The 54,812-nt window shown below is 62.0% G+C and carries 58 protein-coding genes, 1 pseudogene and 1 riboswitch (1 of these 60 running past the window's edge); of the genes and pseudogenes, 34 read left to right on the top strand and 25 right to left on the bottom strand.

All coding sequences use genetic code 11. From position 1 onward, the window contains the following. Positions 1-863: the 5' portion of an ABC transporter substrate-binding protein gene (locus tag M2368_RS13460; protein WP_332595029.1), read on the bottom strand. It extends 142 nt beyond the left edge of the window; only the first 863 of its 1,005 coding nucleotides appear in the window; its start codon is at positions 861-863; its stop codon lies beyond the left edge, outside the window. Positions 864-1,063: 200 nt separating this feature from the next. Here M2368_RS13460 and M2368_RS13455 point away from each other — a divergent pair, with 200 nt between their 5' ends. The 3 genes from M2368_RS13455 to M2368_RS13445 all read left to right on the top strand — a co-directional run bounded on the left by M2368_RS13455 (position 1,064) and on the right by M2368_RS13445 (position 5,345). Further along, entirely contained in the window at positions 1,064-2,572 is a 1,509-nt protein-coding gene (locus M2368_RS13455) for an aldehyde dehydrogenase family protein (RefSeq protein WP_498724585.1), read from the top strand. A 57-nt stretch (positions 2,573-2,629) separates the two neighbouring features. Continuing rightward, positions 2,630-3,691, top strand: coding sequence for a CdaR family transcriptional regulator (locus M2368_RS13450; RefSeq protein ID WP_498724584.1), 1,062 nt, complete (start codon positions 2,630-2,632; stop codon positions 3,689-3,691). A 292-nt stretch (positions 3,692-3,983) separates the two neighbouring features. Continuing rightward, the gene (locus M2368_RS13445; RefSeq protein ID WP_498724583.1) at positions 3,984-5,345 is read left to right on the top strand and encodes a GntP family permease; all 1,362 of its coding nucleotides are present in this window, start codon (positions 3,984-3,986) and stop codon (positions 5,343-5,345) included. Positions 5,346-5,420: 75 nt separating this feature from the next. On the opposite strand, the gene M2368_RS13440 is transcribed toward M2368_RS13445, so the two are convergent. Continuing rightward, positions 5,421-5,795 carry an SdpI family protein gene (locus M2368_RS13440; RefSeq protein ID WP_498724582.1) on the bottom strand — a complete coding sequence of 125 codons (375 nt, stop codon included), beginning with the start codon at positions 5,793-5,795 and terminating at the stop codon, positions 5,421-5,423. Between the two features lie 274 nt (positions 5,796-6,069). After that, a riboswitch (SAM riboswitch) is annotated at positions 6,070-6,160 on the top strand. 50 nt (positions 6,161-6,210) lie between these two features. Here M2368_RS13440 and M2368_RS13435 point away from each other — a divergent pair. The 4 genes from M2368_RS13435 to M2368_RS13420 all read left to right on the top strand — a co-directional run bounded on the left by M2368_RS13435 (position 6,211) and on the right by M2368_RS13420 (position 10,038). Beyond that, entirely contained in the window at positions 6,211-7,437 is a 1,227-nt protein-coding gene (locus M2368_RS13435; protein WP_498724581.1) for an acyl-CoA dehydrogenase family protein, read from the top strand. A 28-nt stretch (positions 7,438-7,465) separates the two neighbouring features. Further along, positions 7,466-8,695, top strand: a complete 1,230-nt coding sequence (locus M2368_RS13430) for an acyl-CoA dehydrogenase family protein (protein WP_498724580.1) — start codon at positions 7,466-7,468, stop codon at positions 8,693-8,695. 106 nt (positions 8,696-8,801) lie between these two features. Next, on the top strand, positions 8,802-9,089 hold the full coding sequence (locus tag M2368_RS13425) for a hypothetical protein (RefSeq protein WP_498724579.1): 288 nt from the start codon (positions 8,802-8,804) through the stop codon (positions 9,087-9,089). Positions 9,090-9,120: 31 nt separating this feature from the next. Beyond that, positions 9,121-10,038 carry a LysR substrate-binding domain-containing protein gene (locus M2368_RS13420; protein ID WP_105656436.1) on the top strand — a complete coding sequence of 306 codons (918 nt, stop codon included), beginning with the start codon at positions 9,121-9,123 and terminating at the stop codon, positions 10,036-10,038. 45 nt (positions 10,039-10,083) lie between these two features. Here M2368_RS13420 and M2368_RS13415 read toward each other — a convergent pair whose 3' ends face one another. Continuing rightward, positions 10,084-11,361, bottom strand: a complete 1,278-nt coding sequence (locus M2368_RS13415) for an MFS transporter (protein ID WP_400341908.1) — start codon at positions 11,359-11,361, stop codon at positions 10,084-10,086. Between the two features lie 68 nt (positions 11,362-11,429). Then, a complete protein-coding gene (locus M2368_RS13410; protein ID WP_498724578.1) occupies positions 11,430-12,476 on the bottom strand; it encodes an MBL fold metallo-hydrolase in 1,047 nt (348 codons plus the stop codon). 149 nt (positions 12,477-12,625) lie between these two features. Here M2368_RS13410 and M2368_RS13405 point away from each other — a divergent pair, with 149 nt between their 5' ends. Both M2368_RS13405 and M2368_RS13400 read left to right on the top strand, forming a co-directional pair. Beyond that, the gene (locus tag M2368_RS13405) at positions 12,626-13,009 is read left to right on the top strand and encodes a YidH family protein (protein ID WP_105656433.1); all 384 of its coding nucleotides are present in this window, start codon (positions 12,626-12,628) and stop codon (positions 13,007-13,009) included. Further along, the gene (locus M2368_RS13400) at positions 13,009-13,335 is read left to right on the top strand and encodes a DUF202 domain-containing protein (RefSeq protein ID WP_105656432.1); all 327 of its coding nucleotides are present in this window, start codon (positions 13,009-13,011) and stop codon (positions 13,333-13,335) included. Before M2368_RS13405 ends, M2368_RS13400 begins: the two co-directional genes overlap by 1 nt. 169 nt (positions 13,336-13,504) lie before the next feature. On the opposite strand, the gene M2368_RS13395 is transcribed toward M2368_RS13400, so the two are convergent. Next, complete coding sequence (locus M2368_RS13395; protein WP_332727602.1) at positions 13,505-13,975, bottom strand: hypothetical protein; 471 nt, start codon at positions 13,973-13,975, stop codon at positions 13,505-13,507. Between the two features lie 79 nt (positions 13,976-14,054). Further along, a complete protein-coding gene (locus M2368_RS13390; protein WP_105656430.1) occupies positions 14,055-14,300 on the bottom strand; it encodes a hypothetical protein in 246 nt (81 codons plus the stop codon). A gap of 786 nt (positions 14,301-15,086) precedes the next feature. Between M2368_RS13390 and M2368_RS13385 the strand changes: the two genes are divergently transcribed. Both M2368_RS13385 and M2368_RS13380 read left to right on the top strand, forming a co-directional pair. Then, on the top strand, positions 15,087-15,497 hold the full coding sequence (locus M2368_RS13385) for a DUF6069 family protein (protein WP_426735992.1): 411 nt from the start codon (positions 15,087-15,089) through the stop codon (positions 15,495-15,497). A gap of 98 nt (positions 15,498-15,595) precedes the next feature. Further along, positions 15,596-16,033, top strand: a complete 438-nt coding sequence (locus tag M2368_RS13380; RefSeq protein WP_105656428.1) for a DUF6069 family protein — start codon at positions 15,596-15,598, stop codon at positions 16,031-16,033. A 92-nt stretch (positions 16,034-16,125) separates the two neighbouring features. On the opposite strand, the gene M2368_RS13375 is transcribed toward M2368_RS13380, so the two are convergent. The 7 genes from M2368_RS13375 to M2368_RS13345 form a co-directional block, all read right to left on the bottom strand. After that, entirely contained in the window at positions 16,126-17,427 is a 1,302-nt protein-coding gene (locus tag M2368_RS13375) for an MFS transporter (protein WP_332488700.1), read from the bottom strand. Between the two features lie 180 nt (positions 17,428-17,607). After that, the gene (locus tag M2368_RS13370; protein ID WP_402697158.1) at positions 17,608-18,111 is read right to left on the bottom strand and encodes a hypothetical protein; all 504 of its coding nucleotides are present in this window, start codon (positions 18,109-18,111) and stop codon (positions 17,608-17,610) included. A 66-nt stretch (positions 18,112-18,177) separates the two neighbouring features. Further along, positions 18,178-18,978 (bottom strand): HpcH/HpaI aldolase/citrate lyase family protein, encoded by an 801-nt coding sequence (locus tag M2368_RS13365; protein WP_426735995.1) that lies wholly within the window; start codon positions 18,976-18,978, stop codon positions 18,178-18,180. Beyond that, positions 18,971-19,495: a MaoC family dehydratase gene (locus M2368_RS13360; RefSeq protein ID WP_426735997.1), complete on the bottom strand. Its 525-nt coding sequence runs from the start codon at positions 19,493-19,495 to the stop codon at positions 18,971-18,973. The genes M2368_RS13365 and M2368_RS13360 overlap by 8 nt, the downstream gene beginning before the upstream one ends. After that, positions 19,492-21,540, bottom strand: coding sequence for an acetyl/propionyl/methylcrotonyl-CoA carboxylase subunit alpha (locus M2368_RS13355; RefSeq protein WP_498724577.1), 2,049 nt, complete (start codon positions 21,538-21,540; stop codon positions 19,492-19,494). The genes M2368_RS13360 and M2368_RS13355 overlap by 4 nt, the downstream gene beginning before the upstream one ends. Positions 21,541-21,555: 15 nt before the next feature. Then, complete coding sequence (locus M2368_RS13350) at positions 21,556-23,160, bottom strand: carboxyl transferase domain-containing protein (RefSeq protein ID WP_498724576.1); 1,605 nt, start codon at positions 23,158-23,160, stop codon at positions 21,556-21,558. Between the two features lie 4 nt (positions 23,161-23,164). Beyond that, complete coding sequence (locus M2368_RS13345) at positions 23,165-23,800, bottom strand: TetR/AcrR family transcriptional regulator (RefSeq protein ID WP_498724575.1); 636 nt, start codon at positions 23,798-23,800, stop codon at positions 23,165-23,167. Between the two features lie 270 nt (positions 23,801-24,070). Between M2368_RS13345 and M2368_RS13340 the strand changes: the two genes are divergently transcribed. Further along, positions 24,071-24,853 carry a carbonic anhydrase gene (locus tag M2368_RS13340; RefSeq protein ID WP_498724574.1) on the top strand — a complete coding sequence of 261 codons (783 nt, stop codon included), beginning with the start codon at positions 24,071-24,073 and terminating at the stop codon, positions 24,851-24,853. 364 nt (positions 24,854-25,217) lie between these two features. After that, a complete protein-coding gene (locus tag M2368_RS13335) occupies positions 25,218-26,489 on the top strand; it encodes an MFS transporter (RefSeq protein ID WP_498724573.1) in 1,272 nt (423 codons plus the stop codon). On the opposite strand, the gene M2368_RS13330 is transcribed toward M2368_RS13335, so the two are convergent. Together M2368_RS13330 and M2368_RS13325 are read right to left on the bottom strand one after the other, a co-directional pair. Next, a complete protein-coding gene (locus M2368_RS13330) occupies positions 26,486-27,061 on the bottom strand; it encodes a hypothetical protein (protein WP_133833919.1) in 576 nt (191 codons plus the stop codon). The genes M2368_RS13335 and M2368_RS13330 overlap by 4 nt on opposite strands. Then, on the bottom strand, positions 27,058-27,600 hold the full coding sequence (locus tag M2368_RS13325) for an RNA polymerase sigma factor (RefSeq protein ID WP_133833920.1): 543 nt from the start codon (positions 27,598-27,600) through the stop codon (positions 27,058-27,060). The genes M2368_RS13330 and M2368_RS13325 overlap by 4 nt, the downstream gene beginning before the upstream one ends. Before the next feature lie 98 nt (positions 27,601-27,698). On the opposite strand from M2368_RS13325, the gene M2368_RS13320 reads away from it, so the two are divergent. The 6 genes from M2368_RS13320 to M2368_RS13295 all read left to right on the top strand — a co-directional run bounded on the left by M2368_RS13320 (position 27,699) and on the right by M2368_RS13295 (position 30,278). Beyond that, positions 27,699-28,229, top strand: coding sequence for an Asp23/Gls24 family envelope stress response protein (locus M2368_RS13320; RefSeq protein ID WP_286134072.1), 531 nt, complete (start codon positions 27,699-27,701; stop codon positions 28,227-28,229). A 24-nt stretch (positions 28,230-28,253) separates the two neighbouring features. After that, positions 28,254-28,430: a hypothetical protein gene (locus M2368_RS13315; protein WP_166650766.1), complete on the top strand. Its 177-nt coding sequence runs from the start codon at positions 28,254-28,256 to the stop codon at positions 28,428-28,430. Positions 28,431-28,435: 5 nt separating this feature from the next. Then, entirely contained in the window at positions 28,436-28,807 is a 372-nt protein-coding gene (locus tag M2368_RS13310) for an Asp23/Gls24 family envelope stress response protein (protein ID WP_498724622.1), read from the top strand. Beyond that, positions 28,804-29,355, top strand: a complete 552-nt coding sequence (locus tag M2368_RS13305) for a DUF6286 domain-containing protein (RefSeq protein ID WP_498724572.1) — start codon at positions 28,804-28,806, stop codon at positions 29,353-29,355. The genes M2368_RS13310 and M2368_RS13305 overlap by 4 nt, the downstream gene beginning before the upstream one ends. Positions 29,356-29,357: 2 nt before the next feature. Next, positions 29,358-29,942, top strand: coding sequence for an Asp23/Gls24 family envelope stress response protein (locus M2368_RS13300; protein ID WP_105656415.1), 585 nt, complete (start codon positions 29,358-29,360; stop codon positions 29,940-29,942). A gap of 75 nt (positions 29,943-30,017) precedes the next feature. After that, entirely contained in the window at positions 30,018-30,278 is a 261-nt protein-coding gene (locus M2368_RS13295; protein ID WP_105656414.1) for a GlsB/YeaQ/YmgE family stress response membrane protein, read from the top strand. 38 nt (positions 30,279-30,316) lie between these two features. Here the strand turns inward: M2368_RS13295 and M2368_RS13290 are convergent, their stop codons facing one another. Further along, positions 30,317-30,451 (bottom strand): hypothetical protein, encoded by a 135-nt coding sequence (locus tag M2368_RS13290; RefSeq protein ID WP_483561693.1) that lies wholly within the window; start codon positions 30,449-30,451, stop codon positions 30,317-30,319. Between the two features lie 109 nt (positions 30,452-30,560). Between M2368_RS13290 and M2368_RS13285 the strand changes: the two genes are divergently transcribed. Together M2368_RS13285 and M2368_RS13280 are read left to right on the top strand one after the other, a co-directional pair. Further along, the gene (locus M2368_RS13285; protein WP_498724571.1) at positions 30,561-31,154 is read left to right on the top strand and encodes a GNAT family N-acetyltransferase; all 594 of its coding nucleotides are present in this window, start codon (positions 30,561-30,563) and stop codon (positions 31,152-31,154) included. A gap of 86 nt (positions 31,155-31,240) precedes the next feature. Beyond that, positions 31,241-31,507, top strand: a complete 267-nt coding sequence (locus M2368_RS13280) for a hypothetical protein (RefSeq protein ID WP_332488722.1) — start codon at positions 31,241-31,243, stop codon at positions 31,505-31,507. 97 nt (positions 31,508-31,604) lie between these two features. On the opposite strand, the gene M2368_RS13275 is transcribed toward M2368_RS13280, so the two are convergent. From M2368_RS13275 to M2368_RS13250, 6 genes are all read right to left on the bottom strand, one after another. Then, the gene (locus M2368_RS13275) at positions 31,605-32,360 is read right to left on the bottom strand and encodes an iron ABC transporter ATP-binding protein (protein WP_105656411.1); all 756 of its coding nucleotides are present in this window, start codon (positions 32,358-32,360) and stop codon (positions 31,605-31,607) included. Next, positions 32,357-33,391, bottom strand: coding sequence for an iron chelate uptake ABC transporter family permease subunit (locus tag M2368_RS13270; protein ID WP_332488727.1), 1,035 nt, complete (start codon positions 33,389-33,391; stop codon positions 32,357-32,359). The genes M2368_RS13275 and M2368_RS13270 overlap by 4 nt, the downstream gene beginning before the upstream one ends. 4 nt (positions 33,392-33,395) lie before the next feature. Then, positions 33,396-34,376, bottom strand: a complete 981-nt coding sequence (locus tag M2368_RS13265; protein WP_181148775.1) for an ABC transporter permease — start codon at positions 34,374-34,376, stop codon at positions 33,396-33,398. A gap of 92 nt (positions 34,377-34,468) precedes the next feature. Further along, complete coding sequence (locus M2368_RS13260) at positions 34,469-35,455, bottom strand: siderophore ABC transporter substrate-binding protein (RefSeq protein WP_498724570.1); 987 nt, start codon at positions 35,453-35,455, stop codon at positions 34,469-34,471. Between the two features lie 348 nt (positions 35,456-35,803). Next, positions 35,804-36,337, bottom strand: coding sequence for a DUF488 domain-containing protein (locus M2368_RS13255; RefSeq protein WP_400341688.1), 534 nt, complete (start codon positions 36,335-36,337; stop codon positions 35,804-35,806). 33 nt (positions 36,338-36,370) lie between these two features. Beyond that, complete coding sequence (locus M2368_RS13250; protein WP_105656406.1) at positions 36,371-36,583, bottom strand: hypothetical protein; 213 nt, start codon at positions 36,581-36,583, stop codon at positions 36,371-36,373. Positions 36,584-36,757: 174 nt separating this feature from the next. Between M2368_RS13250 and M2368_RS13245 the strand changes: the two genes are divergently transcribed. Together M2368_RS13245 and M2368_RS13240 are read left to right on the top strand one after the other, a co-directional pair. Continuing rightward, entirely contained in the window at positions 36,758-37,444 is a 687-nt protein-coding gene (locus M2368_RS13245; RefSeq protein ID WP_498724569.1) for an SDR family oxidoreductase, read from the top strand. Positions 37,445-37,763: 319 nt separating this feature from the next. Then, positions 37,764-37,988 (top strand): hypothetical protein, encoded by a 225-nt coding sequence (locus M2368_RS13240; protein ID WP_332499272.1) that lies wholly within the window; start codon positions 37,764-37,766, stop codon positions 37,986-37,988. Between the two features lie 160 nt (positions 37,989-38,148). Here the strand turns inward: M2368_RS13240 and M2368_RS13235 are convergent, their stop codons facing one another. Next, positions 38,149-38,895 (bottom strand): aspartate/glutamate racemase family protein, encoded by a 747-nt coding sequence (locus M2368_RS13235; protein WP_498724568.1) that lies wholly within the window; start codon positions 38,893-38,895, stop codon positions 38,149-38,151. A gap of 8 nt (positions 38,896-38,903) precedes the next feature. Beyond that, a complete protein-coding gene (locus M2368_RS13230; RefSeq protein WP_286172183.1) occupies positions 38,904-40,427 on the bottom strand; it encodes an NCS1 family nucleobase:cation symporter-1 in 1,524 nt (507 codons plus the stop codon). Positions 40,428-41,068: 641 nt separating this feature from the next. On the opposite strand from M2368_RS13230, the gene M2368_RS13225 reads away from it, so the two are divergent. The 11 genes and pseudogenes from M2368_RS13225 to M2368_RS13175 form a co-directional block, all read left to right on the top strand. After that, the gene (locus M2368_RS13225) at positions 41,069-41,872 is read left to right on the top strand and encodes a hydroxypyruvate isomerase family protein (protein WP_133833928.1); all 804 of its coding nucleotides are present in this window, start codon (positions 41,069-41,071) and stop codon (positions 41,870-41,872) included. A 25-nt stretch (positions 41,873-41,897) separates the two neighbouring features. Beyond that, positions 41,898-42,809: a 2-hydroxy-3-oxopropionate reductase gene (locus M2368_RS13220; RefSeq protein WP_332731243.1), complete on the top strand. Its 912-nt coding sequence runs from the start codon at positions 41,898-41,900 to the stop codon at positions 42,807-42,809. A 267-nt stretch (positions 42,810-43,076) separates the two neighbouring features. Then, positions 43,077-44,870 carry a glyoxylate carboligase gene (gene gcl, locus M2368_RS13215; protein ID WP_133833930.1) on the top strand — a complete coding sequence of 598 codons (1,794 nt, stop codon included), beginning with the start codon at positions 43,077-43,079 and terminating at the stop codon, positions 44,868-44,870. Between the two features lie 151 nt (positions 44,871-45,021). Continuing rightward, positions 45,022-46,404, top strand: coding sequence for an allantoinase AllB (gene allB, locus M2368_RS13210; protein WP_133833931.1), 1,383 nt, complete (start codon positions 45,022-45,024; stop codon positions 46,402-46,404). A gap of 249 nt (positions 46,405-46,653) precedes the next feature. Next, on the top strand, positions 46,654-46,971 hold the full coding sequence (locus M2368_RS13205; protein ID WP_133833932.1) for a hypothetical protein: 318 nt from the start codon (positions 46,654-46,656) through the stop codon (positions 46,969-46,971). A 59-nt stretch (positions 46,972-47,030) separates the two neighbouring features. Further along, positions 47,031-47,249: an LPXTG cell wall anchor domain-containing protein gene (locus M2368_RS13200; RefSeq protein WP_133833933.1), complete on the top strand. Its 219-nt coding sequence runs from the start codon at positions 47,031-47,033 to the stop codon at positions 47,247-47,249. Positions 47,250-47,865: 616 nt separating this feature from the next. Beyond that, positions 47,866-48,780 carry a PIG-L deacetylase family protein gene (locus tag M2368_RS13195; protein ID WP_133833934.1) on the top strand — a complete coding sequence of 305 codons (915 nt, stop codon included), beginning with the start codon at positions 47,866-47,868 and terminating at the stop codon, positions 48,778-48,780. After that, entirely contained in the window at positions 48,780-49,700 is a 921-nt protein-coding gene (locus M2368_RS13190) for an ATP-grasp domain-containing protein (RefSeq protein ID WP_498724567.1), read from the top strand. Before M2368_RS13195 ends, M2368_RS13190 begins: the two co-directional genes overlap by 1 nt. Further along, a complete protein-coding gene (locus tag M2368_RS13185) occupies positions 49,697-51,061 on the top strand; it encodes a glycosyltransferase family 2 protein (RefSeq protein WP_498724566.1) in 1,365 nt (454 codons plus the stop codon). Before M2368_RS13190 ends, M2368_RS13185 begins: the two co-directional genes overlap by 4 nt. Then, the gene (locus M2368_RS13180; RefSeq protein ID WP_498724565.1) at positions 51,058-52,368 is read left to right on the top strand and encodes a hypothetical protein; all 1,311 of its coding nucleotides are present in this window, start codon (positions 51,058-51,060) and stop codon (positions 52,366-52,368) included. Before M2368_RS13185 ends, M2368_RS13180 begins: the two co-directional genes overlap by 4 nt. Positions 52,369-52,776: 408 nt before the next feature. Beyond that, positions 52,777-53,460, top strand: a pseudogene (locus M2368_RS13175) (sigma-70 family RNA polymerase sigma factor); the annotation flags it as partial. A 515-nt stretch (positions 53,461-53,975) separates the two neighbouring features. Here the strand turns inward: M2368_RS13175 and M2368_RS13170 are convergent. Beyond that, the coding region (locus M2368_RS13170) for a hypothetical protein (protein ID WP_498724626.1) at positions 53,976-54,812 on the bottom strand (837 nt) is incomplete at its 5' end.

The raw sequence follows: 54,812 nt of genomic DNA, 5'->3' as shown, positions 1-54,812 counted from the left end.
GGGACGAAGGTCTTGGGCGCATCGGCTACATCGATCTGGTTGGCTTCGGCGTGGACCTTGCGGACTTCCTCCAGATTGGCCGGGTCCGAGTAGAACTTCACGGCATCCTGCATAGCTGCGTCGAACTTCTTGGCGGTCTCGCCATTCTGCTCCAGCCACTGCTTCTGCACGGTCCAAACGGTTACCGGCATGCTGGACTGGAATTCCTGTACCGGGTTGGAGATGGTCTGGTAGCCCTTCTCCGACATCTGGTGGTAGAAGGAGTCGGCAGGCACTACTGCATCCACGGTGCCTTGTTCCAGGGCCGCTTCCATGCCCGCGTAGGGAACAGCAACTTCCGTGACTTCCTTTTCCTTCACGCCGGCCGCTTCCAATGCCTGGAGCACGGGGATGTCGCCACCGGACTTCACGCCAACTACGCCAATGGTCTTGCCCTTCAGGTCTGCCAGTTCCTTGACCCCGGAATCCTTGGCCACCATGACGCCGGAGTTGTCGGCCTCCGGATCAACCATGCCGTTGCCGCCAATGACCTGGATCGGAACACCTTGGGAGAAGGAGGTGGCAACGTTGATCCACGAGCCGATGGCAACGTTCACGTCACCGGAGACCACCTGGGCCAGCAGCGCGGCGGGGTCGGCGCCATTGACCAATTCAACGTCCAGGCCCTGGTCCTCGAAGTAGCCCTTCTCTTCAGCGATGCGTGCGGTTTCGAACTGGATCGGAGCAATGGCGACGCGCAGCTTCACCGGGCCGTCGGCGCTGGCCTCCTCGCTGGATCCGCACGCGGCCAGGGTGCCGATTGCGAGGGCAGAGACTGCGAGGCCGGAGAAGGCCTTCCGTGCAAAACGTCGTTTCGTGACCATGGGGATCTCCTTGAAAGCTTGGTGCCTAGGCGAAGGCTGCGAGTTGTCGACCGGGGTCGGCTCCCGGAAGAAGAAGTACATTGAGCATCAAAATGTATTCCTTGAATCACAATATATCTTTAGTATGATTGTGTGGCAAGACTCACATTCAAAATGATGCCAACGACGAAGCGCGCCGGGCAGACCAGGAGATACATTCCATGACAGCAACAGATCTTTCCGCCGTTCCGCTGGCTCAGCAGCTTCGCGCCGCTTTGGCGGCCACGCCCCTTCCGCTGGTGATCAATGGCCAGGAGGTCGCTGGCTCGGGGGAAAAGCTGCCGGTAACCGATCCCTCCACTGGCCAGCTGCTGACCGAGACGACGGCTGCCACCGCAGCGGACATCGACCGCGCAGTAGCTGCCGCCCGTGCAGCGTTCGAGTCCGGGCCCTGGGCAGAAATGACCCCGGCAGCACGCCAGCGGGCGCTGCACCGCTTCGCTGACGCATTGGAAGCGAACCTCGATGAATTGGCTACCCTGGAGTCCCTGAACTGCGGGAAGCCCTTCAACATCGCCCGCTTTGGCGAGCTGCCCGCGGGCATCGAGACCTTGCGCTACTTCGCCGGCTGGGCCACCAAGCTCAACGGCGAAACCCGCGATATTTCCCTGCCAGGAACCTGGCACGCCTATACCCAGCGCCAAGCCTTGGGTGTGGCCGCACTGATCGTGCCATGGAATGTCCCCTTCACCATTGCGCTGTCCAAGGTGGCTCCGGCGCTGGCGTCCGGCTGCACCGTCGTGCTCAAGCCCGCGGAGCTGACCCCGCTGACCGCCGTGCGCATGGCGCAGATTGCGCTTGAAGCAGGCATCCCGGCCGGTGTGCTGAACGTGGTCCAGGGCTTGGGGCCGGTGGCCGGCCAAGCGCTCGCCGACCATCCGGATGTCGACAAGCTCTCCTTCACCGGATCCACCGCGGTAGGCAAGAAGCTGCTGGCGTCGGCAGCGGTCAATCTCAAGCGGCTGAGCCTTGAGCTGGGCGGCAAATCCCCGGTGGTGATCTATCCCGACGCGGATCTGGACAAGGCCATTCCGGCCGCCGCCATGAGCATCTTCGGCAACTCCGGCCAGGTCTGCGCGGCAGGGTCGCGACTGTATGTCCACGAAGACATCGCAGACCAGGTCATCGAAGGCATCGCCGGATTCGCGAAGAACCTCAAGCTGGGCGCTGGCCTGGCAGAAGGAACCCAGCTGGGCCCGCTGATCTCCCAGGTGCAGCGCGAGCGCGTGCTGGGGTACATCGAGGCGGGCATCGCTGATGGCGCGGAACTCGTTGCCGGTGGCTTGGCCGAAGGCGAAGAAGGATTCTTCGTGCAGCCCACCGTGCTGAAAAATGTCAGTCCGGACATGTCCATCGCCAAGGATGAGATCTTCGGGCCGGTGCTCTCGGTGAGCACCTTCGGCGACGAGGATTCGCTGGCCGAGGTGCTGCGCCGGGCCAACGACACCGACTACGGTCTCAATTCGGTGATCTTCACCCAGGACATTTCCCGCGCGTTGACCTTCGCCAAGAAAATCCAGGCCGGCAACGTCAGGGTGAATACCGGTGCCGGCATGGATGCGAACATGCCGTTCGGCGGATTCAAGCAGTCGGGGTGGGGCGCCGAAAATGGCCGTGAAGGCATCGAGGCCTACACCTCGCTGAAGTCGGTCACCGTCAAGCTCGGCTAGCGGCAATGTTCTATTCCGGGACTGCTTTGCGCAGTCCCGGGCCGATAGGATGAGCTCATGAGCGAAAAGGAGCAACCCCGGCTGGCTAGCGCGTTGGCGCAGAAAGTCGTCGACACGATTGCGCCGACCATCAACCGCAATGTGAACATCATGAATGCTCACGGAGTCATCATTGCTTCTACGGATGCTGCGCGTATCGGTACCCACCACGACGGCAGCGCAGAGGCGATCCGCCGCAACAACATCATCCGTGTCAGCCAGGCCGACGGCTCGGCCGGAACCCAGCCCGGGGTCAATGTGCCGCTGGTGCTGAACGACCAGCTCTGCGGCGTTGTGGGCGTGACCGGAGCTCCCCACGAGGTGGAACCGCTGGCCGGCCTGATTGCACTGACCGTTCAATTGCTCTTTGCCCAGGAACGCGAGCACTCTCGCAGCGCGCGGCGCGAGACCGAAGCCCGCGACATTATTTCTGCGTTGATCGCCGGTCGCGTTGCGCCTGAAGTGATCGACCGCTCGCTCGCAGCGCATGGTTTGCGCGGGCCGAAATGCATTGAAGCTTGGCTGCCCCGAAGCGTGGGGGATCCGTCGCTCGAAGAGCCGGCGAAGGATCATCACCGCACGTCATGGATTAGCCTTTCCGGCGCGTACTGGAGGCTTTGCGCTGCCAGCGAGACAGCTTTCGCTCCCGAGCGCATGGACCAGGAACGTTTCCTGGTCTCCGCGCCTGTCGAAAAGGCCGAGGATCTCATGGCCGAAACCGAAGTGCTGCGCGTATTGTTGGGCTATCCGGCACTCGTGCCTTCCCACGCGCGGCGCCGCATGTGGAGCCGGGAAATTGCTGTGGCTATCGCCCGCACCCCAGCCCGCAGCCTGGAACATGCAGCTGCCCCAGCGATGCAGCTCAATGAGGAACAAGCCAGAACCCTGCTGGTCGTTGCGACAGCTGCTTCGATGAGCCAAGCGGCCACGGATCTGCATATTCACCGCAATACCTTGGTGCAAAGACTTGAACGGATAAGCCAGGTCAGCGGCGTCGATATTCGGCGGTCCAGCGAATCCCTGAAACTCCAGCACGCCATCTACGCAAGAGTGGCCTTGGGCCAGCTGCATATTTTCTAGGCCCCGAAAACTAGGGGTGCTGGCGCCGGGAGGGGAAAGAGCGGGATATTTGCACACATTGGCCCGTCCGAACTCAGGCAAATGTGGTCGTGTGCCCATAGGTATTCGGGGCCGTTCTTCCTAGTATTGGCAGGATGATCGATCTTTGCGCCCGAAACCCGTGGCGGCACGGAGGCATCTAGCCCAACGGGCAAAGCCTTGAGCAGCTTTGCCGATAGGGCCGATCCACCGGTTGAGCCATTGCGGGCTGGACGCAGAGAACTACCGATATTGGCAAAGGAGCCAACCCGCCGTGTATGAACTGCTTGTTCTGCTGATCCTTGTTGTGGCCATCGTGATGGTCACAGCACGCTTGAAGATCAGCCCATTCCTCGCCCTGGTCGGCGCCGCTATCCTGGCGGCCTTCGCCTACCGGATTCCGCTGGCCGAAGTGGCTTCGACGGTCACCACGGCCTTCGGCAGCACCATGGGAAATATCGGACTGGTGATTCTGTTCGGAACAATGATCGGGGTGATCCTGGAGAAATCCGGCGCCGCGATCTCCATGGCGGATGCGCTGATCAAGGTTCTGGGTACTCGGTTCCCTAACCTGACGCTATCGATTATCGGCTACATCGTTTCCATTCCGGTCTTCTGCGACTCGGGCTACGTGGTGCTCAACTCGCTGCGCAAAGCCATCACCCTGCGTACCGGCGTCTCTGGTCTGGCAACTTCTATCGCCTTGATGACCGGCCTGTACGCAACACACACCATGGTCCCGCCAACTCCGGGCCCGCTGGCCGCAGCCGAAAGCATCGGCATTGCCGATAACCTGGGCTTGATCATCGCTGTCGGATTGCCCGTTGCGGCCATCTCGGCACTTGCCGGCTTGGCCTACGCCAGCCGCTTCAACAAGTCCCAATGGACCCCGTTGCCAAGCGACGACCACAATGACATCTCCGAACTCGACTATGAGCAGCTGCGTGCAAGCTTCGGAAAATTGCCCAGCCCGGCGCTGGCCTTCATGCCGATCCTGGTTCCGCTGGTGCTGATCTGTGCCGCATCCATTGCGAAGCTGCCCTCGCACCCGATTGGCGAAGGCGCTGCCTTGGAAATCCTTTCCTTCCTGGGGACGCCGGTTATTGCGCTGATCTTCGGCTTGATCTCATCGACTTTTCTTTTGAGCGGTGGCAGCAAGCTGGCGGTCTTCAATGAGCAGATGCATGAAGCTGTACGCACCGCCGCTCCGATCTTGCTGATCACCGGTGCCGGCGCTGGCTTCGGCGCAGTCCTGGCCGCTTCGGATCTGACCACGATTCTTTCGGATTCCCTCAGCGGACTGGGCTTGGGCTTGGCTGTGCCATTCCTGATCGCCGCTGCGCTGAAGTCCGCCCAGGGCTCGTCCACCGTCTCAATGGTGACCACTTCCGCGCTGGTCGCTCCGATGCTCGGCTCCCTAGGCTTGGATTCGGAGCTGGGCATGGTGCTGTCCGTATTGGCCGTTGGCGCCGGTGCGATGGTTGTCTCGCACGCCAACGACTCCTACTTCTGGGTCGTCTCGCAGCTCAGCCGCATTCCGGTGATTACCGCGTACAAGACCCTGAGCGTGGCTACCGCCATCCAGGGCACCGCGGCATTCCTGACTGTACTGGTTCTCGGAGCCGTACTGCTGTAGCAGCGCGCTTTCCAAGAAAGAAACGAATCGCACCATCGGCAGATGGTGCGATCCGTTTCTTTAAGCAGTGCCGGGTTAGCCGAGCCCAGCCGCCTGGACGCCCCGCGCGGCCTTATTCGCTTTGGCAGTCGAGATCACCAGCAACGCGATGGCGGCCAGGTAGCCGGCCCCGGTCGCGGCGAAGGCGAAACCGAACTGGCCCAGCACGCAAAGAACTCCTGCGCAGGCCAACGCCGCCCAGCCGGCCATGGAGGCCACGGCAATCAGGGGCGCAGCCTGCTGATGCCCGGTAAGCCAGGCCTCGTCACTGGCCAAGGTGTGGCGCGTCTTGATGCCGATTGCCGCATTTCGAGCGAGCTTTCGGTCCCGTGCCATCGGTGCTAGGAACGCTGCCACCAACGTTATGCTCAGCAACCCGAACATGAAGGCAATGACGCCTGCTGGATCCACTTGCCGCCTCTTCTGCCGATTGATCTTGAATGGCCATCCTATGCGGTCGCATCGAAGTTCCCTGATCCACGCTGTGTTCCCAATCGATGCCTGCGGAAAAGCTCTTGAGATCCAGTTCCGGCATGCCAATTGCGTCATGCGAAGGTCATATGACGGCTTTTCTGCCCGTTTCCCGGCAGGGCGAAGGCTCGAAGATGACGTATTTTGTCCTGCTGTTCCTCCGTATGACAGAACCCTTCCCGAGGACCTGCCAGCAATGCTTGACTCAGAGCACAACCCATCCAGAGCGGCTGAGAGACCTGGCTCCAAGACGCCGCAGCAAGCCTGCATCCCGCAGGTAGTGCTAACGCCAGGTTCGATGGATCCGCAGATTTTCTGCATCCTTCGGAATCCATAGCTCAAGAGGAGAACGAAGATGACTGTATTGAATACCAAATTACCGCGCGTGCCATACACCGGCACTGCCGATCAAGCAGAACTCGCTCACTGGCGCGACGTCGCCCAGCAAGTGGCTGATCAACTGGCGACTGATGCGCTGGAGCGCGACCGCAAGAACCAGCAGCCTTTCGCCGAGGTGCAGCTGCTACGCGAAGCCGGGTTGCTCAATCTCTTGGTACCTGCAGAATTCGGCGGAGCCGGAGCCCATTGGGAAACGGCCTTCGAAGCGGTCCGCATACTCGCCGCAGCTGATGGCTCCATCTCGCAGTTGCTGGCTTACCACTACATCAACCAGTCGGGCATTGCCTTCTACGCCCCGGCCGAAGCCCAAGGTGCATGGTGGCAGCGCACTGTGGAAGGCGGCTGGCTCTGGGGCGATTCGGTGAATCCAGTTGATCCGGATTTGACGCTGAGCGCCGAGGGAGACGGCTACCGCCTGAATGGGGCCAAGCGGTTCTCCACGGGTTCCGGTGTTGGCGAGGTCATCGTCATCAACGCGCTGGTCCAGGGCGGGGAATACGACGGGCAGATTCTCGCGTTCGTTCTGCCACGCGATATCGATGGCCTGGAAATCGTCGACGACTGGGACTACCTGGGTCAGCGGCTGAGCGCTTCGAATTCCTTGAAATTCCACAACGTGCGGCTCGAAGCCGGGGACTTGCTTGGATTCGTCACCGATGAGCCGGTCTCCACCCTGCTCACCCCCGGAATCCAGCTGGCCTTCGCCAACTTCTACCTGGGTATCGCCCAGGGAGCGCTGGCGCGCGGCAAGCAGATCTTGCTGGGCCGCAAAAACGCCTGGCTGTTCTCGCAGGCCGAAAGCTACTCGCAGGACCCGATCTTCCAGCGCACCGTCGGGGAGCTCAAAGCCCGCACCGCAGCAGTGGCGGCACTGACCGAGAAACTGGGCCGGAAATTCGATGCCCTTCTCTCCAAGGCCGGGGATGTCACCCAGCCCGAGCGAGCGGCATTGGCCGTGGAAATTGCTGAAGCCAAGGTGGTCTCCACTGAAGTGGGCGTGGACGTGGCGAACCGGATCTTCGAGGTCACCGGCTCATCCTCTACCGCGAACTCGGTGGGCCTGGACCTGTATTGGCGCAATGTGCGCACCCATTCGCTGCATGACCCTGTGGACTACAAGAAGATCGAGGTTGGTGCTTACTTCCTGCGCGGAGAGTCCCAGCCGCTCTCGCTGTACACCTAAGAAAACTTCTCCCGGATTGGACTGAACGATGACTGCATTAGCAACTGGCACTCGACTCGCAGGACTCAAAGCACGTTTCGCACCGCTCTTCGCGCGCATCGCGCAGGGCGCGGCCGAACGCGATCGCACCGGCGAATTGCCCTACCAGGCGGTCGCGGACCTGGCTGCTGCCGGCTTCGGTGCGGTTAGGGTTCCAGAATCGCACGGGGGTTCCGGCGCAACTCTGCCCGAACTCTTCGAACTGTTCGTGGATCTCGCGGCAGCTGATTCCAATATTGCCCAGGCGCTGCGCGCGCACTTCGCCTTCGTCGAAGACCGGCTGGTGGCTGCCCCAGGCCCGGGACGTGACAAGTGGCTTGCCCGCTTCGCGGCTGGGGAACTGGTGGGCAACTCCTGGACCGAAGTAGGTACCGTCAAGGTGGGGGAGGTGATCACCAAGGTCACTCCCGACGGCGAGGGCGGATTCAGGATCAACGGCACCAAGTACTACTCCACCGGCTCGATCTTCGCCGACTGGCTGGACACCTACGCAGAGCGCACCGACACCGGAAAGCGGGTGATCGCCGCGGTCAACCGCCACCAGCCCGGTGTCGACTTGGCCGATGACTGGGATGGCTTCGGTCAGCGCACCACGGGTACCGGCACCTCTACCTTCACCGACGCGATTGTGGCAGAGGAAGACCTGATCGATTTCGATACCCGCTTCAAGTACCAGACCGCCTTCTACCAGCAGGTGCTGCTGGCGGTCCTGGCCGGCTCCGCCAAAGCGGCCGAGCGGGACTTCGCCGCCGAGCTGAAGGCGCGCAAGCGGACCTTCAGCCATGCCGCGGCCAATGTAGCGGCAGAGGACCCGCAGCTGCTGCAGGTGATCGGCGAGGTTTCTGCGGCTGCCTTCGCTGCCGCGGCAACGGTGGAACGCGTTTCGACGGCATTGCAGGGCGCCTACGAAACTGCGCTCGCGCTGCACACCGGCGAGGTGACCGGGGAAGAGGACGAAGCAGCGAACGACGCCGCAGAGCTGGCCAGCGCCCAGGCGCAGGTGGTGCTGACCCCGTTGGTACTCAATGCCATTACCCACGCTTTTGATGCGCTGGCCGCCAGCGCCACGAGCATCTCCAAGAATCTGGACCGGCACTGGCGCAATGCCCGTACGGCCGGCAACCACAACCCCTGGGTGTTCAAGGCGCGGTTGATTGGCGACCTGGCGGTCAATGGCACCGAGCTTCCGCGCGTGTGGGCGATTGGTGCATCAAAGTAGGCTCCATGGTCTTTGCGGGTCCAGCATCCTTTGCCGATGCTGGGCTCGCAGTATTTAACGGTGCTGGCGTTGCCCGCAGAACGTCGTGAATGCGAAGATGTCCAGCATGAGTGGCTGGGAATTTTCTTTCGAGGACGGGCATAAGCCTCCTGTCCTCGACTTTGACTGGACACCGCTTGACACCGTTGTTCAGCGGTTGGCACGGCTGCAGGTGCAAGCCCGTGGAACTGGCGAGGTGACCGCGGAACTGCAAAGCTGTGTTGCCCAGCTTGAGCGGCTTATCGTGCTGGCCTTGGAACGCGGCGCCAGCCTCGGCCAGTTGGGCGAAAGAACTAGGGTGAGCCAGCAGGATCTGGCGCGGGTCAGGCTCACCGGACGACTTTACGAACGGTAATAGCCCGCTGCCCGCTGGCTAGACTGGGCGGGTGATCAACTACACCCTGCGCCAGCTGCAGTACTTCGTCGCCGTCGCTGAACTCGGCTCCATCTCCGCCGCAGCGAAGCAGTGCCATATTTCCCAGGCAGCCATGTCCCAGTCCATGGACGAGCTGGAACGCGCCGTCGGCTCGCAGCTGCTGGTGCGCAGACGTGCCCGCGGCGTGGTGCTCACGGCTGTCGGCACCGACTTCCTGCTGGACTCGCGGGCCCTGGTGCGCCATGCCGAAGAAGTGCAGGACCAGATTGTCGAACGCCAGACCAAGCTCTCCGGCCCTTTGGTGATCGGCTGCTATTCCTCGCTGGCCGCTTTCTGGATCCCGGTGATCTGCGAACGCTTCACCAATGTGCACCCGGACTTGCAGGTCACCCTCGTGGAGGGGGACGGGGCCGACCTGCAGGAGCGCATGCTCAAGGGCCACCTGGATGCGGTGCTCACCCATACCCGCCACCTGCTGCCGCAGGTCTCTTCGCGTACGGTGATGTCGGGCCGGCCCTATGTGCTGGTGGGAGGCAATCACCGGCTGGCCGATCGCACCTCCGTCGCCTTGAGCGAACTGGCCGACGACGACTTCGTCTCCCTGGACATCCCCACGGTGCGCGATAACCAGCTGGTGAATCTTCGCATGTCGGGCTTGGACCCCAAGGTGCGGTGGAGTTCGCAGAGCTTCGAGGCGGTGCGCGGGATGGTGGCTCGGGGTTTGGGCTATACCGTTCTGGTGCAGCGCCCGCCGGTCAACCTGAGCTACGACGGCTTGCCGCTGTCGGTATTGGAGATCGAGGGCGAGGTTGGCGTGAGCGATATCTGCGTGGCCTACACCGCTTCGGACCGCCCTAGCTTGCGGCTGCGCGCGTTCTTGGATTTCTGCGAGGAAGCCGGAGCCGAGAAAGAGCGCAAGGCCGGTTAGAACCCGTAGGTTCCAACCGGCCCCGCGCTTTCGCCAGTCGGGAGGCTAGTGGCTCATTTCCTCGGCCTCGAGGTCGGCGTCGCGGCCTTCCTTGATGCCGCGCATGGCCAGGGCGGCGACGATGAATGCGGCGGCCCAAACGGCTCCGGCGATCCACAGCGATCCGCCGCCCAGCAGCACCAGGCCTGCAACGATCATCGGGGTGAAACCCGCGCCCACGGTGGAGGAGAGCTGGTAGACCAGCGAAGCGCCGGTGTAGCGGATGCGGGTTGGGAACAGCTCCGCGGTGAACGCGCCGAACGGACCGAAGATGAAGGCCTGGATGATGCCGTTGGCCACGAACAGCGCAATGGCGAACAGCCACAGCTGGCCCAGTTCCAGCATCCACATGATCGGCAAGGCGGCCACGGCGCCGGCGAGGATGCCGACCATCATGACCGGGCGGCGGCCCAGCTTGTCTGAATAGCGCGATGAAACCCAGATGCCCACCACGGTCAACGCGGCGCCAATGGCCTTGATGTTCAGCACCGCAGTGCGGTCCATGCCGACTTCCTCGACCACGTAGGAGATGGCCCAGACGGTCATCAGGCCCTGCACCGTGTAGGAGCTCATGCCCACCAGGGTTCCGCGGATGACGGACTTCGGGTACTTGGTGATGACCTCCATGAAGGGGGTCTTGCGCTCTTCTGCCTTGTTTTCCAACGCGAGGAACAGCGGGGACTCGGTGACCTTCAGCCGGATGACCAGCCCGATGCCCACCAGCGCGATGCTGATCAGGAACGGAATGCGCCAGCCCCAGGCCAGGAACTGCTCATTGGGCATGAGCGAGACGGCCGAGACTGCCAACGTGGCCATCACGGCGCCGGCCGGGCCGCCCATGTTCGCGAAGCTCGCCGCGAAGCCGCGGCGCTCCTTCGGCGCGTGCTCCAGTGCCATCAGCATGGCCCCGCCCCATTCGCCGCCCACGGCCAGGCCCTGGACGATGCGCAAGATGATCAGCGCGATCGGGGCCAGCATGCCGATCTGCGCGGTGGGAGGAAGCAGGCCGATCAGTGTCGAGGCACCGCCCATCATCGCCATCGAGGTGATCAGCACGCCCTTGCGGCCGATCTTGTCGCCGAAGTGGCCGAACACGATGCCGCCCAGCGGGCGGGCCAGATAGCCCACGGCCAAGGTGGCAAAGGAAGCGAAGATGGCTACGCCCGGGGTCAGGCCCACGAAGAAGACCTTGTTGAAGACCAACGAGGCCGCCGTGGCGTAGAGGATGAAATCGTAGAATTCGATTGCGCTGCCGATGAAGCTGGAAGCCAGGATCCGGCGCATCTGCGGGGATTTCAGCGAGGGAACCAACGCTTGTGCCTCCACGCCGTTGCCATTATTCAGGGTGCTGCTCATCGTACTGCCGCCATTTCACTGTTGACGCGGGAAAAGGATATCGTGTCCAGATCGTTGGGCACTAGGTAGTTGCCGGAGAATTTCGCGGCGTGGGCTTCCCAGACCTGCAAAGGCGTAGTTCCGGGGACCAGATGGTGCAGGGCCAGGGTGCTCGCCCCGGCCTGGTGCGCGATCTCGATCGCCTGCTCCGGCGAGGTGTGCGAGGCGCGGTGGTGGTCCATCGAAGCCTGGGCTTCCAAGGTGCCAACCGAACCGTAGGCGCGTTGCACCCAGTCGAAGTCGATGGCCTCATGAAGCAGCAGGTCGGTATCCTTCGCCAGGGCCACCAGGTTCTGGCAGGGCGCGGTGTCTCCGGAAATGGCCACCGAGCCTTCTGCGGTATCGAAGCGGAAGGCGAAGGCCGGAGCGATCGGCGGGTGCTTGACCAGTGTTGCGGTCACCGTGACCAGCTCGTCGCGGTAGATCTCGAACGGCGCGAAGCCCTTCGGTGTCGGGTTCTCGTTGGGGTGGTACCCGGTGCCGGCCGGAATCTCGATGTCCGAGGCGATGAAGTGGTCCAGCGGGGAGGGGCGCAGGGCGTCGATCACGCGGTCATTCAGGTCCGTGGCGTAGGCCTGCATCAGGTGGTCGAACATCGAGGCGGTGCCCGGGGTCGGGTTCTGCGGGTAGAGCGGCTGCGGGGCGGTCACTGCGCGCGGGGAGGCAGGTGGCAGGGCGCCGCGGTCGCCGGGGCCGATGATGGAAATCGGAGCCTTGCCCGCTGGCAGGGTGAACATTCCGAAGATGGCCAGCGAAGCCAGGTCGATGGTGTGATCGGAGTGCAAGTGCGTGAGGAAGATGCCGCGAAGGTTCGCAGGGGTGAAGCCGGCTTTCATCAGCTGGTTGCCCACGCCGGTTCCGGCATCCACCAGGTAGACGCTTTCGCCCACGACTACGGCGGTGGAAATTCCCGCCCGCTTGCCGGCGTTCTCGCCAGTCCACCAGCGGGGTCCGCCGGCGGTGCCCAGCGTAACGACGTGGGGATTGAGATTGGTGGAGGCCATGGAATGCGCCCTTTCTTTGGTTCAAGTGCTGCATTCAATTCTTATGCGCTGGATCACATTCGTAAAACTGTTTTTATCAACCAACTAAATAGGTTTAGCCGATAATAGGTTGGGTATGCTCATAGCATCGACGCAAACCAAGGAGGGTCATGTCCGAGCAAGATCGCAGCCGGCTTTCACGCTGGATATTGCCACGGGGCAGTGAGCCTGACCCGCGCTTCACGCTGGCCAACGAGCGCACCTTCTTGGCCTGGATTCGAACTTCGCTAGCCTTCCTCGCGGGCGGCACAGCGCTGGAGGCCTTCGCCGCAGAGGCCTTCCCGTCGCCAGTTCGCACCTGGCTGGCGGTGCTGGTGATCGGCGTCGGCATCCTGATTGCTGCCGGTGCAGCCGTGCGCTGGGTCCGCGTGGAACGCAGCATGCGCACCGGCAGGCCGTTGCCGATTCCCGCCATTGTCCCGCTGCTGGCATTCGGTGCCGTGGTGGCCTCACTGGCGGCGATCGCCATGATTTTCTGGTCCCTCAGCTCGTGATGAAAGAGCCCATCGAGATCAGCGACCCGGGGTTGCAGCCAGAGCGCACCGTCTTCGCGTGGAACCGGACAATGGTTTCATTTCTCGTGGTTTCCGCGGTCTTCCTGCGCTGGCTTCCGCACTATGGCCTGGCCGTGATCCTGCTGATTGCGATATCTTCCTCGATGGCATTCGGGATTCTGCTCTCGCAGCGTGCCCGGTACCGGAAAATGGCGCAAGGCGTGAAGGCTGAACGCGTCAGCGCGGATGTTCTCGCCGTGCTGCTGACAACAGCGGTGCTGTTGGCTCTAGGCGCTTGCGCGATCATCCTTGTGCTCGGCGCCTAGTTCCGGGTGCTCGCCAGGCGCAGGTTTATCGAGGCTGCGGCAGTAGCGGCCAGAGGAGTTGCAGGCGCGGCGCGAGTGCTGTTCCGGCCCTATTGCGAATGCCCGGGCCGGTGCAGCCAGTCCAGGCGCTCTAGCTGTACCGGTGCTGGGACCCGGATTTACCGAAGGGTCAGGGCCCATGGAGCTCGAGAATCTCCGCGGAGCTGAATGCTACCGATTCCGCGAGCTTTTGCACCGCTGCATAACGCTGTGACTCCGCATCGATATCCTTGTGGAACTGGGAATTTCTTTCGTCCCTATCAGCCTCGAACTTCTTTCCGGCGAGAGCCAGCTCCCGGGCAATTAATGCTGCCAATCCGTCACGCAGTTGTTCCAGGGAGGTGTTGGAAATTTCCAATCTTCGGTTAGCTGCGCTCAGAACGGCATCAGGGTAGCCGGCGGCATCGAGTTGGCCGCGCATGAAATCGCTGGTCAAGAACTCTGTTTCCTCGGCTGCGGGCTGGCGGTTGAAAACGGCGGCAACCCGGTACGCGCCGGGCGCCTTGTCGCTGAGCAAAGTTCCCGGCAGAGAGTTCATGAGCACCGGGCCTATCTTCAGCGGCTGGTGCTTCTTGCCAAGAGTGCGGGAGAAGTCCATCATGGCTTTTCCTTTCCATGTCCGTTCCATGCCGGCGACCAGGGTGCTCTGCCGTGGGCAGCAGCGCCTGGCGCCAGCTCAGCTAGGCTTGCCGTAGGGTTGCTTGGCCCGTAGCAGGCAAGATGTCCACGCGGCGCTCTGGTCCCTGTAGTGGTTCTTGCGAACTGTAGGCAACCTTGCGCCATCCGCATGAGGTGCAGGTCCAGAGCACTTCACGCATCGTTACCAGCATGTCCTGGCGCTGGCCAGCTTCGTGGCCGCCTTCGTTGTCCCATCTCTTGAGCTGGTTTTGATCATCGACGAATCGACGGGTTTCTGTTTCAACCAAGGTATTTCTGTAGCACCTCGGACAGCTGTTCGGCTTGTCCATGACATTCCCTCCGTTGCTGCATAGTCGTTTTTATTGCCGTGCTCTGCCCTCGGTGCTGCAGTTCAAGGCCGGTTCCACGGGAAACGCCGTACCATTTCTTGAGTTGGGCATCGCGGGGACCGCGGCAGTTGTGCGCGTACTGCCGTTTTGCACTGTCGGCTTCAAAGGTATTGTCCGGCTGTGCTGGTTGCATGATTCGCCACTAGCGGACCGAACCGGTCTGTGGGCTGCTGGAGCAAAACTGTGATTCGTTCCTGGCGGGCAACCCTTATCGGGCAAATGGGAGAAACGCAAGGAAGCGGGCAGTTAATTCGAGCCGCCTCGATAAAGATCCCGGTTCAACACTGCTGCGTTAATCTGAACGCCGTCCTCGGCAATGAGGAGGGCACAAAAGCTCTACGCCGGTAGGAAGTGCTTCCGATGACGGCATTTCTACGGAAGTTAGATCCAATTCCAGTCTACTCCGGTTTCCCGGTTGTGGACCGGAAAATGGCCAAGTGAAGCGACGAAGGGTGCCCGCGGCTGCAACGGCTTGTGTTGCCGAGGGGCGTCACCCTGTCGCGGTCCGGGCCATGGCGCGGGAGGCCAGCGGAAACCGCCATCGGCTAATGCGGGGCCCGATCTTGAATGTTCCGGAGTTCGGGGTCCAACGGGCGGGAATGCGCGTACAGTGAAAATACCGGTCCAGCTCGAATTCGCTGTAAAAGGGGATGATTCGCGATGCAGGCTGACGCTAGATTCAAGATGCCGTTCAATTTCGCCCAGGTGGTTATTGCGGCTTTCGGAGCCATGGGGCTTAGCGCCTTGGCCTATTTTGTTGCCAGGGTTATCGGCGCATCCATGGAGTACTCCGGCGGCTTATTCCGGAACCTGGATTTCATCCACATCGTGCGATTCACTGCCCTGCCCATTCTCATTCTCGGCTTCCTGACCTTCTTGATCGGCCGGGCCAAGCCGGGCTTCTGCCGCATCGCCCAGTGGGTCGGCGTTGCCGCCGTCTTGACCTCAGCGGTGGTGCAGTGGTTCTTCGCCGAGGACTGGGGGACCGCGCTGACCCTGGCGATTATGCACCTGGTTGTTGCAGCGTCTTGGTATATCGCGGTGAACTACTCGAATAGGAAGTTCAACGAGATCGCGGCCCTGGAAAACCTATAGCCCTGCTAAGTGTCGCGGTTCTCACGGGCTCCTGAGAGCCGTGGCACAGGCACTCGGGAATAGAATAGTTGTGAACTATCAACAATTCTAGGAGTGCCATGACGTCTCAGGGACAACCCAATAGCCCATTCAATTTCATTCAGGTGATTATCGGTGCGCTGGGTACCAGCTACCTGAATGTCATCATTTTCTTCCTGTCTGGCGCCGCTGGGGCATCCCGCCGGATTGGTCCTAATTCAACTGATGTTGTCGCCTTTGACCACCTGTTGCAGTTCACGTTGATCCCGATTCTGTTCTTCGGCCTGGTGGTCTTCCTGATCGGACGGGCAAACAAGGGCATTTGCAAGATCGCGCAGTGGGCTGGCTTGCTCATCGCGGTAGTCTCGATCGTTTTCCCGATCATGAACGCAGCAGATGCCGCTACCGCTGTGGGCCTGTCCCTGATCCATATCGTGACCGGTATCGGCTGGTTCTTCTCGGTGCACTACGGCAACAAGGAGCTCCACGTTCCTTCCAAGGACGTAGCGCTCGTCTAAGCACGAAAAGCAAAACCTCGCAGAGCGATCAGCAATGATCTGTTCTGCGAGGTTTTCCGTTAAGCCGTGAGAGCTGCTGGTGCTGATTCGGGCTACACCCCAACTTTCTCGAGCTGAGGATGCTCGTAGGCTTTGCGCATGCGCGGCAAGAACAGCAGGCTGACGGCTGCCACAAGGCACAGCACCGCAGCGGTAATCCACGCGGCCAGGTAGCTGCCGGTGGTTTCCCGCGACAGCCCTGCGGTCAGCGAGCCGGCGCCGGCGCCGATCATGTGGAAGGCGAAGACCCAGCCGAAGACCACGGTGGCTCTAACCGGACCGAAGTACTGGCGGCAGAGCACCACGGTAGGAGGCACGGTGGCCACCCAGTCCAAACCGTAGAAGACAATGAAGATCCACATCAGCGGCTCGACGGTTGGACCCATCAGCGAGTGCAGGAACATCAGGGACAGTCCGCGCAACGCGTAGTACACCGCAAGCAGCAACCACGGGCGTACACGGTCGGTCAGCCACCCGGAGAACACCGTGCCGAGGATATCGAAAATGCCAACCAGCGCCAGCAACCCGGAAGCGGTCGTTGCCGGCATGCCATGGTCGTGCGCCGCAGGGATGAAGTGCGTCTGCACCAGTCCGTTGGTAGACCATCCGCAGATCCAGAAGGTCATCGCCAAGACCCAGAATGCCGGGTAGCGTGAGGCCGCGAACAGGGCCTTGAGAGTCGCGGCAGCCATCGAACCCTGCTGCGTTCCGGATGCCGGCGCGGCTGCAGCTCCGGCCCCGCCGTAAGGCAGTACACCGGCTTCGGCAGGGGAATTGGCGAAGGGCCAGCGCAGCAACGGGATGATCAGCACCGCGAAGACCGCAACAACCAGAGCCGCGGCCCTCCATGAGTACTGCTCGATGATCAGTACAATGCTTGGCAGGAACACCAGCTGGCCGGCGGCATTCGCGCCAGAGAAGATGCCCATCACCAGGCCGCGCCGTTCGCAGAACCAGCGGTTGGCAACCACAGAACCGAAAACCAACGCCATCGCCCCGGTGCCCAGTCCAACCAGCACACCCCAGAGCGCCCACAACTGCCAGATCTGGCTGATGAACACGGACAATCCGGCTCCGGAGGCCACCAATGCCAGAGCGATGGCAGCCACCTTGCGCATGGAATACCGTTCCAGCAAAGTCGCGGCGAAAGGAGCTGCCAGGCCGTAGACCACCAGGTTGATGGTCACCGCGGTCGATAACTGGGAGCGGAGCCAGCCGAATTCGGATTCAAGTGGTTCAAAGAACGCGCCGGTGGTCGAGCGGAACGCCGCCGTGGCGACTAGCGCCAGCGTGGTCACGATGGCGACCAGCCAGGCTCGATGGATCCGCAATGGCTTCGGGGAGTTCAATCGCATGCTCCTTCTGGGTGTTGCTTTAAACATTGCACCGGTGCTAACAGGCGTTGGAGTTCGTGACGTGCGAAGAACAAATATTGATGTCCGAAACAGGTGGAGCGCCTTGCCGCGCCGGGATTAGCTGTGCATGGCGAAGCGCGGCAGACTCAGTTTTTGCGCCTGATCGGCTCTGCTTATTCGCTATGCGGGGTCGTTGCCGTTGCTGGGGTTCTGGCGCCGGCTGCGAGGGTGCCGGTCCTGCGGGGCCGGCGCACCCAGCGCCTGCCGCGGAAAGGTTTTTAGCTTGGCCCCGGAAGGCGGTTCGTCCTGGTCCAGCGGATCGGCCATGGACGATGGGGCAGCGGAGGCTTGGCCTGTTGCGGCTGCCTCGGCGGTTTGGGCCGTCACCGGGGCATCGCGGATGACCGGCATCCTGCGTGGCGGCAGCGGACGACGATGGTGCACGAGATAAATCAGCATGGCCAGGGCCTTGTGCATGACCACGATGGTGAAGATGGCCGATCCGGCATAGCAGCCCCAGGCGACCAGGTGAAGCGTGGTCACTTCAAGGACGTTCAGCTCCAGCGAGCCGTTGAGCATCATGACGGCGCCGATTTGCTGGATGACCATGCCGAGCACGGCCAACCCCACCGCAAACCAGAAATACACCAGGGTATCGGCTCCGGGTTTCTTCACGACAGGCATTTGAACCTCCGTTGGCCAGCTGTCGGCGGTCATTGCTACACACTGTAGCCCATGGCAGGAAACAGCTTATCTGCCCAAGGTGGCCCGGGCCTGGCGCAGCAGCGGCTCATCGACCATCTGCCCTTCGAAAGCGAAAACTCCGGGATTCGCCTCCGCGGCGTCGAGGATCCGCCGGGCACGTTCCCGTTCTGCTTCGGTCGGTGCGAACGCCTCGCGAATGACCGGCATCTGGTTCGGGTGGATCGAGGCTTTCGCGGCGAATCCCGAGGCCTTGGCATCGCGGGACTCCTCGCCCAGGCCTTTGAGATCTGGAATATCGAGGTACACGGAATCAATTGCGGCCTTGCCTTGGGCCACCGCATGCAGCAGCACCTGCGACCGCGCGAACCGTGCCACCTCGCGGTAGCTGCCATCGTGGCCGCGCGAGGATGTGCCGCCGAGCGAGGCGATCAGGTCTTCCGCGCCCCACATCAGCGCGACGACATTCTGCGCCCCGGCAATGTCCGAGGCATTGGTGATGCCCTTGGCGGATTCGCACAGTGCCAGCACGTCGTAGCCTGCCAGCGCGGCCGGCTGCGCCGCCGATTCGCACTTGGGCAGCATCACGGTGCGGTAGGCCGTTTGCCCCAGCGCTGCCAGGTCCTTGGCGAAGTGCTCGCTATCGACCGGGTTCACGCGCACGATGACCCGCGCGGGATCCAGCGGCGTATCCAGCAAGGCGCGGCGGGCCGCGTCCTTGTTCCCGGCAGCCACAGCGTCTTCCAGATCGATGATGACCGCATCGGCACGCTGCGCCGCCTTGGCGTAGCGCTCGGGCCGGTCGGCCGGGCAGAACAGCAGGGAAGGACCCATCAGGAAGCTAGCCATTGGAGCTTTCCCCCTTGGGTTCCAGCGAATCCAAGTGCGCCTGCTGGGTCCACATCAGGCAGGTGCGGGTGGCAGTGGCCACGATGTCGCCGTGCTGGTTGCGGCCGGTGTGAGTCATGGACGCCAGGCCCTGCCCGGGGCGGGACTTCGATTCGCGCAGTGCGGTGATCTCGGTTTCGGTGTAGAGGGTATCGCCGTGGAACATCGGGTGCGGGAAGCGCACGTCATTAATGCCCAGCTGCCCCACGATGGTGCCCTCGGTCAGCTGGCCCACCGACTGCCCAATCATGGTGCTCAGAGTCAGCAGGGAGTTGACCAGCGGCTTGCCGAAAGGCTGGGTGGAAGCCCAAGCGGCGTCCAGGTGCAGGCCCTGGTTGTTCATGGTCATCGTCGTGAACGCGACGTTATCCGCTTCGGTCAGGGTGCGCCCGGGCTTGTGCACGTAGGTGGCCCCCAGCTGCAGCTCATCGAAGTAGAGGCCGCGCTGCTCGACGCGTTTGGGGGTTTGCTCGCTCATGCGTCCTGCTCCTGATGCTGTGCTTCGGTTGACGGAGTTGCTTCCACGGTGGCCACGACCTGCTTGGCCTTGACCAGATCCCCGGTCTTCAACCCGGTCATGCGCACAATGCCGTCCGCGGGGGAGAAGAGCTGGTGCTCCATCTTCATCGCTTCGATGCTCAGCAGCAGCTGGCCTTCGGCGACCGCATCGCCATCGGCCGCCTGCACGTTGATCACGGTGCCGGGCATGGGCGAGAGGACATGCGGGGAGAAGGTCCCGGATTGCTTGGCGATGGTGGCCAGCTGGCGTTCGAGGACTTCTTCGCGGGGCAGCTTGCGCACCGCCGCGGTCCAGCCTTCCTCGCACAGCCACAGCGTGCCATCGGCGGCGAAGGCATGCTGTAGTGCTGTGTGCTGGCCGTTGACGGACAGGGTTCCATCCGGTTCCTGCCGCACGGTGAATTCTTCGGCGCCCACGCGCACCCGGCTCGAATCGGGATCCCTGAGCAATGCGGTCCTGCCCTCGGCGGCCTCGACGTCGAAGTGCCCGATGCTGGCCCGGCGATGCTGGGCCCGCCATCCGTCGCGCAGGCCCCACGGGGTATTCGCGGCTGGAATGCGCCGATCCTCCAGATGCGCTGCCAGTGCCAGTTCGCGGGCCCCGACCTGGCGGAAGGCGAACTGGTCCATCTTCCGCTCGATCAGGTTGGTGTCCAGGGCTCCGGCGGCCACATCCTCGTCGGCCAGCAGCAGCCGCAGGTATTCGCTGTTGGTCAGCACGCCCAGCACCACGGTGCCGGCTAGTGCCTTATCCAAGCGGGCCAGCGCCTCGGTGCGATCCGGGCCCCAGGCGATGAGCTTGGAAAGCATCGGATCGTAGTGGGCGCTGATCTCCAGGCCGTCGCGCAGCGAGGAATCCACCCGGACATTCTCCGGCTCGCGCACGTGCAGCACGGTGCCCACCGAGGGCAGGAAGCCGGAGGACGGGTCTTCGGCGTAGAGCCGGGCCTCGATGGCATGGCCTTCCAGCGCCACCTGGTCCTGGGTGAAGTCCAGTGCGTGTCCGGCCGCGATGCGCACCTGCCACTGCACCAGATCCAGCTTTGCGCCGTTCACCCGCACGACTTCCTCGGTGACCGGGTGCTCCACCTGCAAGCGGGTATTCATTTCCATGAAGAAGAATTCGTCGGGGTTCTGGTCGCTCACCAGGAACTCGACAGTTCCGGCGCCGACGTAGCCCACCGATTGCGCAGCGGCCACCGCGGCGGCGCCAATGCGCTCGCGGATCGCCGCGCCGTGCTCCAGATTCTCGAACAGCGGAGCCGGGGCTTCCTCGATGACCTTCTGGTGGCGGCGCTGCAAGGAGCATTCGCGTTCGCCCAGGTGCACGGTGTTCCCATGCGCATCGGCCAGGATCTGCACCTCGATATGCCGCGGATTGCGCACCAGCCGCTCGAGGAACAGGGTGTCATCGCCGAAAGCATTGCGTGCGGTGCGCCGGGCGCTGGCCAGCGCTTCGGGCAGTTCTGCGGCGGAATCCACGGCGAACATGCCCTTGCCGCCGCCGCCGGCCGAAGGCTTGATCAGCAGCGGGAAGCCGACGTCCGCGGCAGCGGCGAGCAGCTGCTGATCGCCGAGGCCGGGTTCGGCGATGCCGGGAACCACCGGCACCTGGTGGGAGAGGACATGGTTCTTGGAACGGATCTTGTCGCCCATGAGATTGATGGAGTTCACCGGCGGGCCGATGAAGGTGATGCCGGCAGCCTCCAGCGCACGGGCGAAGTCCACGTTCTCGGAGAGGAACCCGTAGCCCGGGTGCACCGCCTGGGCACCGGTGTGCCGGCAAGCGGCGATCACCGCGTCGATATCCAGGTAGCTTTCATTGGCCGCAGCCGCGCCGATGCGCACCGCGCGATCGGCTTCGGACACATGCAGCGCCCCGGCATCGGCATCGGAGTAGACGGCGACCGATTCGATGCCCAGCGCCCGCAGGGTGCGGATGATGCGCACCGCGATCTCTCCGCGGTTGGCGATCAGGACAGTGTCAAAGAGCTTGGTAGTCATGGTGTTTTCCTCGTACTACATCCGGAAGAGGCCGAAGCTGGTCTCCGGCAGCGGCTGGCGGGCGCAGACATCCAGGGCCAGGCCGAGCACCCGGCGGGTATCTGCCGGGTCGATGACCCCGTCGTCCCATAATCTGGCGGTGGAATAGTAGGGGTTTCCCTGGGTTTCGTACTGCTCGCGGATCGGGGCCTTGAACGATTCCTCCTCCTCGGCGCTCCAGTTGCCGCCGCCCGACTCGATTCCGTCGCGCTTGACCGTGGAGAGCACCGAGGCGGCCTGGGCCCCGCCCATCACCGAGATGCGCGCGGCCGGCCACATCCACAAGAAGCGCGGGGAGTAGGCCCGGCCGCACATCGAGTAGTTGCCGGCGCCGAAGGAGCCGCCAATGACCACCGTCAGCTTGGGCACCCGGGCGGTGGCCACGGCGGTGACCATCTTGGCCCCGTGCTTGGCGATGCCGTCCGCTTCGTAGTCGCGGCCCACCATGAATCCGGCGAGGTTCTGCAAGAAGAGCAGCGGGATGCCGCGCTGGTCGCACAGCTCGATGAAGTGCGCGCCCTTCATCGCGGACTCGGAGAACAGCACGCCGTTGTTGGCGATGATGCCTACCCGGTGCCCGTGGATCTGCGCGAAGCCGGAGACCAGGGTGGTGCCGTAGTCGGCCTTGAATTCGTGGAACTCGCTGGCATCGACGATGCGGGCAATGATCTCGTGCACGTCGTAGGGCGCGTTGACATCCACCGGCACCACCCCGGCCAGTTCACTGCCCGGGTAGAGCGGCTCGACGACCTGGCTTTCGATACTCCAGGCGGGGGCCGGGTTGGCCGGCAGGGTGGAGACGATATCGCGGATGATCATCAGCGCGTGCTCGTCGTTCTCGGCCAGGTGGTCCACCACGCCCGAGGTCTTGGCGTGCAGGTCGCCGCCGCCCAGCTCCTCGGCGGTGACGATCTCCCCGATGGCGGCCTTCACCAGCGGCGGGCCGCCCAGGAAGATGGTGCCCTGGTTGCGCACGATGACCGTCTCGTCGCTCATTGCCGGAACGTAGGCGCCGCCGGCGGTGCAGGAACCGAGCACCGCAGCCAGTTGCGGGATCTTCTTCGCGGAGAGCTGCGCCTGGTTGTAGAAGATGCGCCCGAAGTGCTCGCGGTCCGGGAAGACCTCGTCCTGCATGGGCAGGAACGCCCCGCCCGAATCCACCAGGTAGATGCAGGGCAGGCTGTTCTCCAGCGCGATTTCCTGGGCGCGCAGGTGCTTCTTGACCGTCATCGGGAAGTAGGTGCCACCCTTGACGGTGGCGTCGTTGGCGATGACCAGCACGTGGCGGCCGTGCATCAGGCCGATGCCGGCGATCATTCCGGCGCCGGGGCTGGCGCCGTCATACATGTCCTCGGCGGCCAGCGGTGCGATTTCCAGGAAGGGCGAGCCGTCGTCCAGCAGCGCGTCTACGCGTTCGCGGGGCAGCAGCTTGCCGCGATCCACATGGCGCTGCCGGGACTTCTCGGAGCCGCCGCGCGCAGCGCGTTCGAGCCGTTCGTGCAGTTCGGCCAGCAGTGGTGCCTGGTCGGCGGCGTTGCGCTCGAACTGCTCGGGGTTCAAGTGGGAGGAGAGGGTCTTCACGAAGTCAGTCCTTGCTGGTCGGTTCGCTGGCGATCACCCGGGGTACGGGCAGCTGCTGCGCAGGCAACGGGAATTCGTCGGGCACGGCCAGGATGCGCATGGCCAGGGAAATGAAGTTCAACTGCACTTGGGCCAGTGTGAGCCGGCCGTCCTTGCGGTACCAGTGCGAGACACCGGTGCCCATTTCCATCAGTGCCAAGCGGGCGATGCCCAGGTCCACGGTGCTGAAGCTGCCATGGCGCTCGCCGGCCTGAAGCGCGTCGGCGAAGAGCTGCTCGTAGGCGTCGCGCAGTTCCTGCATCTGCTCGCGGGCCTTGGCCGATAGCGCGCGCATCTCGTATTCGGTGACACGTGCGGTGCTGGGATTGGTGGCGGTGAACCCCACGTGGAAGGCCACGAGCAACGCGAGCTGGCGTACCGGGTCCTTGCTGCCGGCCAGCGCCTGCTCGGCGCCGGAGATCATGGCGGCCAGGCAGTCGTTCATGATGCCCACCAGCAGGTCTTCCTTGCCGCCGACGTAATGGTAGAGGGTCGCCGAGTTCAGTCCTACGGCACTGCCTAGTTCGCGGATGCCGGTGGCGGCGAAACCGCGCTGGGCAAAGCAGGCTACGGCTGCTTGCTGGACCTTTCCCAGTTCCATGGACACCACCCTGTGACTCAAGAGCCAATCAATCGATTGACTGCTTCCATCCAACCGAAGAAAAAGTGTGGTGTCAATCACCATCTTCCGCGGACGGGGACACCGAGTGGCGCTGCCATCCGCACCTCATGCAACGCTCATGTTAAAAGGGGCCGAAATATGACGTTTGCTATTTATGAATCAAATGCAAAACACTAGACTGCTTGATGTTATTTACTGTCAAGCTCTAGTTAATTCTGCTGGGCAGCTGATCAGACGCCACTGGAAGGCATGATGCCGCAACCTGAACCACGTTTCCTCAACCGCCAAAACCCAACCCCAGCCGGACCGTCGCGCCGCGGCCTGCTCGCCGGTGCCTCCGGGCTCATTGCCCTGGCCGGACTGGCAGCCTGCGCATCACCGCAGGCCACGGACGCGGACAGGGCAAACCTCGCCGGACCCCCGCAGACCCCCGATGAAGTGCTGCAGGTACTGCGCGCCGGGAACCAGCGCTACGCCGACGGCATGCCAGAACGCCCCAACCAAGCAACCGAACGGCGCAGCGAGCAGGCCGAGCACCAGAACCCCTTCGTCCTGATCCACGGCTGCGTGGATTCCCGCGTGACCCCCGAGCTCCTGTTCGACCAGGGGATCGGAGACCTGTTCGTCACCCGGACCGCCGGCGGAGTGCTCGATGACACCTTGGTTGGCAGCATGGAATTCGCTGTTTCCAGTCCCTATTCGGTCCCGTTGCTGGTGATCCTCGGCCATACGGCCTGTGGTGCGGTGGCGGGCACCTTGAAGGCGATGGAAGAAGATGCCAAGAATCCGCAATTGCCCGGCGAGATGGTCGACTTCGCTGAACAGATTGCTCCTGTTGCACGCAAGGCAAAAGTTGAAGGTTCGGGTAGCGAAGAGGTGGACCAAGTGGTGCAGGCCAATGCCCGTGCCGTCACCGAGCAGCTACTGGAGCGATCTGCCATCATTCGCGAGGCAGTGCAGGAAAAGCGGACCCGGGTGGTGGCAGCTGTCTACGACCTGGACAGCGGAGAAGTGCGCTGGCTCGATGGCTAGCACCGATTTTCCGGTTGCGAATTAACCAGAAGTTCCCGCCGGTGGAACCGGCGGGAACTTCTGCGATCATCACTCGCACCCTCGCTGAGGTTGTTTCTACGATATTGACAATGCCTATGGCCACGCTGAGCGCAGGCTCCACGGCCGCAGGGCATCTGGCGAACGGGGCGATCCAGCTGCTGGACCAGCTGGGCTTCCAAGGTTGCAGCCGAAACGCGAATACCGGCGGATGGCCAGCTCGCCGCTATCCTGATGCAGCTGGTCAGACGCAAAACACCCATTCCCGGGCCTTTCGGCACGGTTTCGGGATTTGCCAGCAGGTGCACTGGTACTCTCGACGCTGGATGCTAGTGAAGCATTCCCCGTGAAGAATCCGCATGCACGTGCAGTGAAAGGCCCCATGGCAGCCAGCGAATCCAGCGTCAACTCCCGCGCCCGCGCTGCAGTCGCGGCCCTGTTCCTCACAAACGGAGCACTCTTTGCCAATATGGCGCCGCGCCTTCCCGAGCTGAAGCGGGAACTGGAATTGGACACCGCCGGCTACGGCTTGCTGGTCACCGCATGGCCTGTTGGGGCAATCCTTGCAGGGTTGGCTGCAGGTGCGCTGGTGCGCCGTTTTGGTTCCGCGCAGGTTGCCGTCGTGGGCACGATAGTTACCGGTGCTGCCTTGCTGGCCGCCGGCAGCGCGCCGGGCGTCGTCTTGGTCGTGCTGGCTTTTGCCCTGGGCGGCGCCATGGATTCGATTACGGATGTCGGGCAGAACGCGCACGGGCTGGTGGTGCAACGGCGCTATGGGCGTTCGATACTGAATTCCTTCCACGCATTGTGGTCTGTCGGAGCGGTGATCGGCGGTTTGATGGCCGCCGGAGCGATCCAGATGAAGTTGGCATTGCCAGTGCATTTGGGCATATCGATGGTGCTCTTCGCCGCGGTGGCACTGACTGCCCTGAAATTCTGCCTGCCTCGATCCGCCGAACTGGCGGTCATAGAACCTGTTGCGCCACCTGCACCCGGAACTGCCCGGGCCGCGGCCCCAGCAGGATCCCGCGGACGGCTGCTGCTGATGATGAGCGCCCTGGTCTTGATCTCCGTAGCCGGCGTGATGGTTGAAGACGCCGGGAATTCATGGTCCACGCTGTATCTTGGCCAGCTGGGGGCGCCAGCGGCGCTGGCGGCCAGCGGGTTCATCGCTCTGGTCGGGGCCCAGTTCATTGGCCGAATTCTCGGCGATGGCATGGTCAACCGCTTTGGCCAGCGCGGCATGGCCCAGTTCGGGGGAGCGCTGATAGCAATCGGTATGGGTCTGGCGTTGTTCTTCCCCACGGTTCCGGGCACGCTGCTGGGATTTGCCGCGGCTGGATTCGGCTCGGCAACCCTGGTCCCGGCGGTGATGGACCAGGCCGACAAGCTGCCCGGCCTGCCTCCGGGAACTGGGCTGAGCATCGTCTCCTGGCTCATGCGATTGGGCTTCTTGTTCTCGCCACCGCTAGTGGGTTTCCTTGCCGAGGACTTCGGGTTGCGCATGGCCCTGATGGTGTTCCCCATTGCGGGACTTGTGGTGCTTGCTTGCTCGCCAGTGCTGCGTGGAAAAAGCCCGCGGAGCGATGGAACAGGGGAGCAAGGAAGCCGTAGCTAGTTTTCGCCCCGAAGCGTGATGGACTCGATGGCTTCTCCGTGCAGGTCTTCAATGACCAGATTAACTACCAGTTCCCTCCAGCTGATCAACGGGCTGATGGCACAGCGAACATAGTCAAGGACTTGCTGCTCGATAACCTGGACCGAACTATCCCCAGCCATGCTGACATGGCATTGCACCCTCCAGTTAAGGTGGGGAATCTGCGTGTCAGTCGCCTTGATCTCCGTGTAGTTCAATTGCGCTGTCGGCGACTCGGAAAATGCCGCTCGAATCGCCTTGATTAATTCCAGGGACGATACGCGTTTGGCCAGTCCCGTGCCCGCATCCTGCACATCCCACATCCGCTGGAACGGCGAGTGCTCGGCTATTTTGCCCAATATTCGCTGCGAGAATGCTTCAGGCTGGTGCTCCGGGGTCGAGCTGTGCAGCAGTTGGGTGATGAATCCGTTCTGGTCCTTGAGCCGCTGCCGTTCGGCGTGGCACCACCGGCACTGCAATTCGTGCAGATCTGCAGGTTCATCCAGGTTCAGCAAAACGTCTTCGGTAGTACGTCCGCAGGGAAGGGTTTTCATGACACCGCCTCGCTGATTGCATTGCGTGCCCGTGCGAGTCGCCCTCGCACAGTTGATTCTGAAACGTTGGTCACCAGGGCCGCTTCCTTATAGCTCATGCCTTGGAGCGCGACCAGTACGAACGCCTGGCGAAGCGCCGAAGGCAATCCGTTGATGATCTGCCAGGCATCGGCAATCTCGCCGCGTTGCACGGCGACGTTTTCTGGCAATTCACGGTCAGGGACTGGGGTTTGCTCTAGCACTTCATCATCCACGGTTTGCTGGTCATTGGCACGCTGGCGGATGCGATCAAGACAAATATTTCGTGCCATGCGGTAGAGCCAAGTCTTGAACGCGGCACGTTCGCGCAGCGAGCCCAATGACTGCCACGCGCGGATCCAGGCATCCTGGGTGGCATCCTCCGCATCGTGCCAGCTGCTGAAAAAAGTCTTGCAGTATTGGCGCAGGCCGGGTGTCAGCGCGGTGACGAGTTCGCCGAAGGCCTCGGGGTCCCCCTCCATTGAACGACCAACAAGCACGGTCAACCGGGTCGGTTCCAAGCACCCCTCCTTAAGTGATCTATATCACACTCATAATGTGTGAGGATTAATCTGTAGCTCTCGTCTGTATGAGTGTAAGGCACAAAAATATCCGTTCAATGAATGAGGAGACCATCATGGTGCAACGCGATTCACAAGGGCCAATCATCAAGCCAACCGGCGAAGAGCTGGAACGCCAGGCCAAGGCAAAGGCCGCAAATGACACGCCGGTCCACGAAGAGCTGCGCGGTCCGCTGCACACCGAACTGGGCAAGACGACCATCGAAGACCGTGTGGTCCAGAAGATTGCCAGCATCGCCACCCGCGAAGTTTCCGGCGTCTACGCCATGGGCAACGCCGCCCGCCGGACCTTCAACTCGCTGGCCGAACGCATCCCCGGTGCCCAAGCCAACGCGGCCGGAGGCGTGAGCGTCGAAAAGGGCGAGCAGCAGACCGCCATCGACGTGTCGATCGTTGTTTCCTACGGGTTCTCGATCGTTGAGGTCTCCAACGAGATCCGTTCGAATATCATCGCCCAGGTTGAACGCGCCACCGGTCTGGAAGTCATCGAGGTAAACATTGAAGTCACCGACGTGCACCTGCCGGAAGACGATGACGATGACGCCGAGCCCCGCGATGGCCTGAAATAACTGTCCTCATCTAAGGAGCAGAACATGTTACACGTCAAGTGGGGTTTGGCCATCGGCTGCCTAGCCGGATTGCTGATTGCCTTCGGATCATTCACCCAGTTCGTGGTGGTGGCATTCTTCGCCATCATCGGCGCTGGAGTCGGATGGCTTTTGCAGGACAGGGTTGACCTCAGTCAAGTGTTCAGCAAACGTCGGCGGTGAAGCAGATGGCAGAGCTGTCCTCTAGCCGTGGAAGCACCACGGTGAACACGGCCGTCTATTCAAAAATCGCTGCCCAAGCAGCCTATAAGGTGCCAGTTGTCGGCTCTGCCGCGGGTGGGATCCTGGGGTTGGGGAAGTACAAGGATTTTGACAGCCGGCCCAAGGCCAAGGCCGAGGTGCTTGGAAGTGCAGTGGTGGTCGATTTGGACCTTGGATTGAGCTATCCGAGCAATGTCCAGCAAGCCTGCGAAGACGTGCGGAACATGGTTGCGGCTGATCTGCGCACGTATCTGGGCGTTGAGCAGGTGCAAACCGATATACGGGTGAGCTGGATGTCAACGCCGGATGAAGGAACTAGCAACAGGAGGCTGCGATGAGCAGGTTCTGGCACGTTCGCAGTGCCCGCAGCCTGGCCTTGATGATCAGCTTCATCGTCGTGTTGGCCACGAGCATTCTCCTGGCGCTATCCTGCCTGCTGCGTTTGACCAGCGGACAATGGCCCGGTTTTGCCCAGCAGGGCATTAACGCGGTCAGCAACTTGCGCTTCAATGACAACCTGGCAGTGATCGCCATGGTGGTTCTTGCGGTGCTCGGTCTGCTGCTGTTGCTCAGCGCGCTCATTCCAGGGCCCCGGCAGAGCATCCTGCTGACTACCGATGATCCTTCAGCGGGGTCGGAACAGGCAATCTCATGCCGTGGAATATCAACCTTGGTGGGGCATGAGGTCGAGCGAACCGATTCGGTGACCCGCGCGAGCGTGAAAACCAGCCCGGCCCTGGTCCAGGTTACCGTGCAGACTCCAGCCCACTCGGTTCAGCGCGTGCGGGAAAACGCGCAGGCGCGGGCGCAGCGCGTGATCGACGGGTTGCCATTGCAGCGCGCTCCCAAGATCAAGGTCTCAGTGCAACGCCGAGGGGGAAACTAGAAATGTTCAGAACGCATGTGGTGCGCCAACGACTTATTCTGGCGATCTTCGGTTTGGTCCTGCTGGCGGCCGGTGCCTCGGGCCTCGCAGCAGTCTGGTGGGGGCTTGGCCAAGGCGCTGGCCTCGGCCAAGCCCGGATTGCCAGCAGCCTGCCGATCGATCAGCAGTACCTGCTGCCACTGGGACTCGCGCTCGGAATTGCCGGCATCGTGCTCTCGCTGGCGGTGCTGATCACTGCCATTCCGCGCCGCCCATCGGCGCATGAATTCAGATACGAATCGAGCAGCGAAGGAGTCAGCGAGATCGAGACTTCGGTAATAGCCAAAGCCGCGGAAACGGCCGCTCGAACGCAACCGGAAATCGTGGATGCGAACGTTCGAATTGGCGGCAATGCAGCTGAACCCGTGCTTTATGCGCGATTCACCCTGCGCGCCGACGCTCCGGCGAATCGAGGGATCGAGCTGGTCAATGGCCGCGTGGTACCTGACCTTGAAATGGTGCTGGGGGTGCCTTTCTCCCGCAAGCACATCTCGTTCAGCTTCCAGAAGCCGGAAAAGCAGGATTCGAATAAGGCCGTGCTCATCTGAGCCGGCCCAGGAAAACAAGAAATAGCCATTAACGGCACGGGCATCGTGCCGCATCTCTTGGAGAAGTAGGAATACATGGGAATAATCGGTTGGATCATCCTTGGCCTCGTTGCCGGTGCGATCGCGAAGGCAATCAAGCCCGGAAAGCAGGGAGGCGGCTGGCTTGCCACGCTGCTGCTCGGCGTGGTCGGGGCGGTGCTGGGAGGCTGGATTGGCTCGGCAGTTTTCGGTGTCGGAGTGAGCGAGTTCTGGTCATTGTCCACCTGGCTGCTGGCCATCGGCGGCTCGCTGCTGGTCCTGGTCATTTGGGGTTTTGTCAGCAGCAAACGCGACTAGGGGCATGCGCTGAACTGCCTGCAGCCTGATGGCGCTGGCTAATGGGAACGGGCGGGATCCTTATGGATCCCGCCCGTTTCCTTCTGCCGCAACGCCTGCATGATGCCGGTGGGAACCTGCAGTGCCCAGGACAGCGCGGGGCCAGGTGCAGCGCGAATCATCCAGCTTGGCATGCAAGGCGCCCTCCGCTACGAAGGCCATCATCGACAAGACCAGGCAGATCCCAGTCGAGCGAACGTGGCGGCCAGGACCGCCTGGAAACCGTAGGGCTAGGCTTGGGGAATGGAGGATGCGCTGAAAAAGATCAGCTGGCCGGTACGCACTGAACGCCTGTTCCTGCGTCGCGTGAATTCGGCTGATGTGGAAGACCTCTGGCGCTACCGGCAGCTTGCCGATGTCACCCAGTGGATTACCGCTGGCCCAGCAACCGTGGAAGAATTCCGTTCGCTGTTCTTCGCGAAGGACTATCCGCTGAGGAACCTGGCTGTGGAACTGGACACCGGGCAGGGGACCCAGCTGATTGGCACGGTCATGCTGGATATCGTGGATGGCTGGGGGCAAAGCGAAATTGAGCAGCACGCCAAGGGCGTTGAGGGCAACCTCGGCTGGAGCTTCGATCCCTCCTTCGGTGGCAAGGGCTACGCCACCGAAGCCGTTGCCGCTGCCATGGGCCTGTGCTTCGGCCCTCTTGGCCTACGCAGGGTTACTGCCGAGTGCTTCGCCGCCAATGAGCCATCATGGAGACTGATGGAGCGCTTGGGGATGCGCAAGGAATTCCATGGCCGCAAGGACAGCCTGCATCGCAGCGGGGAATGGATGGATTCCATGGGCTACGCGCTGTTGGCTGAGGAATGGACGGCCCAGGCCTCCTGCTAAAGGATGAGGGATAGATCCTTGATCGCCGGTGTGTTCTTTGAAAGGCTGGAAGAGAACAGCACCACCCCAGCGAGCTAGGCGGTCCCATGGGCAAATCAACGCGCACCAGTGTTCTTTTGGCGCTGGCAACCGCCGCAATTCTGCTCATGGCGCTGTCGGAGGAACCTACCTGGGGGTTGCTCGTAGGCAGCTGGACCTTGATGCTTTGGGGCTGGACTGGCAGTCCGAAGCCCCAGGAAATCACCGTCGATGCACAGGGGCTCTCACCCAGGGATGTGAAGGAATACCGCCGTCAGCATCCGGGCGCGACGATGGTTGACGCGATCAATGCGCTGGGGAAAACCAAGCAATAGCCAAAGCATGGCCCGCAGTGTGGGTGAATGGATGCAGTTGAGCCCCATGAACTAGTTGTCGTTCACGGGGCTCAACTTTTGGTGTTCATGGCGTTGCCTAGTAGTAAACCGCCAGCGGGCCATTGGGGCCCGGGATGACCTTTACCGGGGTTTCGAAGACCTTGGTCAACACCTCATCGCACATGATTTCATCAGGGGTGCCGAACTCGACGACCTTGCCCTGCTTCATTGCGCAGATGTAGTCGGCGTAGTGGCCGGCGAAATTGATGTCGTGCAGCACGATCACGATGGTGCGGTTCAGCTCGCGGGCAGCGCGCTGCAGGTGCTGCATCATCACTACCGAGTGCTTCATGTCCAGGTTGTTCAGCGGCTCATCGAGCAGCACGGTGTCGGTGTCCTGGGCCAGGACCATGGCCACGTAGGCGCGCTGGCGCTGGCCTCCGGAGAGCTCATCGAGGTAGCGGCTTTCCAATTCGCCCAGGTCCAGGAAGTCGATGGAGCGCGAGATGATCTCTTCATCGGCCTGGGTCAACCGGCCCTTGGAGTGCGGGTAGCGGCCGAAGCCCACCAGCTGGCGCACGGTCAGGCGGGTCACGAAGTGGTTTTCCTGGCGCAGGATCGAGACGATCTTGGCCAGATCCTTCGAGTTGGTCTTGGATACGTCGTAGCCGGAGACCTCGATGGAACCCTGGTCGATGCCCAGCAGGCGCCCGACCATGGTGAGCATGGTGGACTTGCCGGCGCCGTTCGGGCCTACCAGGGCGGTGATGCCGCCGGTGGGGATTTCCAAGCTGACCGGGCCGATGGAGACCGTGGAGCTGTACTTCTTGCTGACGGAATTGAGGGTAATCACAGCCGGCCCTTTCGCAGGATGAAGATCAGGAATGTAATGCCGCCGACGGCTTCGATGATGATGCCGACCACGCCTTCTGCGTAGAAGATGTTCTTCATGACGAAGTAGGCGCCGGCCAGGACCACGAAGCCGATGAGGAAGGACATCGGGTAGATGTAGCGGTGGTCGTAGGTGTCCGCCAGCTGGTAGGCCAAGGTGGCCACCAGGAAGCCGAGGAAGGTCAGCGGGCCCACCAGTGCCGTGGTGACCGCCATGAGAATCGATACGAAGAATAAGGTCTTCATGACCTCGCGGCGGTGGTTGATCCCCAGGTTGATGGTGGTTTCCTTGCCCAAGGCCAGGATGTTCATCTTCTTCGAGGACAGCACCAGGTAGCCGCCGGCAATGGCCACCAGCGGGATGGCCACCGGCATGTAGCTCATGTCGGCGTTGGCCATCGAGCCGAACAGGCGTGCGGTGAGGACATCGAATTCGCTCGGGGTCAGCAGGCGCTGCATGAAGGTCGAGATCGAGCCCAGCCCGGTGCCGATGATGATGCCCACCAGCAGCATGATCTGGATGTTGCCCAGCTTGCCCGAAAGCAGCCAGCCGTACAGCGCCACCGAGAGGCCCACCATGATCGCCACTTGCAGGACGAACTGGCTGACACCGGTGAAGAAGGTCACCCCGGCAACGCCCAGCACGAAGATCGCACCGGTCTGCACCACCCGGTACAAGGCTTCGAAGCCCATGATCGACGGGGTGATGATGCGGTTGTTGGTCACCGTTTGGAAAGCCACCGTGGCGATGGACTGGCAGGCGGCCACGATCACCATGGTCAGGATGTTGCTGGCGCGCAGCTTGGCGATGATCCAGAATCCGTCGGAGCCAAATGGCATGGGGTTATCCCAGGCGAGCAAGCCGATCCCGAAGAACAGGGCCAGCCCGATCATGATGGACAGGGTGATCCAGTAGCGTTTGCGGACCTTCTTGGTGGGCAGCGGCCCGGCAGAACGGCCGGAGTGGTGGATGCCCAAAGCGGGGTGAGTCATGAGATTAGCCAACTTTACGCTGCCTCAGAAGCAGGAAGATGAAGACGGCCGCGCCGAGCACGCCCAGGATCAGGGAGACCGGGACCTCGAACGGCATGATGATGGTGCGGCCGATCAGGTCGCACACCGTGGTGATCGCGATGCCCAGCAGGCAGACCCAGGGCAGGTTGCTGCGCAGGTCGTCACCGCGGACCATCGAGACGATATTCGGCACGATCAGGCCGAGGAATGGCAGGTTGCCGATGACCACGGTGACCACGCCGGTAGCGACCGCGATCAGCGCGGTGCCCAGCAGCATCACCTGGCGGTAATTCAGCCCGACGTTGGTGGCGATTTCCTCGCCGAGCCCTGCTACGGTGAAGCGGTCGGCCACGATGTAGATGGCAATGGCGACGATGGCCACGATCCACAGCACCTCGTACTGCCCGCGGATCACAGAGGTGAAGGAACCCGCCAGCCAGATGCCCATGGACTGCAGCTTGTCGGTGGACAGCGCGAAGAAGGTGGAGAAGGCGCCGACCACGGAACCGAGCATGATGCCCACGATCGGCACGGTCAGCGAGGCCTTGAGCGAAATGCGCTGCAAGAACAGGAAGAAGATCATGGTGCCGATGAAGGCGAAGACAATCGCGACGCTCATCTTGGCCAGCAGCGACGCGCTGGGGAAGAGCACCAGCATGGTCAGTAGGCCCAGGCCCGCCCATTCGGTGGTGCCGGTGGTGGTCGGCTCCACGAAACGGTTCTGGGTCAGCAGCTGCATCACCAATCCGCTCATGGCCATGGCCGCTCCGGCCAGTACCAGCGCAAGGGTGCGCGGAATGCGGGTGACGGCGAACATCATGGCGCCGTCGTCCATGCCGAAGATGTCGTAGACGCCGGTGAACAGGGAGAACGCCAGCAGCACCAGTACTGCGAGGATGCCCAATGCGAGTTTTCCGGAAAGGGCCTTGCTCTTGGTCCGGGCCGGGGAGGTCGTGCTTGTCATTATGCCGCCGTGGAAATAAGTGGTGGGAAAACAGCTCTAGTGGCGAAGCCGGAATTCGGCTTCGCCACTAGCTGGCTGGGGTGTCCGGAATGCTACTTGGCAGCTTCCAGCGCGTCAGCGAAAGTATTCAGGAACTCGGTGTAGGTCTGGATGCTCTCGTTGGTGTAGGTGTCAGCAGGCATGACGACAACCTGGGATTCCTTCGAGGCGGTGACATTCTGCAGCGCCTCGGACTTCTCCAGCAGGTCCTTTGCCGGCTGGTAGTCCGCACCGTCGGCTTCAACCGCTGCGTCGCGGTCCATGACGATGATCCAGTCCGGGTTGGACTTGGCGATGGCTTCGACCGAAACGTCGTCGCCCTCGTGGTCGGTGGAGGATTCGTCGAGCTTCAGCGCCGGGGTCAGGCCCAGGAAGTCGAACATCGGGCCGACGGTGCGGCCGGTGGTAGGAGCCGAGTAGCCCAGCTCGCCGCCCGAGGCGATCAGGCCCATGACGGTCTGGTCCTTGTCGTAGGCATCGGTGACGCGCTTCTCGGCGGCTTCGAAGTCCTCAACGAGCTTTTTGGCCTCGGCCTGCTTGCCGAAGATCTCGCCCAGGGTGGTGACCTGGCGTTCCAGCTCAGCGTCAAATGGCTCGCCTTCGCGTGGGTCCAGCGAAATGATGGCGGCTTCCGGAGCCAGTTCCTTGAACTTCGCGGCGTGCTGGGTGTAGCGCTGGCCGTTGATGATCAGGTCAGGGTCGACGGTGACCACCGATTCCAGGTTCGGTTCCTTGTGGCTGCCCAAGTCCAGGATGTTCTCGTCCTTGGTGTAGGAGATGGTATCCGGCATCAGCGAGACAGCGCCTGCGGTGAGCTTGATGCCCCAGGAATCCAGGGTCTCGAAGGTGCGGTTATCCGTGGCAACGACCGACTGCGCAGGGGACTTGACGGTCTTCTCGCCTTCGTTGTCCGTAACGGTGACAGTCTTGGTGTCGCCGGCCTTGGCCTCAGCAGCCGTATCGGTTGCGGAACCGCAAGCGGTCAGGGACAGTGCGGCGATGCTCAGCAGAGCAGTGGCGCGAAGCTTAATCGAGGCCATGTTTTCCTTCTTCGGACAGCAACCGGCGTTGGTTGCGCTATTGAGTGATCTGATAATTAGCTTAGCCTTATCTGAGCGAATTAAGCCAAACGTCTCTTGTGTTAGCTAAGTCACCCAAATGCGCGAATTTAAGGCCGGAACCGTCCGCAAATGCGGCTCTTGCTGAGGCTTGCCCCAGCTGACTGGGCTATTTCAGGGAGAAATAACGATCATCGGCCTTGTTTAATTAGTGTCCGGAGGCATGGAGGAAGCTGCGTCAGACAGCGTAATGAATTGCACCTCCAGCTCATTGCATGAGCCGAGCCATGGCGCAGATGCTGCCATTGATGCCCGTTTTGCGCGCCGGTATCAGGCTGCCGGGTAGGTGATCCGCGACTGCTGGCCGATCACCGCGCCCGGGCCCAGCTCGGCGGGTTTGGCCGGATGCCCATCGATGATGTGGAATACCTCGGCACCGCGGGCCAGCCGGTGATCGGCAATGATCCTGCGATGGCAACGCCACCATACGGCTTCGGCGCACATGATCGCGGTCTTCTGGCCGGTGGCCCGCGCCTGCAGCCGCGGGAGCGCCTGCAGGAAATCTTCCCCGAGGGCATGATCGGCGTAATTAGGGAAGCTGCGGTTCGTCCACCATGCAGTGACTGCGAAATCGACGCTGCGGCTCACAGGACGCCTGCCGGCCAGCGCTTCCCCGCGGTGCAGGCTGATTCCCGCCGTGCGCAAGGAGGCTTCCAAGGCATCCGCATTGAACTGCGGGAATTTGCGGGAGCCGGCCAGTTTGCGGACATCCACAACATTCGTGATTCCGTACTGCGTTAGCAGTGCGAGGAACTCCTCGATGGATCGTGCCGAATGTCCAATGGTGAAAATTCCGGCGGGCAAAATGCTGGCTCCTTGAGTGGGGAAGGGGCGGGGCTAATGCTGATCGTGCTTGGCGGAGCTGAGGACTAGTTGGAGCAGCTCTTCGACTTCGGCAGCACGGGACTGCCAGTAGCCGGTATCGAGCCCGAAGCCGAGCGTTGCTTCATCGGCGCGTTTCTTGAAATAGTCCCGGTGGTCCTCCAGCGCATTGGCCAGGTCCGCGAATTGGTCATTGCTCAGTTCCAAGTTCAAGGTTCTCTGCTTCATGAGCTTCATCCTGGGTCGAGTGCGAATTCTATGAACCCGAGCGTACGCCCATTGCCAACCGAAATGACCGCTATCAAGCTGGCACTCAGAAAGTCGTCGCCGAAGCTCGCCGGGAATAGGCTCGTGGCAGGCCTTGTTGTGCCGAATACGAGCATCGATCAGAAGGAGCAGTTCATGGCTGAAGAAAATCGAGTAGTTCTCATTGGCGGACATGGGAAGGTTGCCCTGCTGGCAGCGCCCAAGCTGGTTGGGCGCGGCTACGCGGTCAACTCGCTGATCCGCAACCCGGAGCATGCAGCCGACATCAGCGCCACGGGCGCCACCCCAGTAGTCATCGACATCGAAAGCGCTGGCGTGGATCAGTTGGCCCAGGCCTTTTCCGGTGCAAGCGCCATCGTCTTCTCCGCAGGTGCCGGTGGCGGCAACGAGCATCGCACCCGCGCCGTGGACTATGATGCCGCGGTGCGTTCCATGCAGGCTGCCAAGCAGGCCGGCGTGGACCGCTTCGTGATGGTCTCCTACAGCCGCGCCCTGGTGGATGTGGACAGCCTGGATCCGGCCAACTCGTTCTACACCTATGCCAAGGCCAAGCACGACGCCGACGCGTACTTGCGCGGCACGGAGCTGGACTACACGATCCTGGGCCCGGGGGCGCTGACCCTGGAACCGGCCAGCCAGCGCGTGGTGCTGGCTGACAAGGCAGGCAAGGTGAACGGAGCAGACGTTGAAGGCGAGGCATCGCAGACCTCGCGCGAGAACGTCGCCGAAATGATCACCCATGTGGTGGCCAATAATGCAGCACGCCGCTCCACCGTGAACTTCTACAACGGCAACATGCCGATCGTGGAAGCGATCGTCTAGGAATGCGCAGCCGCAGCCCTGCCTCCGCAACGGGGGCAGGGCTGTTCTGCGTCTGCGGATGAAAGTTCTGCGGCTTCCACTGAGTGGATGCGGAGCCTTCTGCCTGCGGGCAAGCGGTGGGAGGACGCCAAGGAGCTTCTCGCGTTCCGGAGCAATTATGCGCACACCCTGTATTCGGTGTCCATGGCCCATCAGCTGCTGGGCCATCACCCGGAAGCCGGTGCCAATATCGTGCTGCTGGCCATGCTGCTGCACGATATCGGCTGGTCTGCCGTGGATCCGGCCCTCGTGCTGGGCGCTATCGCACCGGGTGCGGGCAATGCCGAAGGTGGGCCAGGTCCAGATCACCGACTGGGAGAAGGTCTATGCCGCGATCCCGCATCAGGATATCTTCACGGAGCGCAAGATCGACCGGCCCGGAGCCCTGGTTGTCGTCCGCCCGGACATGTATGTCGCCCAGGTCTTGCCGTTGACTGCCCGCGCGGAACTGGCCGAGTTCTTCTCGAAGAACATGGCATTGCCGAAGGTGCCTGAATTCTCCTAGGCCAATCCGGTCCTCGATGGAGAGCAGGGCAAGAAGAAAACCCCGGTGCCGAAGCACCGGGGTTTCCTTTTGTCATCACTCGCACCTTCATGAGGTACTTATAACTCTAGGACGGCTGACTGTGAGCGCGCTGGGCTGAGCCTGCCATTTGGCTTGGCATTCAGAGACCCGCCGGAACGACGGCCGCCGGAGTCATGGGAAAGCCGTTCACGGTCTTGGGCCGCGGGGGAGCGTAGGTGCGCACCTTGGAGGTGCTCAGCCCCATGCGGACCAGCGACTCCGCGATGGTCACCGCTGCGCGCACGCCATCAACAATTGGCACGCCGGTGGCCAGCCGCACCTGTTCCTCCAGCTCGGCCATGCCGCCGCAGCCCAGGCAGATCACTTCGGCCTTGTCGTGCTCCACTGCCTGGCGGGATTGCTCGACGATGGCCGCTACCGCGCGCTGCGGATCGGCTTCCAGTTCCAGCACGCCCAGCCCGCTGGCGCGCACCGAGGCGAGCCGGTCGGTCAGGCCGGCCAGTTTCAGCCGGTCCTCGATCAGCGGCACCGTGCGGTCCAGCGTGGTGACCACCGAATACTTGTGGCCGAGGAATTGCGCCGTGGAGGCGGCGGCTTCGGTAATGTCCACGACCGGGACATCCAGCAGTTCCTGCAGGCCCTCGCGGCCGTGCTCGCCGTAGCCTGCTTGGATGACCGCGTCGAATGGCTCGGTGTAGCGGACCACCTTGTCCATCACGGCGATGGCCGCCAGGTAGCTCTCGAAATTTCCTTCGCAGGAGTCAGCCCCGAAATCCGGGGTCAGCTCGATGATCTCGGTACCGGGCGAGGCGACCTGCCGGGCGGAATCCCCGATGGCGCGGGTCATGGATTGCGTGGTGTTGACGTTCAGGATCAGAATGCGCATGAGTTTTCCTAGTGGGTTGGTGCCACGGCGATCGGCTCGCCATCGATGTCTGCCAGATCGTGCTGGCGCTTGGCCAAGGCCAGGTAGGCCAGGGCACCGGCGCTCGAACCCAGGAACCAGGCAAACGGACCGACAATGTGCAGGGCAGGGACGAAGGCCAGCACCAGTGCGATCACCGAGCTGATCACCAGTGCGCCGACAGCCCGGTAGTTCACGCCGCGGGTGAAGTAGTAGGTGCCTTCGGCATCCGAGCGGTACAGGTCCATGACGTTGATCCGGGCTTTGCGGATCAGCCAGTAGTCGGCCATGATGATGCCGAACAGCGGGCCAAGCAGCGCGCCCAGGCCGCCCAGGAAGTAGTTGATGATCTCGGGGGAGTTGTACAAGTTCCAGGGCAGGATGACCAGGCCGATGACTCCGGAGATCAGTGCGGCGGTGCGGAAGTTCAGCTTCTTCGGGAGCAGGTTGGTCAATGCGTAGGTCGGTGCCACGAAATTGGCCATCAGGTTCACCGCGATGGTCAGCACCAGCAGGGCGGCGGAGGCCAGCAGCAGCAGCAAGGTGTTCGGGATCGCGCCGACAATATCCGACGGCGAGGTGATGACCTGGCCGTTGATGGAGAACTGCGTACCGGTCAGGACCACCACGATGGCGCCGAAGAACATCATGTTCAGCGGGATGCCGAAGAAGTTGCCCTTGACGATCGCCTTCTTGGAAGATGCGCCACGGGTGAAGTCGCAGAAGTTCAGGACGAAGGTGCCGTAGATCGAGACCCACAGCGCGGCCGCGCCGAACATCGCGGTCCACATCTCGATGCCGGTCTTCGATTCGCCGGTGCTCATCGAGACGTTGAAACCCGATTCGAAGAGCATCCAGATGGCCAGGCCCAGGAAGGTGGCCAGGATGACCGGGCCGGCGAACGCCTCGTACTTGCGGATCATCTCCATGCCGTAGCTGACGATGACCAGCTGCACCGCCCAGAGGGCGACGAAGCAGATCCAGCCCAGGGCGTTCAGTCCCAGGAAGCTGGTCTGCTCCAGGGCTGCGGACCCCGGGGCCACGGCAATCACCATGACGGCGAGGACCTGGGCGGCGAGGTAGGTCTGGATGCCGAACCAGGCAATGGCCACGGCTCCGCGCAGCAGCGCGGGAATCTGGGCGCCGTTGATGCCGAAGGCGATGCGGCTCATCACCGGGAAAGGGACACCGGTTTTCTCGCCCATGAACCCCGAGAAGTTCAGCAGCGCGAAGAGCAGGACCGCTCCGATGCCCAGCGCGCCGAGGATCTGCCAGCCACTCATGCCCAGCGCGAAGAGCCCGATGGCGAAGGTGTAGTTGCCCAGCGAGTGCACGTCGTTGGCCCACAGGGTGAAGATGCTGTAAGAGCTCCAGGTGCGTCCGGAGCGGGTGGTTGGTGCCAGGTCCTGGTTGTAGAGCGACGCGCTCAACTCGAAGGGATTGGCCCGGTCGATAGCGGGCCGGTTTTCCTGCGGTGCGGCCTCGGGCACCATTTCAGGGGTCTTTTGCGACATGATGGACATCCTTGTCAAAGGGTCATGCATCCGGGCAGGCGCATTCGGGCGCACTGCGGCAGGGGAAGATGACAGATCTGGGGAAGCGGAGCGTTCAGGGGAACGGCCCGTGCCTGCCTGCGGGGACGCAGGACAGGTAGGCGGGCCCGCTTACGGGTAGATCGGCTGTCCGAAATTAACGTAGAACTCGGCCGGCGAGCCGAGAAGCGGCATGGCCGGGCGCGGCGCAACGGCAAGCCGCTGTGCGCTGTGCGTGATGCACGGTGGAAAAAGCATGGCTGCTCCTGAGCTAGGAAGTCACTCCGAGATATGTGCCAGGTGAGTAACCACCACTGTATGCACTGGATCACATTCCCGCAATAGAAAATGATAATTTCACCAGATGGTATTTTGTCCGGATTCCGGAGCCTTTTATTCCGTTCCCGGAATCCACTGATGAGCCAGCTTTTATCAGGAGCGCACCGGGCGCCATTCCTGTCCTGATGCCACTGCAGCGCTCTTCTGCGCGGCTCTGCACGCATCGGCACTTCGTCCCAAAACCTTCTTGACAGTGATTGGCGTCTCGTCCTAGAGTTTTCATAAAGCAAAAGCTAACTTCCATAAAGCGGAATCTTTGGAAGGTGTTCTTGAAGGGAAATCCAGTGTCCTACACTCTGAACTGCTCGATCCTCCTCACCGAGTTGCCGCTGCTGCAGCGCGCGGATGCCGCCAAGCAGGCGGGTTTCGACAGCGTCGAATTCTGGTGGCCATTTGGCGAAGCCGCCCCCTCCGGCAAGCAGGTCGACGAATTTCTCGCCTCGCTGGCCAACGCCGGCGTCCAGCTGGACGGGCTGAACTTCTTCGCCGGAGATATGCCGGCAGGCGACCGCGGACTGGTTTCATGGCTGGGGCGCGAGTCCGAATTCAAGGACAACATCGACGCGGTAGTAGCGATCGCCGAAGCTACCAGCTGCAAGGCCTTCAACGCCCTGTATGGCAACCGCATCGAGGGCGCCGACCCGGCGGCCCAGGATGCGCTGGCCTTGGAGAACCTGGTGGCCGCGGCCCAGGGCGTGGCCAAGGTCGGCGGCACTGTGCTGATCGAGCCGGTCTCCGGCACGGAAGCCTACCCGCTGAAAACTGCGGCCCAGGCGCTTGCGGTCGTCGAGGCTGTCAAGGCCCAGGGCGAAGGGAACATCGCGCTGCTGGCCGACTTCTACCACCTGTCAGTCAACGGCGATGACGTCGCCGCCGTCATTGAAGCGCATGCCAAGGACTTCGGCCATATCCAGATCGCCGATGCGCCGGGCCGCGGAGCTCCGGGCACCGGGGACCTGCCGCTGCAGGACTGGATCAAGCGCTCGCGCGAGTTGGGCTACACCGGCAACGTCGCCCTGGAGTACAAGCAGGAAGCGGCCACCGCCTTCGACTGGCTCCAGAGCGCCAGCAGCAGCGCCGCAGTCTAGAGAACACCTTTTCGCACAAGAATTTTTGGAGAATCACATGTCGCAGAACATCGCCTTCATCGGACTGGGCATCATGGGCCTGCCGATGGCCAAGAACCTGGTCAACGCCGGCTATCACGTCACCGGCTACAACCGCAGCGACAAGGCCGGCAATGAGCTGGCCGCCGCTGGCGGAACCAAGGCCGCTTCCATCGCGCAAGCCGTGGCCAATGCGGACGTGGTCATCACCATGGTCCCGGATTCCCCGGATGTCCAGGCCGTCACCCTCGGCGCAGAGGGCGTCCTCGCCAACGCGAAGGCCGGAGCGCTGTGGATCGACAACTCCTCGATCCGTCCCGACGTGGCCGTCGAGCTTGCGGCCGCGGCCCGCGACGCCGGACTGCGCCCGCTCGATGCCCCGGTCTCCGGCGGCGAGGCCGGCGCCATCGAGGGCGTGCTGTCCATTATGGCCGGCGGCGAGCCAGCTGACTTCGAGGCGGCCAAGCCGGTGCTCGAAGCCGTGGGCAAGACCATCGTGCTGGTGGGTCCTTCGGGCTCCGGGCAGACCGTCAAGGCGGCCAACCAGCTGATCGTCGCGGCCAATATCCAGGCCCTGTCCGAAGCGGTACTCTTCCTCGAAGCCTATGGCGTGGACACCGACGCGGCCATCAAGGTCCTCGGCGGCGGCCTGGCCGGCTCCAAGGTGCTTGACCAGAAGGCCCAGAAGATCCTGGACCGCGAATTCGCCCCGGGCTTCCGCTTGGCCCTGCACAACAAGGACATGGGCATCGTGACCTCCGCAGCCCGCGAAGCCGGTGTCGTGCTGCCACTGGGCGCACTGGTCGCCCAGCTGGTCACCTCCACCGTGGCTTCCGGCGACGGGGCGCTGGATCATTCGGGCCTCTTCCGCGGGGTGCAGCGCCTGGCCGGCAAAATCGAGGCCCCGGTCCCGGCCTAGCGCCGCTAAATCTTCCTACGGCGGGGACAACTAGGTAACCCGCTTCTTCAGCTAGCGGCCGCGCAATACCGGCTACGCTCCGGTGCCGCCGGGCCCCTGGTACACGGCAGGGGCCCGACGCACCGTATCCGCTGCGCAATGGGCTTTGTTCCAGTTCATCGCCGCTAGCTGGTGCTCAAGGAAGCGGCGTTGTGGTGACTCATGCACCTTGGCTTCCCGCCGTAGGTATCCTTCTTTTCTTCTTCTCGTTCCAAAGGACGTATTCCCATGCCTAAGATGCGCGCAATCGACGCCGTCGTCCAGATCCTGGCCAAGGAGGGCGCCACCGAGGCGTTCGGCCTGCCAGGAGCCGCGATCAACCCGCTGTACTCGGCCATGAAGGCCCACGGCGGCATCCGCCACACCCTGCACCGCCACGTCGAGGGTGCCAGCCACGCCGCCGACGGCTACTCGCGGGCCACCGGCAAGATCGGCCTGTGCCTGGGCACCTCCGGCCCTGCCGGCACCGACATGATCACCGGCCTGTACGCCGCGATCGCCGACTCCATCCCGATGCTGTGCATCACCGGGCAGGCCCCGACCAATGTGCTGCACAAGGAGGACTTCCAGGCCGTGGACATCGAGTCCATCGCCAAGCCGGTGACCAAGTACGCCTCGACCGTGCTGGAGCCGGGACTGGTTCCGGGCACCTTCGCCAAGGCCTTCCAGATCATGCGCTCGGGCCGCCCGGGCCCGGCCCTGATCGACCTGCCGATCAACGTGCAGATGGCCGAAATCGACTTCGACATCGATGCCTACGAGCCGTTGCCGGTCCAGAAGCCGAAGGCCACGCGCGGCCAGGCCGAGAAGATCGTGGACCTGCTGCTCTCCGGAAGCAAGCCGATCATCATCGCCGGCGGCGGCGTGATCAACGCCAACGCCAGCGCGCAGCTGGTCGAACTCGCCGAGGAACTGGACATCCCGGTCTCCCCGACCCTGATGGGCTGGGGCGCCATCCCGGATGACCACCGCCTGCAGTCGGGCATGGTCGGCATCCAGACGCACACCAAGTACGGCAACCAGACCTTCCTGGAATCGGATATGGTGCTGGGCCTGGGCAACCGCTGGGCCAACCGCCACACCGGGGATCTGGCCACCTACCGCGCCGGACGCAAATTCATCCACGTGGATATCGAAGGCACGCAGATCGGCCGGGTGTTCTCCCCGGACCTGGGAATCACCTCGGATGCCGGCGCCGCCATCGAGGCCATCCTGGAAGTCGTGCGCGAGCGTAAGGCCGCCGGCACCCTGCCGGACTACTCGGCCTGGGCCAACGAGGCCACCGCCCGCAAGTCCACCGGGCACCGCAAGACCAACTTCGAGAACGTGCCGATCAAGCCGCAGCGCGTCTACCAGGAAATGAACGCCGCCTTCGGCCAGGACACTACCTACGTGTCCACCATCGGGCTCAGCCAGATCGCCGGCGCGCAGATGCTGCATGTCTACAAGCCGCGCAACTGGATCAACGCCGGACAGGCCGGCCCGCTGGGCTGGACCGGACCGGCCGCCCTGGGCGTCGTGCGCGGCAAGCCGGGGGAAAAGGTCGTGGCCCTCTCCGGAGACTACGATTTCCAGTTCATGATCGAGGAGCTGGCCGTCGGCGCCCAGTTCAAGCTGCCGTACGTGCACGTGGTGGTCAACAACTCCTACCTCGGACTGATCCGCCAATCGCAGCGCGCCTTCGAGATGGATTACCACGTGTCCCTGGGCTTCGATAACATCAACTCCCCGGAAACCAACGGCTACGGCGTGGACCATGTGAAGGTCGCCGAGGGCCTGGGCTGCAAGGCCGTGCGCGTCGAGGATCCGAGCCAGCTGGCTGCCGGATTCGCGCAGGCCAATGCGCTGGCCGAAGAGCACCAGGTGCCGGTTGTGGTGGAAGTGATCCTGGAAAAGGTCACCAACATCGCCATGGGCGCGCAGCTGGATGCAGTCAATGAATTCGAAGACCTGGCTTTGGACGCCGCCGATGCACCAACCGCGTTGGTGCCGATGGCTGCCTCGGCCACCGTGGGTGCGTGAAAGGGCAGTCGTCGCTGACCTGCAACCCGCAAAGTTTGGCGCGGGGCACCGGTTCACCAATACGGGTGTGCCCCGCGCCACAACAACCTAGACTTGGCATAGAGCTGCCGAGCCCCAAGAACACCTAGCAATTAACGAGTAGGAACACCTCATGAGCATCAACGAAGCTGTTGGCCGCACATCGTCCCCCACCGCCACCGGAACCACCTATGACCTGGTGCTGCGCGGCCAGCAAGTGCTGACCGCGCAGGGCATTGGCCCGCGCGAGATCGGCGTGCGCGACGGAAAGATCGTCGCCGTGCAGGAATTGGGTGCCGGACTGGCCGCAGAGCGCGTCATCGAGGTGGCCTCCGACGAGGTCCTGCTGCCCGGACTCGTTGATACCCATGTGCACGTGAACGAGCCAGGACGCACCGAATGGGAAGGGTTCGAGTCGGCGACCAAGGCCGCCGCTGCCGGCGGGGTGACCACCATCGTGGACATGCCGCTGAACTCCATCCCGCCCACGGTGAACCTCGAAGCGCTGGAAATCAAGCGCGCGGCCGCTTCCAAGAACGCCTATGTCAACGTCGGATTCTGGGGCGGTGCCATCCCGGGCAACAAGAAGGATCTGCGCGAGCTGCACGAAGCTGGAGTCTTCGGCTTCAAATGCTTCCTGCTGCATTCTGGAGTCGACGAGTTCCCGTCCCTGAGTGTAGGCGAGATGGAAGAGGACATGGCCGAACTGGCCTCCTTCGACTCGCTGATGATCGTGCACGCCGAGGACTCCGATATCATCGGCAACTCCCCGCAGCCGGTGGGCGGCAAGTACGCCGGCTTCCTGGACTCGCGCCCGCGCGATGCCGAGAACACCGCCATCGCGCAGGTGATCGAGCGTGCCCGCACCACCGGAGTGCGCGCCCACGTGCTGCACCTGTCCAGCTCGGATGCGCTCCAGATGATCCGCGAAGCGAAGGCCGAGGGCGTGCTGCTCACCGTGGAAACCTGCCCGCACTACCTGACCTTGCTGGCCGAGGAAATCCCCGACGGCGCCACAGCCTTCAAATGCTGCCCTCCGATCCGCGAGAATGACAACCGCGAGCTGCTGTGGAAGGGCCTGGAGGAAGGCATCATCGACTGCGTCGTTTCGGACCATTCCCCATCCACCATTGACCTCAAGGATGTGGAGAACGGCGACTTCGGCGTGGCTTGGGGCGGGGTGGCGTCGCTGCAGCTGGGGCTGCCGCTGATCTGGAGCGAGGCGAAGAAGCGCGGACTGAAGCTGGAACAGGTCGTGCAGTGGATGGGCCTGAATCCCGCGAAGCTTGCCGGACTGGGCGCCAAGGGCAGCATCGAGGTAGGCAAGGACGCGGACTTCGCGGTCTTCGCTCCGGAGGACACCTTCGAGGTGGATGTCCAGAAGCTGCACCACAAGAACCCGATTTCCCCGTACCAGGGCAAGACCCTGAACGGCGTAGTCCGCCGGTCCATCATTGCCGGGACCGACGTGGACTTCCAGAATCCAACGGGTCAGCTGATCCGCCGCGAGAGCTAGGAACCGGTACCTCGCAGAGCCCCTGTCCGCAGGACGGGGGCTCTGCCGCGCCGTGGGCAATGATAGCCCCGGCGTGCTTTGGCTACCGCAGATTCGCAGCGTATTCACCGGTGGTACGCAGGCTATTTCCCTGGCGCATAACAAACAGGTATCGATTGGATGTGGCGTTAAAGGATTGGGCTGCCCAGCTCATAGACTGTCAGCACTATGGGGATAGAGCAGCCGTCACTCTGAATACAGGAAATGGGTATGAACGCGATTACTGCTGCTTCGATTATGAGCAAAGAAGTCGACGATCTGGCGTTGGGCGAAGTGGTCCAGGTGTCGCTGGTCTTCGGCGCAATCCTCATGGCTGTGCTCCTTGCCTTCGGGCTCAAGACCTATGCCCATTGGCGCCGGCATGCCAACGGTTCTCCAGCTGATCAGCGTCCGGCCGAGCGTGATGAGGCTCCGAGTCCAGCAAGCGGTACCCGTCAACTCCCAGCACCGCGGATTGAAGTGCTTTCGGCGCTCGGGGACCTGCGCCGGACCGGGGCCTTGAACCGCGGTTTAGAGGACAGCAGATGAGGTAGCCTTCGGAACCGACTGTTGACCCGACTGAGCCAGTTGACCCGACTGAGCCGACTGTGGATCCTACGGAACTTACTGAATCCGATGAAGCCGAGGAAGATCTCGTTCAGAAGGCAGCTCCGGCTGAAGGCTCAGCCGAAGCTCCGCCGCCATCTGAAAAGGATGACAAGCTTGCGGACACAGGTTTCACTGCGATGTACGTGTTGATCGCTGGACTCCTTTTGGCAGCTGCTGGTGTGCTGATTTCTCGGCGCAGCAACCGCCGACATGGCTAAAGCCTAGGATTCGAATGAGGCTGTGAACTGTTCGCGGAGCAGGCTCTTGCGATCGTCGTAGGACCGATCGTCTAGGCTCTTGCAGATAGTTCGCGCATACGCCCGACTGGAATTAATTTTCCGGTCGGGCGTTTTGCGTATCTGGACGATGTGCAAAAAACGGGCAGCTGTTTCAGACCGTCCTGAGCTTGACTCAACCGGCCGGATTATTTGGTGCGTTGCTGATGGCCTCTCCGCCCGGTGTTCTCATCTGAACTTCGCCGGTCTGGTTCCCTCCGCACTGTGAACCTGCAGCGATGAGTCACCAGAATCTAGGACCTCGGTTGAAACCATTAGTGAGCTAACAGTTGTAGCTCTCACTGCCATCGGTATTGCTTGCTCGCCGACACGCAGTTTCGGATTTCCTGCGAAAGTGCCGTCACGAAGTGAACCCAGGCGCCCTCTAACTCTATGGATCCATCGAATGGACACTCGTTGATGGCATGAAAGCATGCGCTTTAGGAATCTCCCAGCAATCCGGGCGCAGCATGGGGATGCGGCTTTCTTCGCTATCAGGAGGACCAGAGCCAAGAACGCAAAGGATCCGCTTCTGAACGCTCCATAGAAAGAGAACGTCATGAGTATGTCACTCGCAATCTTCGGCATTGTGGCCTCTATAACCGCGATCTTCAGTGCATTGAGCCGGCGGGGACGACGATGGCTGGTGCGTGACTTTACGCACTACAAGACCATCCTTGTTGCTTGGATTGCTGGCAACTTGGTGTTCGTAGCCGCGGCCTGCTGGCATCTTCTCTTCCAAGGGCAGTCGGACATCGGGGCAGTCGTGGCCATAATGATGGCCATCTCATTGTTGATTTTCTGCCTGTCCATGTTGACGCTGCAACGAAGGCCTCAGAACAACACCCGTCCGAGACGCTTCCTGGCAGTCGGAGCACATCCTGATGATGTCGAGCTGGCTTGCGGTGCGACCATCGCGAAATTGGTGGATGCCGGCCATGATGTTCGTATCGTGGTCATGTCGCAGGGTGAAAGTGGCGGACATGCTCCTCGCAGGATTCAAGAAGCCCGACGCGGAGCCGGTTACCTGGGTGCCCAGTCCCATACGGTGCGGTCCTTTTGCGATACGCGGCTGTCGGAGAATTCCAACCTGATGGTTGCAGCGATCGAGGAGGAAATCGCTGCTTTCGGACCGGATGTCGTGCTGACTCATTCTGCTACTGATATCCACCAAGACCATGAGGCGGTGCACCGTGCAGTAATGCGCGCCGGGAGGCGACTGCCCTCCATACTCTGCTTCGAGAGCCCCTCGGTGGGCAATGATTTCTCTCCAAGCTTCTTCGTTGACGTCGAGAACTACACCGACGTCAAGGTCGAAGCCATCAAGCTACATGCCGATCAGCGGAACAAGCCCTATATGACCCGTGCGCGGATCGAGTCCATGGCTACTTTCCGTGGCAACCAGGTCAAGCAGCAGCGGGCCGAAGGATTTGAAGTAATGCGCCTCGTATCAACCACAGTGGGAGATTTCTAATGAAGATCCTAGTCACCGGGGTCGGAGGTCCAGCAGGAAGCTCGCTTGCGCGCCAGCTGCACGCGCGAGGACATAGCGTCATCGGCGCTGACATGGTGCCAACAACTGATCCGTTGCTCGACGCCTTCCACCAGGTTCCAGCAGCCAGTCACCAGCAGTACCCCACTCGGCTTCAAGAGATTGTTCTCCAGCACTCAGCTGAACTGGTTATCCCGACCGTCAGCGAAGAACTCCCGGTGCTTTCGGCAGAGAGCATCCGAGAGCTGCTGGAATCGGCCGGAGCCCGATTATTGATTTCCTCGAAAGAATCCGTGCTGATCAGCGACGACAAGTACTACACGATGCTGACTTTGCGAGGGGACAACGTGCCCGTCCCCGACTTTGCCCGGATCAACGCTGCCAGTGGCGAAGCCTTGGCGCAGTTCAGCCCGGAAGAGCAGATCATCATCAAGCCACGCGTATCACGCGGAGGACGGGGTGTCCGCTTGGCTACGGCAGGAGACCTCAGGGCAGGCCGCGTACCGGCTGGTACGCGGGATCTTGTGCAGCGCTTTGCCCCCGGACGCGAATTCGCGCCGATGATCTTCAGGAACCCTGATTCCGGGGAGCTCGAGGTCTGCGTGGTGGTGGAGAAGACCGAGCTGCGCGAGGGACTCGTGGGCAACGCAGTGTCGGTGCGCCGCTGCGAGTCGAATGATCCAATCGCCGCTCATGTTGCGTGGGTGGCCAAGAATGCAGTGCAGTCGCTGGAGCTGGTCGGGCCGGTAGACATGGACGTGCGCCTGGGTGGCGATGGGCAACCGGTGGTGCTCGAGGTCAATGCCCGTTTTGGAGCCAATAGCCAGTCCGCGCCGGAACTGCTGGATGCTGCATTGCGCTTGCTCGGGGTGGCGTCCACAGCGCAAGTTGGCTGTGCATGAGTTCGGCACTCGTTCTTGGCTACTACACACTGACCGCAGTCATCCTTTCCGTCGGCGTGCTCAAGCTGGGGTTGATCCCCTTGTCGTTGCTTTTCGAATGCCGCCGGGGTCTGCTTTTCACCCGGTACGGGAAGCTGTCGTCATTGCCTCCTGGCATCCCGGCAAACGCTATTCTGCGGCCCCGCCGTCGAACCCGGGCGTCGAGGCATTTCGGGCAGATCCCGGACTACAGGGTATCGGTAATCATCCCGGCCTATAACGAGGAAGTGGTATTGCGCGCCTGCGTTGAATCAATTGTCCGCAGCAAGGGAAACCTCGCTGAAGTGGTGATTGTCGATGACGGATCCACTGATGGCACCGCACGGCTGATGCATGAGCTGGCTCAGGAACATCGCCTGGTGCAGGCCATCAGCCAGGAGAACGCAGGCAAAGGCGCGGCACTTAATCGTGGGATTGCCCTCGCGACTGGAGAGATACTGGTTTTTGTCGATGCCGACGGAATTTTTTCGCCGGTGACTATTCCGTGGTTGCTCACCGGATTCCGCGATGTGAAGGTGGGCGCGGTTTGCGGTGATGACCGGCCTGTAAACCTGGACAGGGTGCTGACCAAGATGCTTTCGGTCCTTTCGCATCTGGGAACGGGAGTTGTTCGGCGGGCGCTGTCCCTGATTCATTGCTTGCCGGTGGTTTCCGGGAATATAGGTGCATTCCGTGCTGATCTGGTCAGGGATCTTGGCGGGTTCCGCACCGATACGGTTGGAGAGGACTTGGAATTGACCTGGCGCTTCTACGGTGCCGGATATCGTGTGGCTTTTGAACCACGCGCGATTGTCTTGGCGGAGTCGCCTTCTACGCTGCAGGCGCTGTGGAAGCAACGAGTCCGCTGGGCACGGGGCCTGCTGCAATCGACCAAGATACATTGGCGGATGCACGGCAACCCCCGGTTCGGGCCGTTCGGAGTGTTCCTGCTGTTCAATTTTCTCACGATGGTGGTGGTGCCACTGGCTCAGATCCTGGTGCTTGCAGGATTGCTCTATTTCATCCCGGCCGGGCTGGTTACCTTCGGCGGCGAAGAAGAAGCAACCTTAATTGGTCGCACCGCGATGGTGGTCGGTTGGATTGGCATCGGAATCACGCTGGCTTCGGTGGTTCTTGGCATTGCGTTGAACACTGCATGGAGGGATTTGGCGAACCTGTGGACCCTTCCGCTATGGCCGTTCTATGCCACGGGGATGGGGCTCACCATGCTCGCAGCGGTAGCGTTTGAGATCCGCGGGAGGCCCGCCAAATGGAACAAGCTGCAAAGAACCGGTGTCATTTCCAGCGGTGAGTTCTCTGCCATTCTTGGAAGCGGATCATGAGCGCGGCCAAGATGCAGCGTCAACGCCGGAAACTGGCAATGGCAGCCATAGCGGGCTTGGTGACTTTTCTTTTGTTGGCGGCTGCTTGCTACATGACCGGATTCCCCACTTCTGCAGCGTATCAACCGACCCCCACGCCGGACCCCACGGTGGTTGCGCCGATGCCTCCGCAGCATGCCTGCCAAGATTCCCCTCGCGCAGAGGGCACCAGTTCCCCAGGAGACAACCTCGGCATGCGCCACTCCAAGACAGACACCCAACTTCCCCGATTTTCCAGAGTTGTGAACGTCGGCTTTGAAGATATTACCGCCGAAGATCCTGCCCGTATCCCGGAAATTGCCCGTCGATTAAATTCGGTCAGGGCGACAGGAGTATCGCTCTCCATTGGACGTCTCGACTGGGTGGCTTTCCCCTGGCCAGCCCAACGCGATGTCGAATCCAGCGAAGTCACGCAAACCGGGCGGGACTATGTTGCTGAAGCGATTAGTGCCTTCCGCTGCGATGAGCAGGGTAGACCTCGAACAATCTACTTGAATATCGATACGTTGCTGGGCAGAGAGCTGGAGCGCCGTCCATCGCTAGCAGGAATCAACTCCGAGGGGCATCCTTCCAAGAACTGGGCAAGTATCTCGGCGTGGAAAGAGGATGGACTTGATACCAGGCTTGTCGAGCTGGTTAGTGAAGCCGTTCGGCGCTATGCACCCGATGGCATCAACGTCACGGAGCTGATGTTTCCCAGCTACACGTTCGGCGAGGATGACTTGGAGAATTTTGCGAAGTCCAGCGAGCTCCCTGATTGGCCGAGGTCTGCTGACGGAACGATTGATTCCACGTCAGAGCAAATCTACCTATGGCGGTCAAACGCAGTCACCTCGATCATGAAGAAAGTGGCTGGAAGTCTGGACGAAACCGGTCCGGTGCTCACCATGGATGTGCGATCACCTGCCAACGGAGATCCAAGGGGACGCCCTGATTCCGGCCAAGACTACGGGCAGCTTCTGAACGTGGTTGACCGCCTGAACATCTGGAATTTTCGGGGCATCGCATCGTCCAATCGGGTTTCGACAGACGAATTGGTACAGCGGTACATGAAGCAGGAACCTGAAAAGTATTCCTTGGAAATCGGGCTTTGGGAAGGCGCAGGCTCCATGGACAGCAGTTCCGTGAGCAAGGAACTGCTGAATGCTGAGGACCATTCATTGCTGCATGTCTCCGTTACCCCCACTTCGTTAATGGACGACAGCATATGGTCCGCATTGGAGGGTGCTTGGAGCCAGGTTCCTGCTACTCGCCCGGATGCGGACTAATCGCGGAATCTATGCGAATTCCGGCTCGAAGAAAAAATTTCAGATTAATCCGGATTCTTGCGTCATGATTCCCTTTTCCGCGTATCTAAGTGATGTACGCGCTGAACTGGGCAACAAGGAATTATGAGGTTTCGAGACGTCCAGTTGTCTTATGGGGAAGATGCTGACGGGTGGGCGAATTGCAAGCTTGGGGGATGGAGCTCGCCCACCTTTCAGGATTTTCGAACCCATTTCATAGAGATATTGGAAAAATCCTGATAGGTTCTAAAGGATGAAAATGCCGTCCAAAGTCGGGCGGCATCGTCGACGGGGCATTGGTTGCCGTTTGCCGGCTCCGGGGATTGGGGAATCCTTGGGGCGATCGGCGGCGGGTACCGGCGCTGTCGCGTGAAACGTTATGGGGACGTAATGACAATAGATTCTGGGGCACGCTTTGCTGACGTCAGCGATGCAGATTTAATTCGTGGCGTTAGGAACGGAAGCAGCGAGGCCCAGGACCACCTGTATCGACGGCACAGGCAAGTGGCGCTGAACGTAGCGTTTAGGCATACGAACTCTCCTTCCGATGCCGAGGATGTCGTCTCCGAAGCTTTCCTGCGGGTCTTCCGTATCATCGAACGTGGGGCAGGACCTGATGAGTTCTTCCGCGCCTATTTACTGACTGCGGTATCGCGCGAAGCCTTTTCCAGGAACAAATCAGCCTCAAAGCAGATTACCGTCGAAGACGTCCAGGACTTCCTGCCAGGCGATGCGCACGCGGACGAGGCGATGGAACGCCATGAATCCACCTTTGCCATCCTCGCGTTCAAGGCCTTGACCGAGCGCTGGAAGACGGTCCTGTGGCTCACCGAAGTAGAGGAACTGCCGCCGAGAGACGTTGCGCCAATGCTCGGCATGACACCCAATGCGGTTTCCGCATTGGCGGTACGCGCGCGAGAGGGACTGCGCGAAGCCTACTTGGCTGCGCATATGAATGGCCAGTCAGGGTTGCCCGCAAGTTGTTCCGATATTCGTGAACATCTGCCGGCCTTTATCCGCGGAACGCTGGGGAGCCGGAACGAGCGTGGAGTCAAGGCGCACTTGAAGTCGTGCGCGAATTGCGCAGTAGTGTTCGGGGAATTGGACGAAATCGGTGCTACTTTGCGTGCTTTCGTCCTTCCTCTGGTCGTTGGAGGGATTACTGCGCTGGGGATTCCTGCCTCGGGAGGTATTGCAGGAATGGGAGCTTCGGCAGCCACGGCAACGGCTGCTGGTGGAGCTACTGCCGGGACAGCAGCTTCTGTTGCTTCGGGGGCCGGTGTGAGTATTGCAGGAGGTAGTAGCCTGGCCGTTACTTTAGGCGTTGGCTTGGTGGGTGTCGCCGTAACAGCGTCCGCCATCGGTCTGATACCGATACTGATCGTGCATGATGAAAGAGAAAGGGCCGCACCCGAAAGCGCAGTCCAGCCCCAGCTGGAAGGAGTCGAAGCCCCGATGGTTGGGGCCGAGCCATCTGCCGTCATGGGCCGTGCCATGTTCTTGCGGGACCTGACTGGGCGAACCGTTCCTGATGCGAAAGACGAATTAGAATTCACAAACCAAGTGGAATCGCCATTCACGAGGCCGTTTTACCCGCTGTCACATGTGCCAGCGGCAAGACCGTCGCCTGAAGCGACCTCTGAATCTACTTTTGAGCCGACTGCGGAGCCAACGGTGGAGCCTTCAATCGAGCCGACTCCTGAACCGACTCCGGAACCGACTCCGGAATCAACAGTGGAACCGACTGCGGAACCAACGGTGGAGCCTTCAGTCGAGCCGACTCCTGAATCAACCCCGGAACCAACCCCGGAGCCAACTCCTGAACCGACTCCGGAGCCGACTCCGGAACCAACGGTGGAGCCTTCAGTCGAGCCGACTCCTGAACCAACTCCGGAACCAACCCCGGAACCGACTCCGGAACCAACGGTGGAGCCTACAGTCGAGCCGACTCCTGAACCAACCCCGGAACCAACCCCGGAGCCGACTTCGGAACCAACGGTGGAGCCTTCAGTCGAGCCGACTCCTGAACCAACCCCGGAACCAACCCCGGAGCCAACTCCGGAACCAACGGTGGAGCCTACAGTCGAGCCGACTCCTGAACCGACTCCGGAGCCGACTCCGGAACCAACGGTGGAGCCTTCAGCCGAGCCGACTCCTGAATCAACCCCGGAACCAACCCCGGCGGAGCCGACTCCTGAATCAACCCCGGAACCGACTCCGGAGCCGACTTCGGAACCAACGGTGGAGCCTACAGTCGAGCCGACTCCTGAACCAACTCCGGAACCAACCCCGGAGCCGACTCCGGAACCAACGGTGGAGCCTACAGTCGAGCCGACTCCTGAACCAACCCCGGAACCGACTCCTGAACCAACCCCGGAACCGACTCCTGAACCAACCCCGGAACCGACTCCTGAACCAACCCCGGA

The organism is Arthrobacter sp. JUb119, assembly GCF_024807995.1.
Classification (GTDB): domain Bacteria; phylum Actinomycetota; class Actinomycetes; order Actinomycetales; family Micrococcaceae; genus Glutamicibacter.
Note: the sequence above shows the minus strand (reverse complement) of the source record. Positions and strands in the feature narration are given on the sequence as shown.

What these genes read in the sequence shown, in the direction of transcription:
- M2368_RS13455 (WP_498724585.1), top strand. Translation starts at nt 1,064, where the DNA reads ATGACAGCAACAGATCTTTCCGCCGTTCCGCTGGCTCAGCAGCTTCGC.
- M2368_RS13450 (WP_498724584.1), top strand. Translation starts at nt 2,630, where the DNA reads ATGAGCGAAAAGGAGCAACCCCGGCTGGCTAGCGCGTTGGCGCAGAAA.
- M2368_RS13435 (WP_498724581.1), top strand. Translation starts at nt 6,211, where the DNA reads ATGACTGTATTGAATACCAAATTACCGCGCGTGCCATACACCGGCACT.
- M2368_RS13430 (WP_498724580.1), top strand. Translation starts at nt 7,466, where the DNA reads ATGACTGCATTAGCAACTGGCACTCGACTCGCAGGACTCAAAGCACGT.
- M2368_RS13425 (WP_498724579.1), top strand. Translation starts at nt 8,802, where the DNA reads ATGAGTGGCTGGGAATTTTCTTTCGAGGACGGGCATAAGCCTCCTGTC.
- M2368_RS13415 (WP_400341908.1), bottom strand. Translation starts at nt 11,361, where the DNA reads ATGCGCCGGATCCTGGCTTCCAGCTTCATCGGCAGCGCAATCGAATTC.
- M2368_RS13410 (WP_498724578.1), bottom strand. Translation starts at nt 12,476, where the DNA reads ATGGCCTCCACCAATCTCAATCCCCACGTCGTTACGCTGGGCACCGCC.
- M2368_RS13405 (WP_105656433.1), top strand. Translation starts at nt 12,626, where the DNA reads ATGTCCGAGCAAGATCGCAGCCGGCTTTCACGCTGGATATTGCCACGG.
- M2368_RS13400 (WP_105656432.1), top strand. Translation starts at nt 13,009, where the DNA reads ATGAAAGAGCCCATCGAGATCAGCGACCCGGGGTTGCAGCCAGAGCGC.
- M2368_RS13395 (WP_332727602.1), bottom strand. Translation starts at nt 13,975, where the DNA reads ATGATGGACTTCTCCCGCACTCTTGGCAAGAAGCACCAGCCGCTGAAG.
- M2368_RS13385 (WP_426735992.1), top strand. Translation starts at nt 15,087, where the DNA reads ATGCCGTTCAATTTCGCCCAGGTGGTTATTGCGGCTTTCGGAGCCATG.
- M2368_RS13380 (WP_105656428.1), top strand. Translation starts at nt 15,596, where the DNA reads ATGACGTCTCAGGGACAACCCAATAGCCCATTCAATTTCATTCAGGTG.
- M2368_RS13375 (WP_332488700.1), bottom strand. Translation starts at nt 17,427, where the DNA reads ATGCGATTGAACTCCCCGAAGCCATTGCGGATCCATCGAGCCTGGCTG.
- M2368_RS13370 (WP_402697158.1), bottom strand. Translation starts at nt 18,111, where the DNA reads ATGCCTGTCGTGAAGAAACCCGGAGCCGATACCCTGGTGTATTTCTGG.
- M2368_RS13365 (WP_426735995.1), bottom strand. Translation starts at nt 18,978, where the DNA reads ATGGCTAGCTTCCTGATGGGTCCTTCCCTGCTGTTCTGCCCGGCCGAC.
- M2368_RS13360 (WP_426735997.1), bottom strand. Translation starts at nt 19,495, where the DNA reads ATGAGCGAGCAAACCCCCAAACGCGTCGAGCAGCGCGGCCTCTACTTC.
- M2368_RS13355 (WP_498724577.1), bottom strand. Translation starts at nt 21,540, where the DNA reads ATGACTACCAAGCTCTTTGACACTGTCCTGATCGCCAACCGCGGAGAG.
- M2368_RS13345 (WP_498724575.1), bottom strand. Translation starts at nt 23,800, where the DNA reads ATGGAACTGGGAAAGGTCCAGCAAGCAGCCGTAGCCTGCTTTGCCCAG.
- M2368_RS13340 (WP_498724574.1), top strand. Translation starts at nt 24,071, where the DNA reads ATGATGCCGCAACCTGAACCACGTTTCCTCAACCGCCAAAACCCAACC.
- M2368_RS13330 (WP_133833919.1), bottom strand. Translation starts at nt 27,061, where the DNA reads ATGAAAACCCTTCCCTGCGGACGTACTACCGAAGACGTTTTGCTGAAC.
- M2368_RS13320 (WP_286134072.1), top strand. Translation starts at nt 27,699, where the DNA reads ATGAATGAGGAGACCATCATGGTGCAACGCGATTCACAAGGGCCAATC.
- M2368_RS13315 (WP_166650766.1), top strand. Translation starts at nt 28,254, where the DNA reads ATGTTACACGTCAAGTGGGGTTTGGCCATCGGCTGCCTAGCCGGATTG.
- M2368_RS13310 (WP_498724622.1), top strand. Translation starts at nt 28,436, where the DNA reads ATGGCAGAGCTGTCCTCTAGCCGTGGAAGCACCACGGTGAACACGGCC.
- M2368_RS13305 (WP_498724572.1), top strand. Translation starts at nt 28,804, where the DNA reads ATGAGCAGGTTCTGGCACGTTCGCAGTGCCCGCAGCCTGGCCTTGATG.
- M2368_RS13300 (WP_105656415.1), top strand. Translation starts at nt 29,358, where the DNA reads ATGTTCAGAACGCATGTGGTGCGCCAACGACTTATTCTGGCGATCTTC.
- M2368_RS13295 (WP_105656414.1), top strand. Translation starts at nt 30,018, where the DNA reads ATGGGAATAATCGGTTGGATCATCCTTGGCCTCGTTGCCGGTGCGATC.
- M2368_RS13290 (WP_483561693.1), bottom strand. Translation starts at nt 30,451, where the DNA reads ATGCCAAGCTGGATGATTCGCGCTGCACCTGGCCCCGCGCTGTCCTGG.
- M2368_RS13285 (WP_498724571.1), top strand. Translation starts at nt 30,561, where the DNA reads ATGGAGGATGCGCTGAAAAAGATCAGCTGGCCGGTACGCACTGAACGC.
- M2368_RS13280 (WP_332488722.1), top strand. Translation starts at nt 31,241, where the DNA reads ATGGGCAAATCAACGCGCACCAGTGTTCTTTTGGCGCTGGCAACCGCC.
- M2368_RS13270 (WP_332488727.1), bottom strand. Translation starts at nt 33,391, where the DNA reads ATGACTCACCCCGCTTTGGGCATCCACCACTCCGGCCGTTCTGCCGGG.
- M2368_RS13265 (WP_181148775.1), bottom strand. Translation starts at nt 34,376, where the DNA reads ATGACAAGCACGACCTCCCCGGCCCGGACCAAGAGCAAGGCCCTTTCC.
- M2368_RS13260 (WP_498724570.1), bottom strand. Translation starts at nt 35,455, where the DNA reads ATGGCCTCGATTAAGCTTCGCGCCACTGCTCTGCTGAGCATCGCCGCA.
- M2368_RS13250 (WP_105656406.1), bottom strand. Translation starts at nt 36,583, where the DNA reads ATGAAGCAGAGAACCTTGAACTTGGAACTGAGCAATGACCAATTCGCG.
- M2368_RS13245 (WP_498724569.1), top strand. Translation starts at nt 36,758, where the DNA reads ATGGCTGAAGAAAATCGAGTAGTTCTCATTGGCGGACATGGGAAGGTT.
- M2368_RS13240 (WP_332499272.1), top strand. Translation starts at nt 37,764, where the DNA reads ATGCCGAAGGTGGGCCAGGTCCAGATCACCGACTGGGAGAAGGTCTAT.
- M2368_RS13235 (WP_498724568.1), bottom strand. Translation starts at nt 38,895, where the DNA reads ATGCGCATTCTGATCCTGAACGTCAACACCACGCAATCCATGACCCGC.
- M2368_RS13230 (WP_286172183.1), bottom strand. Translation starts at nt 40,427, where the DNA reads ATGTCGCAAAAGACCCCTGAAATGGTGCCCGAGGCCGCACCGCAGGAA.
- gcl (WP_133833930.1), top strand. Translation starts at nt 43,077, where the DNA reads ATGCCTAAGATGCGCGCAATCGACGCCGTCGTCCAGATCCTGGCCAAG.
- allB (WP_133833931.1), top strand. Translation starts at nt 45,022, where the DNA reads ATGAGCATCAACGAAGCTGTTGGCCGCACATCGTCCCCCACCGCCACC.
- M2368_RS13205 (WP_133833932.1), top strand. Translation starts at nt 46,654, where the DNA reads ATGAACGCGATTACTGCTGCTTCGATTATGAGCAAAGAAGTCGACGAT.
- M2368_RS13195 (WP_133833934.1), top strand. Translation starts at nt 47,866, where the DNA reads ATGAGTATGTCACTCGCAATCTTCGGCATTGTGGCCTCTATAACCGCG.
- M2368_RS13190 (WP_498724567.1), top strand. Translation starts at nt 48,780, where the DNA reads ATGAAGATCCTAGTCACCGGGGTCGGAGGTCCAGCAGGAAGCTCGCTT.
- M2368_RS13185 (WP_498724566.1), top strand. Translation starts at nt 49,697, where the DNA reads ATGAGTTCGGCACTCGTTCTTGGCTACTACACACTGACCGCAGTCATC.
- M2368_RS13180 (WP_498724565.1), top strand. Translation starts at nt 51,058, where the DNA reads ATGAGCGCGGCCAAGATGCAGCGTCAACGCCGGAAACTGGCAATGGCA.